This window comes from Tessaracoccus sp. MC1627, assembly GCF_014164725.1.
In the GTDB taxonomy this organism is placed as follows: domain Bacteria; phylum Actinomycetota; class Actinomycetes; order Propionibacteriales; family Propionibacteriaceae; genus Arachnia.
Map to the genome: position 1 here is coordinate 400771 of NZ_JACJGA010000001.1, position 57671 is coordinate 458441.

At 69.3% G+C, this 57671-nt stretch carries 42 protein-coding genes and 1 riboswitch (2 of these 43 only partly in view); of the genes, 20 read left to right on the forward strand and 22 right to left on the reverse strand.

What is annotated here, in order from left to right; genetic code table 11:
- Both H5399_RS01755 and H5399_RS01760 read right to left on the reverse strand, forming a co-directional pair.
- On the reverse strand, nt 1–582 hold the 5' portion of the coding sequence (locus H5399_RS01755) for a DUF885 domain-containing protein (RefSeq protein ID WP_182781303.1). The gene continues 1083 nt to the left of window position 1, outside the view; only the first 582 of its 1665 coding nucleotides appear in the window; the start codon lies at nt 580–582; its stop codon lies beyond the left edge, outside the window.
- 26 nt (nt 583–608) lie between these two features.
- A complete protein-coding gene (locus H5399_RS01760; RefSeq protein ID WP_182781304.1) occupies nt 609–1649 on the reverse strand; it encodes an LLM class flavin-dependent oxidoreductase in 1041 nt (346 codons plus the stop codon).
- Between the two features lie 403 nt (nt 1650–2052).
- A riboswitch (guanidine-III (ykkC-III) riboswitch) is annotated at nt 2053–2118 on the forward strand.
- A gap of 18 nt (nt 2119–2136) precedes the next feature.
- On the opposite strand from H5399_RS01760, the gene H5399_RS01765 reads away from it, so the two are divergent.
- On the forward strand, nt 2137–2451 hold the full coding sequence (locus H5399_RS01765; RefSeq protein ID WP_182781305.1) for a multidrug efflux SMR transporter: 315 nt from the start codon (nt 2137–2139) through the stop codon (nt 2449–2451).
- Nucleotides 2448–2795, forward strand: coding sequence for a multidrug efflux SMR transporter (locus H5399_RS01770; RefSeq protein ID WP_182781306.1), 348 nt, complete (start codon nt 2448–2450; stop codon nt 2793–2795). Before H5399_RS01765 ends, H5399_RS01770 begins: the two co-directional genes overlap by 4 nt.
- A 93-nt stretch (nt 2796–2888) precedes the next feature.
- Here H5399_RS01770 and H5399_RS01775 read toward each other — a convergent pair whose 3' ends face one another.
- A complete protein-coding gene (locus H5399_RS01775; RefSeq protein WP_182781307.1) occupies nt 2889–4439 on the reverse strand; it encodes a choice-of-anchor I family protein in 1551 nt (516 codons plus the stop codon).
- Nucleotides 4440–4490: 51 nt separating this feature from the next.
- Nucleotides 4491–6398, reverse strand: coding sequence for a penicillin-binding transpeptidase domain-containing protein (locus H5399_RS01780; protein WP_182781308.1), 1908 nt, complete (start codon nt 6396–6398; stop codon nt 4491–4493).
- A 210-nt stretch (nt 6399–6608) separates the two neighbouring features.
- Here H5399_RS01780 and H5399_RS01785 point away from each other — a divergent pair, with 210 nt between their 5' ends.
- On the forward strand, nt 6609–7799 hold the full coding sequence (locus H5399_RS01785) for a TerC family protein (RefSeq protein ID WP_220490707.1): 1191 nt from the start codon (nt 6609–6611) through the stop codon (nt 7797–7799).
- A gap of 9 nt (nt 7800–7808) precedes the next feature.
- Nucleotides 7809–9137: an MFS transporter gene (locus H5399_RS01790; protein ID WP_182781310.1), complete on the forward strand. Its 1329-nt coding sequence runs from the start codon at nt 7809–7811 to the stop codon at nt 9135–9137.
- A 16-nt stretch (nt 9138–9153) separates the two neighbouring features.
- Here the strand turns inward: H5399_RS01790 and H5399_RS01795 are convergent, their stop codons facing one another.
- From H5399_RS01795 to H5399_RS01815, 6 genes are all read right to left on the reverse strand, one after another.
- A complete protein-coding gene (locus H5399_RS01795) occupies nt 9154–9807 on the reverse strand; it encodes a response regulator transcription factor (protein ID WP_182781311.1) in 654 nt (217 codons plus the stop codon).
- A 1-nt stretch (nt 9808) separates the two neighbouring features.
- Entirely contained in the window at nt 9809–11014 is a 1206-nt protein-coding gene (locus H5399_RS01800; RefSeq protein ID WP_182781312.1) for a sensor histidine kinase, read from the reverse strand.
- Between the two features lie 37 nt (nt 11015–11051).
- Nucleotides 11052–11177, reverse strand: coding sequence for a hypothetical protein (locus tag H5399_RS17750; protein ID WP_255421937.1), 126 nt, complete (start codon nt 11175–11177; stop codon nt 11052–11054).
- Nucleotides 11178–11224: 47 nt separating this feature from the next.
- Nucleotides 11225–12214, reverse strand: a complete 990-nt coding sequence (gene galE, locus H5399_RS01805) for a UDP-glucose 4-epimerase GalE (protein WP_182781313.1) — start codon at nt 12212–12214, stop codon at nt 11225–11227.
- Nucleotides 12215–12277: 63 nt separating this feature from the next.
- Nucleotides 12278–12901 (reverse strand): MBL fold metallo-hydrolase, encoded by a 624-nt coding sequence (locus H5399_RS01810; RefSeq protein ID WP_182781314.1) that lies wholly within the window; start codon nt 12899–12901, stop codon nt 12278–12280.
- Nucleotides 12898–13488 carry a TetR/AcrR family transcriptional regulator gene (locus H5399_RS01815; protein WP_182781315.1) on the reverse strand — a complete coding sequence of 197 codons (591 nt, stop codon included), beginning with the start codon at nt 13486–13488 and terminating at the stop codon, nt 12898–12900. The genes H5399_RS01810 and H5399_RS01815 overlap by 4 nt, the downstream gene beginning before the upstream one ends.
- Before the next feature lie 110 nt (nt 13489–13598).
- Here H5399_RS01815 and H5399_RS01820 point away from each other — a divergent pair, with 110 nt between their 5' ends.
- From H5399_RS01820 to H5399_RS18395, 5 genes are all read left to right on the forward strand, one after another.
- Nucleotides 13599–16256 (forward strand): MMPL family transporter, encoded by a 2658-nt coding sequence (locus H5399_RS01820; RefSeq protein ID WP_182781316.1) that lies wholly within the window; start codon nt 13599–13601, stop codon nt 16254–16256.
- The gene (locus tag H5399_RS01825; RefSeq protein WP_182781317.1) at nt 16253–18616 is read left to right on the forward strand and encodes a YhgE/Pip domain-containing protein; all 2364 of its coding nucleotides are present in this window, start codon (nt 16253–16255) and stop codon (nt 18614–18616) included. The genes H5399_RS01820 and H5399_RS01825 overlap by 4 nt, the downstream gene beginning before the upstream one ends.
- A gap of 214 nt (nt 18617–18830) precedes the next feature.
- Nucleotides 18831–19604 (forward strand): MIP/aquaporin family protein, encoded by a 774-nt coding sequence (locus H5399_RS01830; RefSeq protein WP_182781318.1) that lies wholly within the window; start codon nt 18831–18833, stop codon nt 19602–19604.
- Nucleotides 19605–19626: 22 nt separating this feature from the next.
- On the forward strand, nt 19627–21144 hold the full coding sequence (glpK, locus tag H5399_RS01835) for a glycerol kinase GlpK (protein WP_182781319.1): 1518 nt from the start codon (nt 19627–19629) through the stop codon (nt 21142–21144).
- 689 nt (nt 21145–21833) lie between these two features.
- On the forward strand, nt 21834–24071 hold the full coding sequence (locus H5399_RS18395) for an ATP-dependent DNA ligase (RefSeq protein WP_182781320.1): 2238 nt from the start codon (nt 21834–21836) through the stop codon (nt 24069–24071).
- Here H5399_RS18395 and murJ read toward each other — a convergent pair.
- From murJ to H5399_RS01855, 3 genes are read right to left on the reverse strand one after another with little or no spacing between them, the layout of a single operon-like run.
- Nucleotides 24058–27819 carry a murein biosynthesis integral membrane protein MurJ gene (murJ, locus tag H5399_RS01845; RefSeq protein ID WP_182781321.1) on the reverse strand — a complete coding sequence of 1254 codons (3762 nt, stop codon included), beginning with the start codon at nt 27817–27819 and terminating at the stop codon, nt 24058–24060. The two genes, H5399_RS18395 and murJ, sit on opposite strands and share 14 nt — an antisense overlap.
- Nucleotides 27803–29698 (reverse strand): DUF6049 family protein, encoded by a 1896-nt coding sequence (locus H5399_RS01850; protein ID WP_255422003.1) that lies wholly within the window; start codon nt 29696–29698, stop codon nt 27803–27805. The genes murJ and H5399_RS01850 overlap by 17 nt, the downstream gene beginning before the upstream one ends.
- A 43-nt stretch (nt 29699–29741) precedes the next feature.
- Complete coding sequence (locus H5399_RS01855) at nt 29742–31265, reverse strand: CCA tRNA nucleotidyltransferase (RefSeq protein ID WP_182781323.1); 1524 nt, start codon at nt 31263–31265, stop codon at nt 29742–29744.
- Nucleotides 31266–31274: 9 nt separating this feature from the next.
- Here H5399_RS01855 and H5399_RS01860 point away from each other — a divergent pair, with 9 nt between their 5' ends.
- From H5399_RS01860 to H5399_RS01880, 5 genes are all read left to right on the forward strand, one after another.
- A complete protein-coding gene (locus H5399_RS01860) occupies nt 31275–32147 on the forward strand; it encodes a mechanosensitive ion channel family protein (protein ID WP_182781324.1) in 873 nt (290 codons plus the stop codon).
- Between the two features lie 641 nt (nt 32148–32788).
- Complete coding sequence (locus tag H5399_RS01865; protein ID WP_182781325.1) at nt 32789–33244, forward strand: hypothetical protein; 456 nt, start codon at nt 32789–32791, stop codon at nt 33242–33244.
- Nucleotides 33241–33648 (forward strand): hypothetical protein, encoded by a 408-nt coding sequence (locus tag H5399_RS01870; protein ID WP_182781326.1) that lies wholly within the window; start codon nt 33241–33243, stop codon nt 33646–33648. The genes H5399_RS01865 and H5399_RS01870 overlap by 4 nt, the downstream gene beginning before the upstream one ends.
- Nucleotides 33649–33740: 92 nt before the next feature.
- Nucleotides 33741–35993 (forward strand): transglycosylase domain-containing protein, encoded by a 2253-nt coding sequence (locus H5399_RS01875; protein WP_182781327.1) that lies wholly within the window; start codon nt 33741–33743, stop codon nt 35991–35993.
- Nucleotides 35994–36034: 41 nt separating this feature from the next.
- Nucleotides 36035–37378 (forward strand): glycosyltransferase 87 family protein, encoded by a 1344-nt coding sequence (locus H5399_RS01880; protein ID WP_182781328.1) that lies wholly within the window; start codon nt 36035–36037, stop codon nt 37376–37378.
- Nucleotides 37379–37385: 7 nt separating this feature from the next.
- On the opposite strand, the gene H5399_RS01885 is transcribed toward H5399_RS01880, so the two are convergent.
- The 3 genes from H5399_RS01885 to H5399_RS01895 are packed head-to-tail and all read right to left on the reverse strand — an operon-like array spanning nt 37386 to nt 40196.
- Nucleotides 37386–38411: an alanine racemase gene (locus tag H5399_RS01885; protein WP_182781329.1), complete on the reverse strand. Its 1026-nt coding sequence runs from the start codon at nt 38409–38411 to the stop codon at nt 37386–37388.
- Nucleotides 38412–38413: 2 nt separating this feature from the next.
- Nucleotides 38414–39541: a peptidoglycan bridge formation glycyltransferase FemA/FemB family protein gene (locus tag H5399_RS01890; RefSeq protein ID WP_182781330.1), complete on the reverse strand. Its 1128-nt coding sequence runs from the start codon at nt 39539–39541 to the stop codon at nt 38414–38416.
- Nucleotides 39542–39578: 37 nt separating this feature from the next.
- Nucleotides 39579–40196, reverse strand: coding sequence for a DUF4282 domain-containing protein (locus tag H5399_RS01895; protein ID WP_182781331.1), 618 nt, complete (start codon nt 40194–40196; stop codon nt 39579–39581).
- Nucleotides 40197–40549: 353 nt separating this feature from the next.
- On the opposite strand from H5399_RS01895, the gene H5399_RS01900 reads away from it, so the two are divergent.
- A complete protein-coding gene (locus H5399_RS01900; RefSeq protein WP_182781896.1) occupies nt 40550–40921 on the forward strand; it encodes an FKBP-type peptidyl-prolyl cis-trans isomerase in 372 nt (123 codons plus the stop codon).
- Between the two features lie 481 nt (nt 40922–41402).
- On the opposite strand, the gene H5399_RS01905 is transcribed toward H5399_RS01900, so the two are convergent.
- The 3 genes from H5399_RS01905 to H5399_RS01915 form a co-directional block, all read right to left on the reverse strand.
- On the reverse strand, nt 41403–41801 hold the full coding sequence (locus tag H5399_RS01905; RefSeq protein ID WP_182781332.1) for a VOC family protein: 399 nt from the start codon (nt 41799–41801) through the stop codon (nt 41403–41405).
- A 99-nt stretch (nt 41802–41900) separates the two neighbouring features.
- On the reverse strand, nt 41901–44420 hold the full coding sequence (locus H5399_RS01910) for a sodium-translocating pyrophosphatase (protein WP_182781333.1): 2520 nt from the start codon (nt 44418–44420) through the stop codon (nt 41901–41903).
- A gap of 271 nt (nt 44421–44691) precedes the next feature.
- Nucleotides 44692–45090, reverse strand: coding sequence for an SRPBCC domain-containing protein (locus H5399_RS01915; protein WP_182781334.1), 399 nt, complete (start codon nt 45088–45090; stop codon nt 44692–44694).
- 230 nt (nt 45091–45320) lie between these two features.
- Here H5399_RS01915 and ptsP point away from each other — a divergent pair, with 230 nt between their 5' ends.
- The 5 genes from ptsP to H5399_RS01940 all read left to right on the forward strand — a co-directional run bounded on the left by ptsP (nt 45321) and on the right by H5399_RS01940 (nt 54914).
- The gene (ptsP, locus tag H5399_RS01920) at nt 45321–47921 is read left to right on the forward strand and encodes a phosphoenolpyruvate--protein phosphotransferase (RefSeq protein ID WP_182781335.1); all 2601 of its coding nucleotides are present in this window, start codon (nt 45321–45323) and stop codon (nt 47919–47921) included.
- 13 nt (nt 47922–47934) lie between these two features.
- On the forward strand, nt 47935–49698 hold the full coding sequence (locus tag H5399_RS01925; RefSeq protein ID WP_182781336.1) for a PTS transporter subunit EIIC: 1764 nt from the start codon (nt 47935–47937) through the stop codon (nt 49696–49698).
- A 196-nt stretch (nt 49699–49894) separates the two neighbouring features.
- Complete coding sequence (locus tag H5399_RS01930; RefSeq protein WP_182781337.1) at nt 49895–50782, forward strand: pyruvate, water dikinase regulatory protein; 888 nt, start codon at nt 49895–49897, stop codon at nt 50780–50782.
- Nucleotides 50783–50901: 119 nt separating this feature from the next.
- Entirely contained in the window at nt 50902–53550 is a 2649-nt protein-coding gene (gene ppdK / locus H5399_RS01935) for a pyruvate, phosphate dikinase (RefSeq protein WP_182781338.1), read from the forward strand.
- Between the two features lie 740 nt (nt 53551–54290).
- The gene (locus H5399_RS01940; protein WP_182781339.1) at nt 54291–54914 is read left to right on the forward strand and encodes a hypothetical protein; all 624 of its coding nucleotides are present in this window, start codon (nt 54291–54293) and stop codon (nt 54912–54914) included.
- Nucleotides 54915–55019: 105 nt separating this feature from the next.
- On the opposite strand, the gene H5399_RS01945 is transcribed toward H5399_RS01940, so the two are convergent.
- The 3 genes from H5399_RS01945 to yaaA all read right to left on the reverse strand — a co-directional run.
- On the reverse strand, nt 55020–55142 hold the full coding sequence (locus H5399_RS01945) for a methionine/alanine import family NSS transporter small subunit (RefSeq protein WP_182781340.1): 123 nt from the start codon (nt 55140–55142) through the stop codon (nt 55020–55022).
- Complete coding sequence (locus tag H5399_RS01950) at nt 55139–56692, reverse strand: sodium-dependent transporter (RefSeq protein ID WP_182781341.1); 1554 nt, start codon at nt 56690–56692, stop codon at nt 55139–55141. Before H5399_RS01950 ends, H5399_RS01945 begins: the two co-directional genes overlap by 4 nt.
- Nucleotides 56693–56928: 236 nt before the next feature.
- A protein-coding gene (gene yaaA, locus H5399_RS01955; protein ID WP_182781342.1) for a peroxide stress protein YaaA crosses the window boundary here: on the reverse strand, nt 56929–57671 show its 3' portion. 28 nt of this gene lie beyond the right edge of the window; the window shows 743 of its 771 coding nt (coding positions 29–771); its start codon lies beyond the right edge, outside the window — the gene reads right to left on this strand; it ends in the stop codon at nt 56929–56931.

Consider the following 57671-nt stretch of genomic DNA (forward strand, 5'->3'; position numbering starts at 1 on the left):
CAGCGCGTCGGCGAGCGGCCCGGACGCGTCCGGAGAGGCCGCCAGGGAGGTCCAGAAGGAGCCGTCCCCGGCGAGCTCGTCGGCCTGTCTGATGCCCATCTCCATCTGCCGGAGCGCCGGCGCGGGGCCCTGGTCGACGGCGAGGCGCAGCGACTCGATGTACCCGTCGACGGCTGCGGGAACCGCGCCCATGCGCGCGGCGATGATCTCCCAGTCGTCGGTGGTGGCGGTGGGCATGAGGTCGAAGACGTCACGGATGTGCTGGAGCGGGGAGGCGATGTTGTTGAGCTGGGCGTAGTCCTCCCCGGCCTCGAACAGCTCGAGGTCCAGCCCGAGGCGTTCGCGCATCGCGGCGGCGGTCACGGCGTCCACGTCGTCGACGGCCTCCGTGGCCTCCGCGAGGCGCAGCGCCGCCCGGGTGGCCTCGGCCCGCGCGGCCAGGCCGGCGGGGGAGAAGTCGTCGAGCTGGTGATCGTGGCCGGGCGCGCCGATTCCGGTGGCGGTGATGGGGCTGAGGGTGACGATGGTGTCGACGTAGGCGTCGGCGACCATGTCCAGCGGGGTGCTCACGCGGTTGGTCATGGCGCCGACGCTACCAGCGGGCTCCGTCAGCTTCCGGCGAGCATGTCCTTCACCAGTGGCACCAGCTCGGTGCCGTACAGGCCGATGGTGTCCATGATGGCCTCGTGGGACAGGCGCCCGGTGGACACCTTGAGCTGGAACCGCTGCGCGCCGAGCGTACGGAAGCCGTGGGCGACCTTGGCCGCCACCGTCTCGGGTGAGCCGACGGCCATGGCGCCGTGCTCCGCCTCGTCGTCGAAGTGGGCGCGGGTCATCCGGCCCCACCCGCGCTCGCGCCCGATCTTCGAGGTCTGCTCCAGCCAGGGCTTGAACATGCGCTCGCGGGCCTGATCGTCGGTGGCGGCGAGGTGTCCGTAGGAGTGCCAGCCCACAGGCTGCGGCTCCTTGCCCAACTCGTCGAGGGCGCGGCGGTGCAGGTCGGCGAACGGCGCGAACCGGTCCACGGAGCCGCCGATGATGGCCAGCATGAGCGGCAGGCCGTAGTTGGCCGCACGCAGCACGGACTGCGGGCTGCCGCCGACGGCCACCCAGGTGGTGAGCGGTGCGGTGGCGAGGCGCGGGAACAGTTCCACGTCGTCGAGGCTCTGCGTGAGCTGACCCGACCAGGTCTGCCGCCCGCCATGGATGAGCTGAGCGAGCATGGCGAGCTTCTCCTCGAAGAGGGCCTCGTAGTCGGCGAGGTCGTAGCCGAACAGCGGGAAGGATTCGATGAACGAGCCGCGACCGGCGATGAGTTCGGCGCGGCCGCCGCTCAGGGCGTCGAGGGTGGCGAAGCGCTCGAAGACGCGGACGGGGTCGTCAGAGGAGAGGACGGTGACGGCGGTGGCCAGCTTCAGGTGGGTCGTGCGGGTGGCGATGCCCGCCAGCACCATGTCGGGGGCTGAGACGGCGAAGTCGTCGCGGTGGTGCTCGCCGATGCCAATGACGTCGAGGCCCACCTCGTCGGCCAGGACGGCCTCGTCGATGAGGTTGCGGATCACCTGATCGTGGGGGAGGAGGGCGCCGTCGGGGCCGGCGGTGACGTCGCCGAACGTGTCGATGCCGAATTCGAGCCGGTCGATGTCCATGGGTTCCTCGCAAAGATTGAGAGATCAACTATTCTCAGCCTAGTCGACAGGTCAACCGCGGGGGCGGGACCACAGCGACGGTCCCTGTGGCCTGCTTTCGGTTCCGCCGCCTGTCTTTCGGTTCCGCCGCCTGTCTTCCGGTTCCGCCGCCTGTCTTCCGGGCTGACGCCTGTCTTCCCGGCGGACGCCTGTCCTCTATCGCAGGCGCCCGTCTTGCGCCTGCCTTCGGTTCAGCCGCCGGCGCTGGAGCGCGGGCGACCAGAGCTAGCGCAGGCGCCCGTCCCTGGCGTCGAGAACTAGGGCAGGCGTCGAGAACTAGGGCAGGCGTCGAGACCGAGCGCAGGCGTCGAGACCGAGCGCAGCGCGGGGGCCGCACTGGGGGACCGTCTCCGCGCCGGGTGCTAGCGTGGGCCGCGGCGACCCGCCCCGGACGATGGATCAGTACCCGGTGACGACAAGACTGGCCATTCCTTGAAAGGATTCGTCCATGGATTGGGTCATTCTGCTGGCCTCCGGCGTCCTCGAGGCAGTCTGGGCAACCGCACTCGGCCGCTCCGACGGCCTGCGCCGCCCCACCCCCACCCTGATCTTCGCGGTCACGGCCGTCCTCAGCCTCGTCGGCCTCGGGTTCGCGCTCAACACGCTGCCCACCGGCACCGCCTACGCCGTGTGGACCGCCACCGGCGCCTCGCTCACGGTTGCGTGGGCGATGTTCACCCGCGTCGAGCCGGTGAGCCTGGCCAAGATCCTGCTGTTGGTGGGCATCGTCACGTGCGTCGTCGGACTGAAGGTGCTGGCATGACGGCGCGATGGGCCTGGCCCATGCTTCTGGCCAGCGCCGTCCTCGAGGCTGTCTGGGCCAACGCCCTGTCGGCCAGTGAGGGCTTCAGCCGCCCGGTTCCCGTCGTCGTGTTCCTGGTGGCCACGGTTGCCTCGGTCGTCGGGCTGGCCTTCGCCATGCGCCACATCCCGACGGGGACGGCGTACGCGGTGTGGACCAGCGTCGGAACGGTGCTGACGGTCGCGTACTCGGTTGCCATCGGTGCGGAGGGCATCACCTGGCTGAAGGCCCTGTTCCTGGCCGGGATCATCGGGTGCGTAGTCGGACTCAAGCGCCTGGACCACCCGCCCGACGCTGGTGCGTGACTCCGCAGCGGGCGCACGGTGGTTTCGACGCGGTCGCGGCGCTTCGCGCGCGCCCGGCTCAACCCGCGGGGGAGGGGCCGGGCGCGCTGCGAATCAGGAGATCTGCCAGACCGTGGTCGTGCCGCTCACCTCGTTGCCGACGACCAGCAGCGGGGAGTGCGTCGGGCTGTCCGAGGCCGGGATGAACAACAGGCCCTCGGGGCCGAAGTCACCCGCGTTGCGGTACACGCCCTGAGCGACGGGGGCGGTCGGGTTGGTGACGTCGAACACCACGATCGCGCTCGCCCGCTCCAGACCGACGAACGCATACGTGTGGCCACCGATCCGCCCAGTGGTGACGCCCTCCGGCTCGGGACCCTTGGCGTCCGAGCGGTTGTCGAGGCCCAGGACCCCGTCGTCGTCCACGTCCCCGTTGAAGGTGCCCGGGTCGAAATCGGCCATCATCTGCTCCAGGGCATCGCCCGAATCCCACACCAGGGCGCCGGAGGCGTCGCGGCTGGTGATCGAGCGGGCGCCGTAGCTCCACAGCTCGGAGTAGACGCCGTCGACATTGGGCGAATCCGTGACCACGGCGAGGCGCCCGAGGTTCTCGTCCTCCTGTAGGGAGTCCGCGTTCTCGAAAGCAGATGCGAGGTCCAGCTCCTTGATCCGAGCCTCGTCCACCCAGCCGTCGTACTCGCGAGCGTCGCCCTCGTTGGCCGTGATGGTGAAGGTCTTGCCCTGCGCGGTGTACGCAGCAATGGCGTCGGGCATGTAGAGGCCCTTGACCGGCCACTGCGCGATGTTGATGGCGTCGTCCTCGTCCGACGCGTCGAGCCCAGAACCGGCCACGGAGTGGTCCTTGAGCCCCAGCGGGACGATGTCCGTCACAGTGGCGGTCCGGATGTCCACGATCGCCATCGCGTTGTTCTCCTGCAGCGTGACGTAGGCGGTGTGACCCGACTTGTCGACGGCGATGTACTCCGGCTCCAGGTCCTGCGCGGCGGTGGCGCCCGGCCCGGAAATCGGCACGCCCTCGGCGACGAGGGCCTCCTTGGTGAAGGCGGAGAAGTCCGCCGTGCGAGCAGTGGCCCGGGCTGCGCCTCGGGTCACGTCGATGACGGTGACGGAGCCCTCCGGGTCCACCTGACCGTCCTCGTAGCCCTCGGGCTCGCCCTCGTTGGCCACCAGCACGGTCTTGCCGTTGGGCGTGAAGGTCACCATGTCGGGCAGCGCGCCGGCCGCGACCTCGCCGGTCTGCGCTAGCGTGCGGGCGTCGAAGAAGATCACCGAGCCCGGCAGATGCTTCTCCTCAGCGGCCTCCGCGACAGCCACCAGCCCGTGGCTCACCGCGACACTGTTCGCCCCCGGCGTCTCCAGCTCCCCAACCTTCACCGGATTCGACGGATCAGAGGCATCAAGCCCGTCGACGGTGCCCGCTTCGGCGTTGACCACGAACAGGCGTGCGGTCAGCTTGTCGAACGCCACGATTTCGGCGGCCGACTCGTCCCACTTTCCGCCGGAGGCGTAGGTGCCGAGCACGTCGAGGGTGATCCCCGACGGCGGGGCGGCGGGGGCGACGGAGGGGACCAGGACGCAGGCCCCGGCCACGACGGCGGCGAGCGAGAGGCGCACGGCGCGGCGCAACGATGCTGAAGAAGTCATGCCGCGACGCTAAAGGCCGACGGAGAACACCAGGTGAACGAGGGGTGACGCTCAGCGGAACAACGAGATGATCAGTGGAGCGGCCGTGGTGCCACCCGAATCCCCCACCTCGACAAACGACGCCACCGCATACCTGTCGTTGTAGGCGATCATCCACGCGCTGGTCTGGAGCGCCCCCGCCGTACCCCACTGCGCGGTGCCCGTCTTCGCGCCCGTCATGACGCCCTGCAGCGAGCGGCCCGTGCCCGAGGTCACCGTCGTCTCCATGAGTGACTGGAGGGACTCCGCCTCTGCCGCGGTCAGCGGCGCCGCCGTCGGGGTGGCCTCCTCGCCCTTGACCAACCAGGGCAGTACCGTCCGCCCGGCCGCGACAGACGCCGCGACAGTGGCCATCCCCAGCGGTGACATGGTCACCTGACCCTGCCCGATCATCGAGGCCGCGAGGTCGATGGAGTTGGCCGGCTGGACCGTGCCGAAGTTGGACGTGAAGCCCACGTCGTAATCGGTGCCCACCCCGAGCGACCCCGCCGCCGCGTGCAGCTGCTCACCCGTGATGGACTCCGACGCGCCCGCGAAGGCCGTGTTGCACGACTGCGCGAAGGCTGTGCTGAGCGGGATCCGGCCCAGCGAACCGGACGGGTAACCCGAATAGTTGCCGAACGTGTAGGTGCCCACCGTGAGTGAGGCAGGGCAATTCACCGTCGACGACGGCGTGAGCCCGGACCTCAGCATGGCCAGGGCGGAGACCGCCTTGAAGGTGGAGCCGGGCGCGTAGTTGCCGTACGTCACGTGCGGGTAGGTGCCGCCCGCCGGGGACTGCGCCGCGGCGAGGACGCCGCCGTCGGCCACGTCCAGCACCACCAGCGCCGCCATGCCGGTCTGCGTGCTCAACACCTCCTCGGCCTTCGTCTGCAGATCCCGATCCAGGCTGAGGTCGATGCCGGAGCCCACGCTCTGATCCTGCTGGAACAGCGCCTTTTCCGGGGCTGGCGACGCCGACTCCTCCGCCGCAGCGTCCTGGCGGGGCACCAGGTCCACCCGCACGGAGGGCACGCCGCGCAGCTGCTCGTCGTAGCGGGCCTGCAGGCCGCTCAGCCCGACCCGGTCCTGGATGGTCAGCGTGCCGCCGGACTCGTCGATCATCTCCTTGGTGGGGGTGCCGACCGAGCCCAGGATGGGTGCCGCGAAGGAGCCGCCGGGGCCGACGATGGCCGAGATCTCGCGGACGTAGGCGCCCGGCACCTGGCTGATGGTGGGCGGAATCTCAGCCTGGACCATGGTGGCCGCGACCACGAACGCCCTGGGGCCGTTGGCCAGGACCTTCTTCGTGAACGCCGCGGCGTCCACCTCCAGGATGGCGGCCAGGTCCGACGAGGCCGTCGGCCACTCGGCTGCCTCCACGGAGGACTTGTCCAGGCCCACCTCGAACATGGCCCCCTCCTCGACGATCGCCACGCCGGCGTTGTCGTTGATGGGCGCGCGGCGGCCCTCCGTGAGCGTGTGCCGCAGCCGGGTGGCCTCGGTGAGCTCCGGGTGGATGATCGAGGGCGCCCAACTCAACCGCCACTTGTCCCCGGAATAGCGCAGCCTCGCCTCCGACGGGTAGGTCCACCCCTCCTTACCCAGCTGGAAGCTCATGGTGAGGGTGGCGACGGCCACGTCGTCGTTGGCCTCGTAGGCCACGGGCCCGGCGCTGACGGTGGGGTAGATCTCGTCCATTCCCGCAAAGATGGCCTCGAAGTCTGTCTGCGCCTCCGTGGCCACGCCCACCATCGGGAGGCCGGAGACGTCCTGCGCGTTGAGCGCATCCACGACGGCGGTGAGGGCCTCGTCGATGGGGGGCAGATCCGGGCGCCCCGCCTGCGAACCACTGGGGTTGGGATCAGGGTCCGGCCCGGGGGCGCACCCTGCCAGGAGCAGTGCCAGCGTCATCGCGGCGGCCAGCAGACGTCGTCTCATGGGGGACCTCCTGTTCGTGACAAGGCTACCGGGGCCTTCCGACACCTTCGGTGACCCCGCCGTCGGGAAACGGCGGAGGCTCGCCATCCAGGCGTGCCTCGTCGCGGATTGGTGGTCGGCCCGTGCCCCGGTACCCTGGAAATGGCGTCTCGCAGACCTTCTACCCGGGTCTTCCCGAGCCAGTCGCCTCAACACAGGAGAAGAATTCCGTTGAACGTACCCCTCTGGGTGTGGGCCATCACCATCCTCGTCATTCTCGGCCTGCTGGCCTTCGACTTCTTCTTCCACGTCCGCAAGGCGCACATCCCGACGCTCCGGGAGGCGGCCATCTGGTCCGCCATCTACGTGGGGCTGGCGCTGCTCTTCGGCGTGCTGGTCTGGGTCTTCGGCGGCGCCCAGATGGGCGCGGAGTACTTCGGCGGCTACATCACGGAGAAGGCGCTCAGCGTCGACAACCTCTTCGTGTTCCTCATCATCATGTCCAGCTTCGCCGTCCCGAGGCAGGACCAGCAGAAGGTGCTGCTGTTCGGCATCGTGTTCGCGCTGATCGCCCGCACCGGGTTCATCTTCGCGGGCAAGGCCATGATCGAGGCGTTCTCCTGGACGTTCTACCTGTTCGGGCTCATCCTCATCTTCACGGCGGGCAAGTTGCTGGCGCCGGAGAAGGACGGCGAGGAGGAGGGTGCCAACAACTTCATCATCCGCCTGGCCAAGAAGTACCTGCGCACCACGGACCACTACGACGGCGACAAGCTCTTCACCATCGAGAACGGGCGCCGCGTGCTCACCCCGATGCTGCTGGTGATGATCGCCATCGGCGGCACGGACATCCTGTTCGCGCTGGACTCCATCCCCGCCATCTACGGCCTCACCCAGAACGTGTTCATCGTGTTCACGGCCACCGCGTTCTCCCTGATGGGGCTTCGCCAGCTGTACTTCCTCATCGACGGCCTCCTGGACCGGCTCATCTACCTCAAGTACGGCCTGTCCCTCATCCTCGGTTTCATCGGCGTCAAGCTGATCCTGCACGCGCTGCACGAGAACAACCTGCCGTTCATCAACGACGGCGAGCCGGTGCCGGTCTACGAGATCGAGATCGGGCTGTCGCTGACCGTCATCCTCGGCATCCTGGTCGTCACGGTGCTGGCGTCGATCTTCAGCCCCACCGGCAAGATGCAGACCGCCGTCCGCCAGATCGACCGCCTCGCCTACGGCTACGTCCACACCGAGTACCACGGCGACGAGGCGGAGCGCGAGGCCAACTACCAGCGCATGCTGGACGCCGAGTCGGCGCTCACGCAGTTCGACCAGGACAAGCTCATGGAGCAGATGGAGGAGACCGGGGCCCTGCGCGCGGTGGAGAAGGCCCACCGGATGCACGCGGACGCCACCAGGCGCTAGCCGTCACACATGCAGGTGATCGCCGCCCTCCGGCGGCTCTGGCGCCACGCGTCGTTCCGCCGTCTCCTGGCGCTGCGCACGCTCAGTCAGGCGGCCGACGGCACCCTGCAGGTGGGGATGGCCTCCTACATCCTGTTCTCGCCACAGTCGCAGCCGAATGCGGCCGCGATCGCCGGGGTGCTGGCGATCACCCTGCTGCCGTTCACGGTGATCGGGCCGTTCGTCTCCCCTCTCCTGGACCGCTGGCCGCGCCGCAACGTCGCCCTCTACTCCGACGTCGCCCGAGCCGGTCTCGCGGCCCTCATCGGCCTGGTCATCGCCTCGGGCGCGACGACGGGGGGATGGGCGGTGGTCCTCTACGGCGCCCTGCTGCTGGCGATGAGCATCAACAGGTTCATGCTGGCGGGGCTGTCGGCGGGGCTGCAGCACACCGTCGACGCCGATGAGTACCTGACCGCGTCGTCGATCCTGCCGACGGTGGGGCCGCTCGGCGTGGTCATCGGCGCCGTCCTGGGCTTCGTGACGCGCACGGCGCTCGGCGGGGTGATGCAGGCGCACCAGGCGGACGCCGTCGTGTTCGGGCTTGCGGCGGCCATGTTCGTGGGCTCGGTCCTGGTGTGTCGCGGGTTCGCGCGCGGGGCGCTGGGGCCGGATGTCGCGGGGGAGCGGACGAGCCTGCGGCGGGTCCTCGCGGGCCTCGCCGAGGCGGGGCGACACCTCCGGACCCGTCCCGCCGCGGTGCTGGCGCTGGCGCTGATGGCGGTGACGCGCCTGTTGTTCGGGGTGTGGAGTGCCGCGGTGATCCTCGCCGCGAGGCACGTGTGGAACCCAGTCGACAGGCCCGGGGATGCGCTCGCGGACCTCACCGTGTGGGGGCTGGCCACGGGCGCCGGGTTCATCCTCGCGGCGCCCGTGGTCCCCACCCTGGTTCGCCTGCTCGGGCTTCGACGGGCCGCCACGGCGCTGCTCACCGCGGCCGCCGTCGTCTCGGCTGGCGCCGCCCTCACCACGTCCATGCTGCCGCTGCTGGTGGCGAGCTTCTTCATCGGCCTGACCGTGCAGTCGTTCAAGATCTGCGTCGACACCATTGTGCAGGCGCACGTCGACGAGGAGTACAAGGGCCGGGCCTTCACGTTCTACGACGTGGGCTTCAACGGCGCCTTCGTGCTGGCCGGGCTGGTGGCCGTGGCGGTCCTCCCCCCGGGCGGGCTCTCGACCCCCGCCTTCCTGGGAATCGCGGTCGTCTATGCGGCCTGCGTCGTGGTGCTGGTGGACGTGAGCCGACGGCTGGGCCGTGAGGCGCTGGAGCGCGGTACCGAGGATCTCCTGCGCTCCTGAGCCCCCTCCACCCGGGTCAGGTGTCGAGCAGGCCGCACTCGTGGGCGATGAGGACCAGGCCAACCCGGTCGCGGGCGCCCAGCTTGCTCAGCAGCCGCCCGACGTGGGTCTTGACCGTGCCTTCGGCCATGTACAGGCGCTGCGAGATCTCTGTGTTGTTCGCCCCGTGCGCCACCTGCTCGAGGACCTCCCGCTCGCGGTCCGTGAGCGCGTCGAGGCGGCTGTCCGGGGCCAGGCCAGCCTTGGGGAGGAGCGGCGCGAACTGGGTGAGCAGCCGGCGGGTCGCCGACGGCGCCACGACGGCGTCGCCGCTGGCCACCGCGCGGATGGCGCCCAGCAGCTCCTCGGGGAGGGCGTCCTTGAGCAGAAACCCGCTCGCGCCGCCCCGGATGGCCGCGAACACGTACTCGTCCAGGTCGAAGGTGGTCAGCACCAGCACCTTGGTGTCCAGGCCCAGGGCGCTGATCTGCCGGGTGGCCTCGATGCCGTCCATGACGGGCATCCGGATGTCCATGAGCACCACGTCGATGCGCTTGGTCCGGACCGCGGCCACGGCGTCGCGGCCGTTGTCCACCTCGCCCACGGTCTCCATGTCGTCGGCCGAGTCGATCAGCATCCGGAAGCCACTGCGCACCAACGACTGATCGTCCGCCAACAGCACTGTGATCACGTCAGGCCCCTCTCAGCCAACTCTTGCCCAGCTGGCTCGGCATCGGAAGCCGCGCCCGCACCTCGTACCCGCCGCCCGCCCACGGCCCGGCCGTGAACTCGCCGCCCATCGCCAGCACCCGCTCCCGCATCCCGGGGATCCCTGAGCCGTGTCCGTCGGAGGTCGACAGCGCGCCCAGCCCGTCGTCGCGGACCTGGATCTCGATGGCCTCCGGGGTGAACCCCACGCGCACCTCCGCGGTCGCGGTGGGGCCGGCGTGCTTGAGGAAATTGGTGACGGCCTCCTGCAGGACCCGGAACGCGGTCACGCCCAACGATTCGGGCACCAGCGGGACCTCGCCGTCGACCTCCAACGTGATCCGGTGGCCCGCGCCGGCGATCAGTTCGGGGATCTGGGTGAGCGACGGCGACGGCCCGAAGGCGGGGGAGTCCGCGTCGCCGCGCATCAGGGCCACGATCCGGCGCACTTCCCCGATCGACTTGCGCCCCGTGTCCGCGATCACGTCAAGGGCCTCGACGGCGGCCTCGGGGCGCTTCGCCGCCATCGCGCGGGCCCCCTCGGCCTGCACGACGATGATCGACAACGAGTGGGCGAGGACGTCGTGGAGTTCCTGCGCCACCTCGGTGCGCGCCCGCCTCGCGGCGAGCTCCGTGCGCTGCCGCTCGGAGCGTTGGGCGGCCGTGAACCGCTCGGTGACGATCTCGCGGTCCAGCGCCTCCGTCAAGGCGCGCTCGCGCAGGAACCGTCCCCACAGGAAGCTCAGCGCGACGATGGCCAGGCACAGCAGCACCAGCAGCGTGGTGCCGACGAGGCGGTACGGCTGCGGCATGCCGCCCGTCCAGCTGAGCGGCCCGGCCAGCGAGCCGGCCACGCCGAAGGCCACCACCAGCAGCACCGCCGACATCCGCTGATACCTGCCGACGCTGTAGATGACGACGGGGACGGCGAGGAGGGCGGGGACCGGGGTGGTGAGTGTCGCGGCCATGCCGACGCCCGCGGCGCTCAGGACTCCCAGCGCGGCCAACGGCGCCACGCGTCGCACCACCAACGAGGCGCACATGAGCAGCGACCAGGCGATGGCCCGCCGCGAGAAGTCCACATCCGGCACAGCCAGGACTGGGACCCCGGTGCCGACGGCGAACACCGCGGCCAGGGCGGCGTCGCGGAGGACGGTGCGCCCGTCGCGTGACCACCGGTTGTCCATCATGATGTGGTCAGCCTAGGGGGAGGTGGCCGATGGGGGGTCAGACCGGGTCAGTGGCCTCGGCCCAGAGCGCGCGACGACGGGCCGCCTCGCGCCGGTCCACGAAGGTCGTCACCGCAGAGACGATCACCAGGATGGCCACCATCCACAGCACCTTGCGCATCATGGTCCCACTGTAAGCGGGGACCGGGACCACGGGCCATTCCGACCCGATCAGTAGCCGAGCATCTCCCTGCGCACGGGCAGCCACGCGATGGCGTCGCGCACCGCCTCCTGCTCGGTGAGCTTCGCCTCCCAGCCCAGTACGTCCTTGGCCTTCGACGACACCGTGTATACGCCGGCCACGTCGCCAGGCCGGGACGGGCCTTCCTGGACCTTGAGTGCGTCGCCGGAGATCGCCTCGAACGAGGCGGCCAGTTCCTTGACGGTGACGCCGCTGCCGGTGCCGATGTTGAACACCTCGTAGGACGAGGTGGCCGTGGCCTTGTCGAAGCCCTCCAGCGCCGCGACGTGGGCCTGGGCGAGGTCCCAGACATGGATGAAGTCCCGGATGCCGGAGCCGTCGCGGGTGGGCCACTCGACGCCGGTGACGGTGAACGTCTCGCCCTTGCTCCACGCCTCGAGCAGCTTGGCCAGCACGTGGCTGGGCTTTTCGAGCTGCTGGCCGGATCGGAGCTTCGGGTCCGTGCCGATGGGATTGAAGTAGCGCAGCGAGAGCACCTTCATGGCCGAGGCCCTGGTGAAGTCCTCGAGGATCATCTCGACGATGTACTTGGTGCGCGCATACGGCGAGCCGGGGGAGAGCGGCGAGTCCTCCGTGACGATGAAGTTCTCGTCCGGCGCGTAGATGGAGGCGGACGAGGAGAACAGGAACCGCAGGACCCCGGCCCGCTCCATCGCCCGCAGCAGCGTGATGGTCTTGGAGACGTTGTTCTCGTAGTAGTCCAGCGGCTGCTCGACCGACTCAGGCACCACGATCTTGGCGGCACAGTGCACCACGGCGTCGATCGAGTGCTCGGAGAAGACCCGCTCCAGGAGGGCCTCGTCGGCGAAGTCGCCCTCGTACACGGCGCGGTCCCCGATGAACTCGCGACGGCCGGTGGAGAAGTCGTCGAGGATGACCACCTCGTGTCCGGAGTCCTCGCACGCCGATGCGACGGTGCTGCCGATGTAGCCGGCGCCGCCGGTGATCAAGACCTTCATTCGTTCCCTTCCCTGGTGCCTGCGCCCATCCTATTGCCAGGGCCGATGACGGACGGGCGGCCCTCACCAGCCGCGGCGAATCCAGTTCCCGAGCGCGGGGCGCTCGGCGCCGATGCTCGTCGACGGGCCGTGGCCGGTGTGCACCACAGTCTCGTCCGGGAGGGTCAACAGCCCCGAGGTGATGGACGCGATGATCTGCTCGAAGCTCGAGTAGTCCCATCGCGTGGCACCCGGGCCGCCCTCGAACAGGGTGTCGCCGCTGAACACGCAGCCGAGGCTCGCCGCGACGAGCGACGTCGAGCCGGGGGTGTGGCCAGGGGTATGCCGCGCCACGAGCTCTACCCCGCCCGCGTGGAAGACGTCGCCGTCCCGCAGCGGCTCGAACGTCGCCTCGCCGTGCTCGGCCGCCCACAGGAACCGGTCCGCCTCGTTCAGGTGCACCGGCGCCTCCACCAGCGCGGCGAACTCCACCGCCGCCCGCACGTGATCCCAGTGCCCGTGGGTGAGCAGGATCGCGGTGACCCTCCGCCCCGCGACAGCCCGGGCCACCGCGTCAGCATCGTGGGCCGGATCGATCACGACTACGTCTGCGCCCTCTCCGACGATCCACACGTTGTTCTCGTGGACCGGCGGACCGGCGGGGTCGTGGTTTCCCGCGGTGAGGAGTCGCTGCACCCGCGCGGTCACGCCTTCTCCCGGGTGAGGTGGCGGGCGACGGCGGTGATCAGCCGGTTGCGGAGCCCGGGCTGATCGCTGGCCGCGGTGCGCGGGTGATGCCAGATGGCCTCGAAGATCAGCAGCAGATCCTCCACGTCCACCTCGAACTCGAGCCCGGCCCGCTCGGCCGCCGAGGTCACCAGGTCCACGTACAGGGGCCAGACGTCCTTGCGCATCTCGTCGACCCGCTCGCCGAATTCCGGGTCCCGGTAGGCGCGCAGGTCGATCTCCATCAACGTCCGCATGACCTCGGGCCCCGCCTGGTTGACGTCGAGGATGCCGGCGATGATCTGCTCGGTGGTCATCTCGTCGGGCAGCGCCGCCAGCGATGAGCGATACAGGGCCACCTGATCCTCGGCCACGTGCCGCATCACCTCGACGCACACGTCGTCCTTGGTGGCGAAGTTGGAGTAGAACGCGCCACGGGTGAAGCCGGCGGCGGCGCACAGGTGCTCGACGCTGGTGGCGTCGATGCCGCGCCGGCTGAACTCCTCGATCGCCGCCAGGACGAGCCTGCGCCGCGTCTCAGACCGGCGTCGCGTGAGTTCGATAGTCATGGTCGCGGACCTCCAGAAGGATGGATGCAGAAATGTAGGCATTTCGGTGCATAGTTGTATCCTGTGAGCCTATCCGGCTTGGGATCGATCTGAAGAAGAGGCCCCGAAGTATGTCTGCTTGGCTCTATGCCGTTGGTCGTTGGTGCTACCGGCGCCGCCTCACCGTCATCGGTCTCTGGCTCTCGGCCCTCCTTGTGCTGGGCCTCGCCGCGGTGACCTTCGGGGGGTCGTTCAACAACGCGTTCGAGATCCCGTCCTCGAAGTCCCAGGAGGCGTTGGACAAGCTGCGCATGACGTTCCCGCAGGGGGCGGCGCTCTCCGCCCTGGCCATCGTCGTGGCCCCCGAGGGTGAGCAGGTGACTGATTCCCGGACCGAGATCGAGGCCTCCCTCGAGGAGTTCGGCGAGTTGTCCATGGTGGAGGCCGTCACGTCCCCGTGGAACGAGTACGTCGACGGGCTGATCTCGGACTCCGGGCGCGCCGCCATCATCCAGCTCAGCCTGGACTTCGACGGCCAGTCGCCCACCGAGGAGCAGCTCGAACCCATCAGCGAGGTGGCCGATGCCCTCCAGGCGGCCATGCCGGAGGGCACCCAGGTCAGCATGGGCGGCGAGGCCTACAACATCGAACTGCCTCACCTCTCCGTCATCGAGGCCATCGGGCTGGTGGTGGCGCTGGTGGTGCTGACGGTGGTGCTCGGCTCCATCGTGGCGGCCGGCCTTCCGCTGCTCACCGCCATCACCGGCGTGGGCATCGCGATGGCGCTGATGTTCCTGCTGACCAGCATCTTCGACATCAACTCCACCACTCCGCTGCTCTCGGTGATGTTGGGGCTGGCGGTCGGCATCGACTACGCCCTCTTCATCCTCTCCCGGCACCGCGACCAGCTCCGCGAAGGGCTGGACCCCGAGGAATCCGCGGGCCGCGCCGTCGGCACCTCAGGCTCGGCCGTCGTCTTCGCCGGCCTCACCGTGTTCATCGCGCTGCTCGGACTCGGGGTGGCCAACATCCCCTTCCTCACCGTCATGGGCATCTTCGCGGCCATCACCGTCGCCGTCGCGGTGGCCATCGCGCTCACCTTCCTCCCCGCGCTGATGGGCGTGATGGGGGAGCGGATGCGCCCCAAGCCGCGCAAGGCGGCCGCCAAGCCCAGGAAGCACGGCGGCGCGTTCGCGTGGTGGGTCAACCTCACCACCTCCCGCCCCGTCCTCACCATCGTGCTGGTGGTGAGCAGCCTGGTGGCTCTGGCGCTTCCGGCGCTGGGGCTGCAGGTGTCGCTGCCGAACGCGGGCCAGCAGCGCCCGGACCAACCCGCACGGATCGCCTTCGACCTGATCGCGGAGCACTTCGGCCCCGGCGTCAACGGGCCCCTCATCGTCACCGCGGACATCATCGGCTCCACCGACCCCCTCGGCCTCATGGCCAGCCTCAAGGAGGACATCGAGCAGATGGACGGCGTGGCCGGCGTCCCGCTCGCCACCCCCAACCCCAACGCAGACACCGGCCTCATCCAGGTCGTGCCCGAGACCGGCCCCGACGACCCCGCCACCGCGGATCTCGTCCGCGCCCTCCAGGGCCGGGCCGACGACTGGGAGTCCCGTTACGGCGTCTCCACCAACGTGACCGGGCTCACGGCGGTCCAGATCGACATCAGCGAGAAGCTCACGGCGGCGCTGTTGCCGTTCGGCCTCCTGGTGGTGGGCCTCTCCCTGGTCCTGCTGGCCGCCGTGTTCCGCTCCGTCTGGGTTCCCATCAAGGCGACGGTGGGGTATCTGCTCAGCGTGAGCGCCGCCTTCGGCGCCACCGCGCTGGTGTTCAACTACGGCTTCCTCAAGGAGGTCGTCAACCTCGAACGCGGCATGCCGATCATCTCCTTCCTGCCCATCCTGCTGATGGGCATCCTGTTCGGCCTGGCCATGGACTACGAGGTGTTCCTCGTCAGCCGGATGCGCGAGGAGTACGTCCACGGCAAGTCACCCCTTGAGGCCATCCGTGGCGGCTTCGTCGCCTCCGGGCCGGTGGTCATGGCGGCGGCCGTCATCATGGTGGCGGTGTTCGCGTTCTTCGTGCCGCAGGGCATGAGCGCCATCAAGCCGATCGCCTTCGCGTTGGCGGTGGGTGTCGCGGTGGACGCGTTCCTCGTGAGGATGACCCTGGTGCCCGCCGTCCTCGCGCTGCTGGGTGAGCGTGCGTGGTGGCTGCCGAAGTGGCTGGACCGGATCCTGCCCACCTTCGACGTGGAGGGAGAGGTGCTGTCCACCGAGATGGCTCTGAAGGGCTGGCCCGGCGACGGGTCCCTGCTCTACGCCGAGGGCCTCGCGGTCGACGGCGTGGTGGGGGCCATGGACCTCCGGCTCGTGCCCGGCAACGTGATCGGGCTCGTCGGCCCCGTCGGCGCGCGCACCGGCGCGGCGCTGGCGCTCAGCGGGCGCCTGGAGACCACCGGCGGCCGCGCCCGGGTGGCCGGGGCGCTCCTGCCGCAGGCCGCCGGGAACGCGAGGCGTCGGGTCACCTACCTGGACCTCGCCCACGTCGACGATCCCGCGCTGGCGCTCGTCCAGACCAACCCGGGGAGGGTGGCGTTCATCGACTCGGTTGACCTCGTCACCACCCCCGAGGCGCGGGCCGCCCTCAACGCGCTCGTGGACAGGATCCGCCCAGACGGCGTCGTCGTGCTGTGCGCCGCCGTCGAGGACCACCTCACAGACCACACCCTGGACGGCATCTACGCCGCCCCGGCCATCGCTCACGAGGGGAGCCGGGCATGACACCCGAGACCCAGTCCGGACGCCGCGTCACCTGGCCGGCCATCATCGCGCTGGTGCTTGTCCCGCTCCTGGCGGTGGCGGCCCTGCTCGCCCTGACCAGGCCGGGCGGGGACGAAGAGATCTCCGCCGCCGTCGTCAACCTCGACGAGGCCGTCACCGTCAACGGGCAACTCGTCCCGATGGGCCGCCAGTTGGCGGCCGCCATGATCGAGCGCGACGGCGAGAACGTCAGCTGGACGTTGGCGGACGAGCCGAGCGCTGCGGACGGCCTCGCCTCCGGGGAGTTCGCCGCCGTGGTGACCATCCCCCAGGGGTTCTCCGCGGCCGCCACCTCGTTCTCGGAGAACGACGCCGACACCGCCCAGCAGGCCACCATCGAGGTGCAGGTCAGCGAGAACGCGCCCGTCACCGACGCGCAGCTCGCCCAGCAGATCGCACGCCTTGCCACCGACACCATCAACGCCACCCTCACCGAGGGCTACCTCGACGGCATCTACGTGGGCTTCAACACCGTGGGTGAGCAGTTCTCCACGATCGTCGACGGCGCGCAGCAGCTGAGCGACGGGTCCGCCCAGCTGGCCGACGGGACGCTCCAGTCGTCCCAGGGTGCCAACCAGCTGAGCGACGGCATGGCGCTGCTCGGCGAGAACGGGCCGAAGCTCGCCGACGGCGGTGACCAGCTGGTCATCGGCATCCGCGAGCTCAGCTCCGGCAGCTCCCAGCTGGCCGACGGCGCCGCCGAGCTGGCCGACGGCGCGCAGCAGTTCGCCGACGGCGCGGACCAGCTCCTCACGGGCATCCCGGCCTTCGCCGACGGCGCCGCGCAGGCGATCGGCGGGGTGGGGCAGCTGCGCGACGGACTGGACCAGGTCATCGCGGGGCTGGACCAGCCGCAGGACTTCTCTCAGCTCGAACAACTCGCCACAGGGGCCAGGCAGACCGCCGACGGCGCCGCGGGGCTGTCCGGCGGCATCGCGCAGGTCAACCAGGCCATGCAGGGCTTCAGCTCCGGCGCGATCCCGGCGCCTGATGAGGTGACCGCCATCGGCGGCCAGATCGCCGCGGGCTTCGAGTGCCCGGTGGCCGACCCGGCCACGTGCGAGATGCTTCAGCAGACCTTCGCCGCGGGAGCGTCCGCCGGAGTCAGCGCAGGTTTCCAGGCCGGCACCGGCACCGCGTCCGCCGCCCTCACCACCCCCGATGCCGCCACCGGCCTCTCGCTCGTGGCCGGCGCGGAGGCACTGGCCGGGGGAGCGGACCAGCTGGCCGACGGCGTGGACCAGCTCGTCACCGAACTGCCCGCCCAGACCGAGGCCCAACTGGGCGAGCTCAAGGCGGGCCTGACCCAGATCCGCGACGGCGCCGACACCCTGGCCACCGAGGCCCAGCCCATCGTCGACAACGCCCCCGCCATCTCCGCCGGAGCCACCCAGCTCAACGACGGCGCCGGCGAACTCGCAGACGGCGCCTTGCAGTTCGCCGACGGGGTCGCCCAGCTCGACGACGGCGTCGGCCAGCTCGAGACGGGCGCCGCCACCTTCGTCGACGGCCTCACCCAGTACACCGAGGGCGTGACGTCGGCGGCCGACGGCACCGCGCTCCTCGCCGATGGGCTCGCGCAGCTCTCCGACGGTGCCCGGCAGCTGGACGACGGCGTGACCACGTTCGCCACCGAGCTGGCCAAGGGCGCTGACCAGGTGCCCACCTACTCCCCGCGCGATCGTGAGCGGCTCGCCACCGTCGTCGCGGCGCCCGTGGATACCCCCGACGACCTCCTGGAGAGCGGACGCGTGCCTCTTGTCTCGCTGCTGCTCGTCGCCGGGCTGTGGCTGGGCGCGCTGGCAAGCTTCGTCGTCGCCCGTCCCATCCCGCGCGATGTGGTGACCTCGCGTGCGTCCAGCCTGGCCCTGTGGGCGCAGACCATGTGGTTGCCGCTGGCGGTCGTGGCGGCCCAGGGCCTGCTGCTCGGCCTCGTCGGCGGGGTGGTCCTCGACGTCGGGTTCGGGTCGACGGTGGCGCTCGCGGCGCTGCTGATCGTGATGGGCGCGTCGTTCGTGTTCGCCAACCATGCGCTGGCCGGATGGCTGGGCAACGCTGGGCGGGCGGTGTCGCTGCTCCTGCTCGTCATGACGGTGGCCCTGGGCCTGTCGTCGGCCGCGTCCTGGCTGAACCCGATCGCGGCGGTCTCCCCGCTGCACAACGGCCTGCTACTGGTGCGCGCCTCGCTGTCTGGAGGCAGCGGTGAGATCGGCCTCGCGACGATGGCGGTGCTGATGGCGGCGGTCGGGCTGCTGCTGTCAGTCCTGGCAGTCTCGAGCCGCCGTCGGATCACTGTGGAGCAGTACCTGCGCGCGGCCTGAGTGTGTGGCCATGCAGTCTGCCGGATTCCGCAAGGCGACGCGCAGGCTTCTCCGAAAGGTGCATTGTCAGCACCTGTTGGTGCACGAACGTGCACCGTCCTTGCAAGGACGTGCAGACCAGAGTTGGCTTGTGGTCGGCGGCCGTTGGGGTCGTCATGAAGCATGCGTCACTGGTGACGCCGGACTGACAGAGCTGTCAGGAACGGAGTGAGGGATGGAAACCTCTTTGGGTGTTGTCTTCCTCTCGGAAGTCGTGGGATCAGCCATGCTGCTGCTGCTTGGTGGTGGTGTCGTCGCTAGCGCGATCCTCACCAAGACCAAGGGCAACGGGCAGGGCTTCCTTTTCATCAACTGGGGCTGGGGTATCGCGGTCTTCGCGGGCGTCCTCGTCTCGTACAAGTCGGGCGGCCACATCAACCCCGCCGTCACCCTGGGCATCCTCGCCTCGGGATCTGAGAACTACGCCACGGGCGTCCCGATCACGGCCGCGTCCACCGTCGTCTACATCGCTGCCCAGCTTCTCGGCGCGATGATCGGTGCGGTCCTCTGCTGGCTGGCCTACAAGGACCACTTCGACGAGGAGCCGGATCCGGCCCTGAAGCTCGCCGTGTTCTCCACCGGCCCTGCCATCCGCAACTACGCCATGAACGTGGTCACTGAGGTCATCGGCACCTTCGTCCTGGTCTTCGTCGTCCTCGCGGCAGGCAACTTCACAGCGAACAGCGGCGTCGCCCCCGCCAACCTCGGCTGGCTCGGCGCCCTCGGCGTGGCACTGCTGGTCCTCGGTATCGGCCTCAGCCTCGGTGGCCCCACCGGTTACGCCATCAACCCGACGCGTGACCTCGGCCCCCGCATCGTGCACGCCATCCTGCCCATCAAGGGCAAGGGCAGCTCCGACTGGGGCTACGCCTGGGTGCCGGTCGTCGGCCCCATCATCGGTGGCGTCCTGGCCGGCCTCCTCTCCGGCGTTCTCCTGCCGGCAATCTGATCGAAAGGAAATGAGTTAAGTAATGGCTGACAAGTACGTACTCGCAATCGACCAGGGGACAACGAGCTCCCGGGCCATCGTCTTCGACCACAGCGGCCAGATCGTCGCCACCGGTCAGAAGGAACACGAGCAGATCTTCCCGCGCGCAGGCTGGGTTGAGCACAACCCCGTCGAGGTGTGGAACAACGTCCGCGCCGTCGTCGCGGAGGCACTCAGCGGCGCATCCATCAACCACCAGCAGATCGCGGCGGTTGGCATCACCAACCAGCGCGAGACCACCGTCGTGTGGGACAAGAACACCGGTGAACCCGTCTACAACGCCATCGTCTGGCAGGACACCCGCACCGCGAAGATCGTCGAAGAGCTCGGCGGCGGAGACCAGGACAAGTACAAGGCCCGAGTGGGCCTCCCCCTGGCCACCTACTTCTGTGGCCCCAAGGTCAAGTGGATCCTCGACAACGTCGAGGGCGCACGCGAGCGCGCCGAAGCCGGCGACCTCGTCATGGGCACCATGGACAGCTGGGTGCTGTGGAACATGACCGGCGGCGTCGACGGCGGAGTGCACGTCACCGACGTGACCAACGCCTCGCGCACCATGCTGATGGACCTCAACACCCTCAGCTGGGACGCGGACATCGCGGCAGACATGACCATCCCCATGTCGATGCTGCCCGAGATCAAGAGCTCGGCCGAGGTGTACGGCGTGGGTCGCGCGGCAGGTCTCCTGCCCGACGTCCCCATCGCAGGCATCCTGGGCGACCAGCAGGCGGCCACCTTCGGCCAGGCCTGCTTCGAGCCCGGCATGGCGAAGAACACCTACGGCACCGGCAACTTCATGCTGCTCAACACGGGCGAAGCGATCGTCCCGTCGACGAACGGCCTGCTGACCACCGTGTGCTACAAGATCGGCGACAAGCCCGCCATCTACGCCCTCGAGGGCTCGATCGCGGTCACCGGCTCGCTGGTGCAGTGGCTGCGCGACAACCTGAAGATGTTCAGCTCGGCCCCCGAGGTCGAAGAGCTGGCCAGCACGGTCGAGGACAACGGCGGCGCGTACTTCGTGCCCGCGTTCTCGGGCCTCTTCGCGCCCTACTGGAAGTCCAGCGCGCGCGGCGCGTTGGTCGGCCTCACCCGTTACGTCAACCGTGGTCACATCGCCCGCGCAGCCCTGGAGGCCACCGCCTACCAGACGCGCGAGGTGCTGGAAGCCATGGAGGCGGACTCGGGCGTCAAGCTCGCCGAGCTCAAGGTTGACGGCGGCATGACGATGAACGAGACGCTCATGCAGTTCCAGGCCGATCAGCTCGGCGTCGACGTGGTTCGCCCCGTCGTCGCGGAGACCACGGCCCTGGGCGCCGCCTACGCAGCCGGCATCGCCGTCGGCTACTGGGAGGGTGAGCAGGACGTCATCGACAACTGGGCAGAGGCCAAGCGCTGGAAGCCAGTGGTCGACGAGGCCGAGCGGGAGCGCAAGTTCCGCCTGTGGAAGAAGGCCGTCACGCGGACCTTCGACTGGGTCGACGAGGACGTCAAGGAGTGATCCTCCAAGGCTGATTCACGCGAGGGGCGCCGGGCAACCGGCGCCCCTTTCGCGTCCCCTCCCCGCTGGTTGAGCCACGCCTGCCGCGGAGCGGCGCAGCGTGCGTCGACGTTGGCTTCCCAGGGACCTGGGTTCCGCGGTGGCTGAGGGGGACCGGCCTCGCCCATGGGCGCCCTCGGCACGCCCAAACGCGGCGTGCCTTGCCCAACGCCCGACCCACCGCGACCGGTCCCCCTCATCCACCGCTCTGCGGTGCCTCCCCTCCCGCCTCCGCCACCCCGCGCCTGCCTTGGGTCTCGGCGCCTGCCTTCGTTATGAGCGCCTGCGCTACAGCGCGGGCGCGTCAGAGCCGCCTGCCCTATGTTGGTGGGCCCGCGCTCTAGCGCGGGCGGCGAGACTTATCGCAGGCGCGTCCGAGCCGCCTGCCTTGCGTCCCGACGCCTGCCCTCGTTGTCGACGCCTGCACTAGAACGCAGGCGCGTCCGGGCTGCCTGCCCTCGTTGTCGACGCCTGCGCTCTGGCGCGGGCGGGGAGATTTATCGCAGGCGCGATGGGACCCACCGCGACCGCGAAAGCGACGCGCCTCGCAGGCAGGACCCTCCAGCGCCCTGGAGGCACGGCGAGCGGTACCCGCGACGGGTATGCGCCACTAGGCGATGAGGGGGCCTCTGCCGACTAGCCTTGCCGACATGGCTGACTCAGTGATCCTGCAGGTGGACGGTCCCGAGGGTGCGCGCGAGGTCAAGCTGACGAGTCCAGACAAGGTGCTGTGGCCAGGCGACGGCATGTCCGACGGCGTGGCGGTCACCAAGCGCGACCTTGCCGATTACCTCATCGCCGTCGCCGGTCCGTTCCTCCACCTCAACGGCGACAGGCCCATGACCCTGCAGCGCTTCCCGGAGGGGATCGACGGCGAGGAGTTCTTCTCCAAGCGGCCACCGCAGGGCGCGCCGTCGTTCCTGCGGCGCGTGACCTGCACCTACCCGTCGCGCCGGAAGCACGACCAACTCACCTTCGACGAGCCCGCGGCGCTGGCCTGGGCCGCACAGATGGGCACCATCACCTTCCACCCCTGGCCGGTGCGCACCGCGAACCTCGACAACCCCGACGAGTTCCGCATCGACCTCGACCCCCAGCCCGGCCGCGACTTCCGCGACGCCGTCGAGGCCGCCCTCGCCCTGCGCGAGGTGATGGCCGAGGCGGGGCTGAAGGCGTACGCCAAGACCTCCGGCAACCGCGGCATCCACGTCTACGCCCGGATCCTCCCCACCCACGAGTTCCAGGACGTGCGGCACGGGGTGATCGGGATCGCGCGCGAGCTGGAACGTCGCCTTCCGGACCTCGTCACCACGTCGTGGTGGAAGGAGGAGCGCGGGGAGCGCATCTTCGTGGACTTCAACCAGGCCAACCGCGACCGCACCATCGCCGCCGCCTACTCCCCGCGACCCCTCCCCGGTGCACCGGTCTCCACCCCGCTCACCTGGGACGAGCTCCCCGATGCCGACCCGCGCGAGCTCACCCTCCGCACGGTCCCGGCGCTGCTGGAGCGTCGCGGCTGCGCCTGGGCGGACATCGACGATGAGCCGGGCGAGGTGTCCGGGGCGCTGTCGCTGTGGGCAGCGGACCTCGAGCGCGGTCTGGGCGAGCTGAACTTTCCGCCCGACTATCCCAAGATGCCGGGCGAACCGCCCAGAGTGCCGCCGAGCAAGCGGAAGGCGGACCGGGCCGACGACGAGTACATGGCGCCGAAGGCCGAACGCGACGCCGAATGGGGCACCGCCATCGCCCCGCCGTACGGGCCGATGCTCGCCAAGCCGGTGAAGAAGCTGCCCGAGGGCGACTTCCTCTACGAGCCCAAGTGGGACGGCTTCCGCTCCCTCATCTGGCGCTCCGGCGACCAGGTTGAGATCGGCTCGCGCAACTCGCGCCCCATGACCCGCTACTTCCCTGAGCTGGTGCGCGCCGTCGTCGAGAACTTCCCGGACCACTCGGTCATCGACGGCGAGATCGTCATGATCGACCCCGAGACAGGCGACCGGCTCAACTTCGACGCGTTGCAGCAGCGGATCCACCCCGCCGCGTCGCGGATCAGGAAGCTGAGCGAGGTCACGCCCGCCAGTTTCGTGGCGTTCGACCTGCTTGCGCTCGGCATGGAGAACTTCGCCGAGAAGCCGTTCCGGGATCGGCGAGCCGCGCTGGAGACGGCACTGGCCGGGGCGCGGCCCCCCATCTTCCTGACGCAGGCCACGCGGGAGGTGAGCGTCGCGGGGCAGTGGTTCGAGCAGTTCGAGGGGGCAGGGCTCGACGGGGTGATCGCCAAGCCACTCGGCGAGCCGTATGCCGAGGACAAGCGCGTGATGTTCAAGTACAAGCACGAGCGCACCGCGGACTGCGTTGTCGCGGGGTACCGGCTGTACAAGGGCGAGCGCGACGCCATCGGCTCGCTGCTGCTGGGGCTGTACACCGACGACGGCACGCTCAACTCCGTCGGGGTGATCGGGGCCCTCCCGATGGCGCGGCGCCGCGAGCTGTTCGAGGAGCTCCAGCCCCTGGTCACGTCGTTCGAGGGCCATCCCTGGGCGTGGGCGGAGCCGGAGGACACGGAGGCCGACAACCGCGACCAGTCCTTCCCCCGCACCCCGACGGCGGCCGCGCACTCGCGCTGGAACGCCACCAAGGACCTGTCCTTCACTCCGCTGCGCCCGGAGCGGGTGGTGGAGGTGCGCTACGACCACATGGAGGGCCCTTCGACACCTGCTCGTTCCTCGCAGGGCTCAGGACAAGACAAGCGATTCCGTCACACAGCCCAGTTCGTGCGGTGGAGGGACGATCGGGACCCCGCGTCGTGCACCTATGACCAGCTCGACGAGCCGGTCAGCTACGACCTGGCCCGGGTCCTCGGGAACCACACCCCTACTGCAGGGTGACCTCCGCGATCTCGGCGCGGAACCCGCCCTCCACCGGCGGCAGGCTCGTGACGTAGACCATCAGGTACTGCGTCTCCGTCGGCTCATCCAGCGCGATGGTGGCCGTGCCCGTCGCGGCAGGGTTCGAGCCGACGATCGTCCAGTCAGCCTCGGTGCGCATCGACGGCTCAGACCCCGACGGCACTCTCAGCTCGACGGCGGTCTCCCCGCCCACCAACGTCACCGTCGCGCTCGTCACCGTGGTGGGTGCACCGAGGTCCAGGATCAGCCCGACGCCGGGCTTCTGCCCGCCCATGTCCGGCCTGCGGAGGTAGCGCATCGTCACCCACGTGGTGCCCGCGTCCCCGTCGATCACGGTCGCGGCCCGGTCCCCGTTCTCCTCGCCGTTTCCGCCGTCCTCCTCGGGGTCGAAGTCCCGCACGCCGACGATCGCCGGAGACCCCGCAGCGCCCTGCGACACCGACGGCGACTGCGACTGCGCTGCCGGGCTCGACGCGCCGGGGCCGGACGGCGTGGTGGCCGCCTGATCCGGGTCCGCCGTCCACAGCGCGATGATCGACGCCACCGCGATGAGGACCAGCAGCGCCAGCAGCGCCACCACCCCGCGGCGCGTTCGGGGACGGTCGGGGTCCTCGCCCGCGACCCTCGTGGACGCCACCGGCGGGGGAACCACATCCCCGGGAGTGCGGCGCGGGCCCGTGAACAGGTCGTCGCTGAGCACTGGCCTGCCCGCGCCGTCACCCTCCCGCGACAATCCGGCCGAGCGCGCCAGGGTGGCCGCCTCGACGTCCGTGCCCTCCTCCGGTGCGGTCCCGGAGACCGGGGCCCAGATCCCGACGCGGGTCTCGCCCGGGCGCCGGAACGGGTCGTGCGGGGCGCCCGAGGGGGACGGCACCGCGCGATCCAGGCCGCGGACGCGCTCCTCGAGGTCAGCCGCGGCGTTCGCGGTGCCCAGCACCATGGACAGTGCTTCCACCAGCTGCCCCGCGGATGAGATCCGGGGCTCGCTCATCGCGCCTCGCTGGGTGAGCGTGACGGTGCAGATCCGGTCCAGGGCAGGCGAGACCCCCGCCTTGACCGTGTGTGCCGGCGCGGTCTCCCCAGCGACGATGGGCGCGGCGGGCATCCCGAAGGCGGCCTCCCCTGGCCAGTGCCGCACCAGGGTGGCGTACAGGATCTTTCCCAGGCCGACGACGTCAGAGCTTTCGCGCGCGGACCAGGCGTGCTGGTGGTCGGCGCGGTCAGCCAGCGCCGCCTCGACGCCGAACCCGCCGAGCCGGACCGCCCCCGAGGTGGTGATGATGACGTTGTCCGGGCTCAGCTGCTCGTGGAACAGCCCCTGGGCGTGGACGGCGACGAGCGCGTCGGCGAGGTCACGCACGATGTGGGCGGATTCGATCGCGCTCAGCGGTCCAGCAGCCAGGATGTCGGTCAGGGAGCGGCCGGGCGCGTACTCGCGCACGACGAACGCCCCGATGCCCTGCGTGGGGTCCAGCACCTCGTCGGCGTCGAGCACGCGCAGGAACCTCGAGTCGGTGGCCACGGCGCCCTTGCGGGCCGCCAGCATGACGTCGGAGATGCGCGGGTCTCCCGGTGCGATGACGTGCACCACGACGTCGCGAGAGAGCACCTGGTCGTGGGCCCGCCACGTCTCGGTGCCGAACAGGGAGGCCAGTCGCTCAACCAGCTCGTAGCGGGTGCTGAGCAGGGCCCCGGCGGCGGCGATCCGGGCGGGAGTGGCGTCGCGGAACAGGCCCGGAATGTCGAGCGCCCCGGTGGTCTCGTCCTGGTCGGAGGCTTCGCCACCCGCGGCCAGCTCCCCACCGTCGGACCAGTCCACCGCGGCGGATCGCGGCCCGGCCGGTGCCAACGGCGCCATCCGGCCGGTGTCCTCGTCGACGGAGGAGGGGGCCGACGGCGTGCCCGCGACGGGGGGGAACGTGTGCTTTGTGGTGGCCGGCTTGTTGCGCACCACCGTCGCGGGACCCGTGTCGAAGGAGTCGATCATGTCGTCGCGAAGCGCCGGCACGACGGCGGTCGGCATCTGGTCGTCGCCCTGCGAGCGGTCATCCCGGGAGGACTCGACGGCGCCGGCCCGCGACCCTCCGCGGCGCCCGAACCGGCTCCCCACCAGCTCCGACAGGCTGCCGAGCTCCTTCACCTTGAGCGCCTTGCCCATCAGCAGGAAGGAGACGAGGATCACCAGTCCGCCCGCGGCCAGCGCGACGATCTGGCCGACGGTGCGGCCCGGCACAACCCCGATCAGCCATCCCGACAGGTAGTAGGCGGCCACGCCGCCGATTCCGGCGCCCAGCAGCAGCCGAACCAGGTGCATGACCAGGGCCCGGCCGTCGAGGTCCGGCACCCTGCGCCGCAACGCCTGCCAGGTAACGAGCACGCCGATGGAGTAGGCCAGCGAGTACGCCAGGGCCAGCGCCCCCGCCACCCAGGCGTCGGAATTCACCCACCACACGAGCGCGATGGCGCCCGCGATGTTCAGGCCCGCGATCAGGGTCTGCAGGAAGAACGGGGTGCGCGTGTTCTCCAGCGCGTAGAAGGTGCGCAGGCAGACGAACTGGACGGTGAACGGGATCAGCCCCAGCGCGAACGCCATCAGCGCCCACGCGATCCAGACGGCGTCCGTGGCGCCCGTGCCCTGTCCGAAGAGAAGCCCGGCCATCGGGCCCGACAGGGCCAGGAACGCGACGGTGGCGGGCACGATGGCCACCATGGCCAGCCGCACCGTCTTGGTGAACTCGCCCGCGACACCACTGAAGTCGCCACCCGCGGCCAGCCGCGACGCATTGGGCAGCATGGCGGTGGCCAGGGAAACGGTGATCAGGGAGTGCGGCAGGATCCACAGCAGGTGCGCGTTGGCGTAGACCGTGACGCCCGCGCCGCTACCGCCCGCGGTCGCGGAGGTGGCGAGCCTGTTGACCACCATGAGCCCCACCTGGTTGACGGCCACGAAACCCATCGTCCACTTGGTCAGGGAGAAGGTGTGGCCCAGCCCGGTGCCCTTGAGGTCGAACCGGGGACGCAGCTTGAAGCCGAGCTTCCGGATGTAGGGGATCATGACGGCGGTCTGCGCGACGATGCCGAGCGTGGTGCCGATACCCAGCAGGAGGATCTGCGGCGTGGTGAAGGCACTCGAGTGGTCGTCGTCGTTGCCCCACACGACGAAGTAGAGGGCCATCACGGCGATGGAGATGATGTTGTTGGCGATGGGTGCCCACATCATGGGGCCGAACTTGTCCCGCGCGTTGAGCACCTGTCCGAGGAGGAAGAAGGCTCCGTAGAAGAAGATCTGCGGCAGGGTCAGGTAGGTCAGCGCCACCAGCGACGCGTACTGGGCCTCCAGGTCCGTCCCGCGCCAGGCGGGGGAGGTGTAGATGGCCGTCACGAGTGGCGCGCCGATGGTGACCACCACCGCCACCACCGTGATGATCAGCATGAACGCGGTCATGATGCGGCTGGTGTAGGCCTCGCCGCCGTCGTCATCGTTCTTGATGGCGCGCACGATCTGCGGCACCAGCACGGTGTTGAGCGCACCGCCGGCGAACAGGATGTAGAGCGAGTTGGGCACCATGGTGGCCAGGGCGAGCATGTCCGCCTGCCGGGTGCCGTTGCCGAGGATGAAGGCCACGAGCATGACCCGGATGACTCCGAGGATGCGCGAGATCATCGTCCCGGACGCCATGATGGCGCCGGCGCCGATGAGTTTCCTGGTGCTACTGACTTGGCTCACTGTTCTCCTTGCCCGAACGTTCGCGTTGCACGGCGCGGATCCGGAGGGCGGTGCCCCCCACCACTACAGCACCCGAGACGACGATGATGATCCAGCCGACGCGCCCGAAGTCGGTAGCGCTGATTTCGATGGGCAGCGGCCTCCCCAAGGGGTCGCCCGCCACCGTGGTCAGTTGGGCGCGCACGATCGCGACCCCGTTGGCGGTGGCCTCCGGCGTGATGTCGACGGTGGCCGCCTGGCCCGGCCCCACCGTCACGGGACCCACCGCGGGGACCCGGATGCGCTGCGGGGAGTCCGACGCGAACTCCAGCCTCACCTGGATGGGAACCCCCAGGCCGTTGGTGACGGTGACCGGGAACGTGTTGGTGCGCGACCCCATGACGAACGATTCGGCCGCCCGCAGCGTCACCAGCGAGGCGTCGATACGGGAAGGGGCGACGGCGTCGAGATAGGCCAGCGCGGCGGCCTCGTCGGCGAAGTCCTTCGAGAAGGCCGTGGACCCGATCCTGGACAGGTCCGTCGGCTCGTCGGAGCCCATGAGTTGGCGCAGGAACTCCGCGTCGGCCTCGATGGCGTGCAGGCGGTCTGCCAGGGCGGGCCACTGGGCGGGCTCGGTGGCATCCGGCCAGACAAGCCGGCCGGCGGGGCTGGAGCCGGGGGCGATGTGGCGCCGCTGAGCGCCGGGGGTGGCGTCCGCCTCCGCCGCCTCCACCGTCGAGATGACGTAGAGCGGCGTCGCGTCGGCGAGCAACTCCTCGGTGATCAGCCTGCCCAGCCGCACGCCGGGCGGTAGCGCCGCGAAGCTGGCCAGGGGAGAGGCACCCAGCAGCGCGGGCGCGCCGCCGCGGCTGCCGCTGGCGTTCCGCACCACGACGGTGTCGACGTCGGTCAGCTGCTCGGCCAGTTGCTCGCCGGCGCCGTCCTCCATCACCGCGACACCCGGCAGCGCCAGCATCGACGGCGGGGTGGCGGTGGCGCTCCATTCCAGCACCCGGTCCAGCTCACCGGCGGCGTCGGCCCTGGTCAGATGGGGGTTGGCGTAGGGGAGCCGCCAGAGCCGGTCCTGCTCGGCGAGGGCCTGGACGCGCCGCAGCCAGGCGAGCGCCACCCCGCTTCCGGGGGTGCTCACCCCGCCCACGACGTGGTCCCCGGTCATCAGCTCGACGGCCTCCAGCAGAGCCGGATCCACCGCCGCGACCACCCCGTCGCGCTCGGCGCTGGCCAGGAGGGTGTCGAGCCGGCCGGCGAGGTCGCGGGCGAGGGAGTCGTCGATGAAGTCACCGTCGGGCAGCCAGGTGGGTGGGGCGGTGAGCAGCACGAGGGCGCTGGACTCCACGGGTTCCGTGGTGGCCGCCACCACCACCTGGTCCTCGCCCACCACCTGGTTGGGGCCGTCGGCCGGGATGCCGCGCACCTGCACGCCGAGCAGATACCCGGCATCGGTCCTGGTCAAGGCGTATTGCCCGGCGGTCAGTTGAGCGACGGTGGCCCGTACGGTGAAGTCGGCGCGCTGCCCCGGCGCGAAGTCCTCGTCCCGAGTGAGAATGTCGAGGTTGCCGGCCTGCTCGTCGAACAGCCTGGCCCCGATCGGCACATCCGCCAGGGTCTGGGCCAGCTGTGTGGTGGTGGTCTGCGGCGTGCTCAGCCGCCAGAAGTGGACGTTGACGTAGCGGATGGGCACCGTGGAGACGTTGGTGAGAGTCCCGCTCAGCTCCACCACCTGCGCCGGGTCCGCCAGATCCAGGGTGGGCGTGGAGACGCTGGTCAGCTCCACCTCGAGGTAGTCCGTGGCGGCCGCGGCGGGCCGGGGGTCGACGATCACCACCGCCAGGGCGAGCAGCGCCGCCACCAGCAGCGCGCGCGCGAACCGACCGACCATCACCGTCCCATGGTAGTTGCCGGGGCCCCCGCGGAAGCTCGCGTCACTGGCCGCCGCGATCGGCCCACCACTGCTGGAGCAGCGCCACGGCGTCGTCGTGGGGGATGGGGCCGTGCTCGGTGCGGTGCTCCAGCAGGAACGAGTAGGCCTCCCCGACGGCGCGCCCGGGTGAGATGCCCAGGATCTCCATGATCTGGGTCCCGTCGAGGTGCGGGCGCAGCGCGGCCAGCTCCTCCTGCCCTGCCAGCTCGTCGATCCGCCACTCCAGTTCCTCGTAGGCGCGGCGCAGCTTCGTGGCGCGCTGACGGTTGCGGGTGGTGCAGTCCGCGCGGGTCAGCATGTGCAGGTGCTCGAGCTCGTCGCCGGCGTCGCGGACGTAACGGCGCACCGCCGCGTCGGTCCACTCGCCGTCGGAGTAGCCGTGGAACCGGAGATGAAGCTCGATCAGCTTGGCCACCGACTTCACCACCTGCGTGGGGTAGTTGAGCGTCCTGAGCCGCTTCGTCGCCTGCTTCGCCCCCACGATGTCGTGGTGGTAGAACGTCACCTTCGATCCCTCGAACCGGCGGGTCGCGGGCTTGCCGATGTCGTGGAGGAGGGCGGCGAGCCGATTGACGATGTCAGGCTCGTGGCCGCGGGCCTTCTCCAGCTCGATCGCCTGGTCCAGCACGGTCAGGGTGTGCTGGTAGACGTCCTTGTGGCGGGCGTGTTCGTCGACTTCCAGCCGCAGCGCCGGCAGCTCAGGAAGGATGTGGTCCGCGATGCCGGTGCTCACCAGGAGATCCAGGCCCACCCGCGGATTGTCCGTCAGCAGGAGGCCGGTCAGCTCGCCCTGGATGCGTTCCGACGAGACGATCGTGATGCGCTCTGCCATGTCCGTCATGGCAGCGACCACCTCGGGCGCCACCTGGAACCCGAGCCGGGACGCGAACCTGGCCGCACGCATCATGCGCAGCGGGTCGTCCGAGAAGGACGACTCGGGCGTCGACGGCGTGCGCAGCACCTGGTCCGCCAGGTCCGCGAGCCCGCCGTACGGGTCGACGAAGGCGCGGGTGGACACGTCCACGGCCATGGCGTTGACGGTGAAGTCGCGGCGGTGGAGGTCGCCGTCGATGGTGTCCCCGAAGGTCACCTCGGGCTTGCGGGACTCGCTGCGGTACACATCAGCTCGGAAGGTGGTCACCTCGATCTGCCAGTCCTGATCCGCGGCCCGCTTCAAGGCGCCGATGGTGCCCCACTCCTTGCCGATGTCCCAGGTGGTGGGCGTGAAGCGCTTGAGAATCTCGTGCGTCTGCTCCGGCGTGGCGGAGGTGGTGAAGTCCAGGTCGTGGCCGAGGGAGCCGAGGAGCGCGTCGCGGACGGAGCCGCCGACGAGGTACAGCTGGTGCCCCTCCTCGCGGTACAGGCGGCCCAGGTCGTCGATCACGGGCGCGATGCGCAGCAGTTCATGCATCGCGTTGGTCTGCGCTTGAGTCAGGTCCGGCACGAGGGTTGAGTCTACGTCGTGCGCGCTCCGACGGCGGTGCGGGGAGGTCTCCGCCGCGGGCGGGGTATCGCGGTGCGTCATGATGGGGGCATGGCTGATGTGTGGGAGAAGGTACTGCTGAGCGCGGTCGTGCTCGTGGTCGCGCTGATACTGCGGGCCGTCCTGGTCCACGTGATCAGACGATCCGTGAAGGCCCTGGCGAGCAAGCCGAAGGACCGCAACGACGACCTGGGGGCGAAGGCCCGCTCCATCCTCGCGAGGGCGGGCGGTCTGGGCGACGAGCGCCAGAGGCAGCGGGTGACCACGCTTGGGTCGTTGCTGCGCAGCGTCGTAGACGTGGTGCTGATCGTGGTGGTGGTGCTGACCGTCCTGGCCACGTTCGGGGTGCCGATGGCGCCGCTGCTGGCCTCGGCAGGCGTCGGTGGCGTGGCGCTCGGCTTCGGCGCGCAGTCCCTGGTGAAGGACTACCTGTCCGGCATCTTCATGCTCGCCGAGGACCAGTTCGGGGTGGGAGACCTGATCCAGGTGGGGGAGCTCCGCGGCACCGTCCAGGAGGTGACCTTGCGGGTGACGAAGCTGCGCGACCCGTCGGGCACGGTCTGGTACGTGCGCAACGGTGAAGTGCTGACGCTGGGCAACGTGTCGCAGGGGTTCTCGACGGCGTTGGTCGAGGTCCCGGTGGCGATCGACGAGGACCCGGACCGGGTGCAGGACGTGTTGCGCGGCGCCGTCGGGACCATGGGGGAGGAGCCCGAGTGGTCCGAGGTGCTGCTTGAGAACCCGACGGTGCTGGGGGTCGAGTCGATGAGCGAGGGCACGATGGTGCTGCGGATCCTGCTCAAGACGGGGCCCGACAAGCAATGGGGGCCGATGCGGGAGGCGCGGGCCCGCGCGCAGCGTGCGCTGGCCGCCGAGGGGATCCGCGGGCCGATCCTCCCCGGCGCCCGCCCCGCCGCCCCCTGATCCCGCAGGTCGCTGGTTGAGCCAGCCGCGGCGCGAAGCGCCCGCTGCTGCGTCGAAACCCCCGCTGCTCCGTCGAAACCCCCCCGCACCGGTGCACGGAGCCGGGACACGAGGCCCGGGCGGCCGCTCTTCCCACCTCAGCACGCACACGCCAGCTGGACTCGGGTCGGGTGTCGAGGCCGCCCGTGCCTCGTGTCCCGTCTCCCCGCACTGGATTGCCCGTGGCGTCGTCGCGTTCGGGCGCGACCCGGCAGGGCGGCCCTGGGTCGAGCCTGTCTGGGCGGGATGCCAGTTGGGTGATCGTCGGGTTGGGCACCGCTGCGCAGTGCCGCCCTGCCGTTTCCCGCCCTCGCGTTCCCGCCTCGCGTTCCCACCTCGCGTTCCCGCCCTCGCGTTCCCGCCTCGCGTCGCAGTGCCGCCCTGCCGTTTCCCGCCCTCGCGTTCCCGCCTCGCGTCGCAGTGCCGCCCTGCCGTCTCCCGCCCTCGCGTTGCCTTCCGGTTCGCTAAATGTCAGAGCTGGTGCCGTAGTCGACACCAGCTCTGACATTTAGGCGGTCGGGCCCAGCCGCTGGCTGCGCTTTCCGCGCCCGAGGTGTGTTCAGGAGTAGCGTTGGAGGTACTACTCGTGGTCGGAGGACCTCATGATCAAGCGAGTTTTCGTCGACGTCGCAGCCGGCCTCGGCCTGGCGATTGCCGGCCAGTTCGTCTTGTTGGCGGCGAGTTTCACCGGCCCGATGCTCGGCATCCCGATGCCCTACGAGATGGCTCCGGAGGACGGCAGCACCCCGCCCGCGCTGCTCGACCAGATCAACGCGATGTACCTTCTCGCCTCCGTCGGGATGCTGATCCTCAGCTTCCTGCTCGGCTGGCTGCTGAAGACCGACGGGGTGGCCGACGGCCTCAAGCGCGGCGCCGTCTGGGTCGCCGTCGTGGGGCTGAGCCAGTTCCTCCTGGGACTCCAGCCCGGGGTTGTACAGGTGTTTGTGCTGCTCGGCGCGTGGGTCTACCTGCTTTGCATCCTTCTCGGACCGGCGCTCGCCGGACTGATCGGCACGAGGCGCCCGGCGCCCGTGGAGGATGGAAGGGATTCATCATGACTCAGATGGTGCTGGCCGTTCTTGGCGGACTGGCAGTGGCGGCGCTCGTCGTCGTCCTCATCGTCCGAGCAGCCAAAGGTGGCGACTCCCAAGGCGGTTCCACCGGATTCGGGTGGGCCGCGCTGGGCCTCGGCGTCCTGACCCTCATCCTCGCCGCCGTCGGCTACGCCTTCGCGCCTGACTTCGCGTCGGAGGCCGAGGCTGCGGCGGCCTCAGGAGAGTTCGACTCGCAGAGCCTCTACATGGTGGGCACGGTCACCGGGATCGCTGCTGCGGCCACCGCCGGTCTCGCCCTCAAACGGGGCGATCGGGGCTGGCCGACGTGGACAGGTCTCCTGATCGGGGCGGCAGTCATCGGTGCGTGGGTGTACGTCATCATCTACGTCATGTTCAACCCGTACTGACAACTCACCAACCGCCCGTCTTTGGCGCTCCGCGCCGCGACACCTACCCTTGAACGGAAGTGGTGTCAAGAAGAGACGAGTAGAGAACCTCTATGGCTAAAGCGAAGCGTGCTGCGAAGAAGACGACGGCGGGGACGATCTGGAAGCGGATCGGACTCACGGCCCTTGTGCTGTTCATCATCACGGGGCTGACCGGACTGGGCGCCTTCGCGTACCTCTACGCCACCACGGATCTCCCGGATCCCAACGCGGACTTCCAGACCAACACCACCTTCCTCTACTACAACGACGGGACCACCCAGCTGGGCTCCCTCGCAGTCCAGAACCGGGTCACGCTGGACTACGCGGAGATGCCGCAGCTGATGAAGGACGCCGTCGTCGCGGCTGAGAACCGCAGCTTCTGGGAGGATCCGGGGTTCTCGGCTTCAGGCATCGCGCGCAGCATGGTGTCCATCGCCACCGGCGGCGAGTTGCAGGGCGGCTCAACCATCACTCAGCAGTACATCAAGATCCTCTACCTGGACTCCGGTCAGCGCCTGTCCCGCAAGGTCAAGGAGCTGTTCCTGGCGATCAAGATGGGGCGGGAACTCTCCAAAGAGGAGATCCTCGAGGGATACCTGAACACCATCTACTTCGGCCGCGGCGCCTACGGGATCCAGGCGGCAGCCAAGTCCTACTTCCTCAAGGATGCCAGCGCCCTCACCATCGAGGAGACGGCGGCGCTGGCCGCGATCCTCAACAACCCGGCCGGCTTCAACCCGTCCGGTGGCCCGGAGAAGGTGGAGCGACTCCTCGGTCGCTACCAGTACGTGCTCGACGGCATGCTCGAGATGGGCGCCATCACCGACGCTGAGCACGTCGCGGCCCGCCCGCAGCTGCCCGCCTTCCCGGAGGTACCGGTCAACGACCGCTACGGCGGCCCGAAGGGCTTCCTCATCAAAGCCGTGGAGGATGAGCTTCTTGCCAGCGGCTTCACCGAGGGCGAGATTCAGGGCGGCGGGCTGAAGGTCACCACCACCTTCGACGAGTCCATGCAGGCCGCGGCCGTGGAGACGGCCCAGAAGTACACAGCTCAGGCCGCGGAGGACGCGGAAGGCGACCAGGATCCCGCGCAGCTGCACGCCGCCATCGCCTCCGTCGACACCGCCACCGGTGGTGTGCTCGCGATGTACGGCGGGCCGGACTACGTGGCGAGCTCCCGGAACTGGGCCATGACCGACCGCCCCGCCGCGTCGACGTTCAAGACGTTCGCCACCATCGCCGGACTCCGCAACGGATTCTCGCTCAAGTCGATCTTCAACGGCAACACGTTCACCCCCGACGGCGACACCCAGACCATCCGCAACGAGTTCAGCAACCAGTACGGCCCGGTCACGCTCCGAGAGGCGACGGCGGAGTCCATCAACACCGCCTTCGTCGACATGACTCAGCAGATCCCCGACGGCGCCAACCAGGTGATCACGGCCGCCAACGACGCCGGCGCGCCCACCAGCCGCGGCTGGGACGCCAACAATCGCATCGCGCTCGGCGCCGCCGAGGTGAGCCCGGTCAACATGGCAACCGCCTACGCCACGCTGGCCAACAGCGGCCGGCGCAACCCCGCGCACGTCGTGGCGAAGGTTGAGGGACGCAACGGCGAGGTGCTCCTCGAGGCCAACCCCGAGGGCGTGCAGAGCATCGACCAGAATGTGGCCGCCAACGTGACAGACTCCCTCACCTCCGTGGTGCAGGAGGGCACCGGCAGGCGCGCCTCCGAGCTGGGACGCCCCGTCGCGGGCAAGACCGGCACCAACGGCGTCGAGGACGACATCACCTCGGCATGGTTCGTCGGATACACCAGGCAGATCTCCACCGCCGTCATGTATGTGGCAGGCGACTCCGGCAACGAGGATCTCGACGACTACAAGCGCCCCCAGGATCCCACCTTCTTCGGCTCCAGCTATCCCCTCATGACCTGGGTGGAGTTCATGACCCGGGCCACCGATGGCATGCCCGTCGAGCAGTTCGACGTGCCGCGCGAAATCCGGGCGACGAAGGGCTCAGAGAGCGCGTCGCCATCACCCACGCCCACGCCGTCGCCGTCGGAGACCCCCTCCGAAACGCCCTCGCCCACCCCGTCTGAGGAGCCCACCACGGAGACTCCCACCCCGGAGCCGACCGAGCAGGAGCCGACCGAGGAGCCCACGCCCCCTGGCCAGAGCGGAAAACCGACGCCACCCGGTCAGAGCCCGGAGCCGACGCCCACTCCCAGCGAGACCGTAGAGGAGACCGTCACCGAGGACGCACCCGGGGCCGGTGCAGGGGTGGGGGCCGGGGTACGTCCCACGCCCAACCCCACCACCTGACGCTGACTCCGGCCGGGTGACCCCCGGCTAGAGTGTCCGGCGTGGACAACGCGCTGCTGCCCGGCCTGGGCGGACCGATGGGTCGCCACGCCGCCGGGCGCGGGCTCTGGTTCGCGGCGCTCCCCTGGGCGATCGCCGTCGGCACCGTGCTGTTCCTCGTCCTGTTCTTGCGGCACACCCAGTGCGTCCAGACCGACGCCGAGGTCCAGATCAACAGCTACGCACTGCTGTGTTACTCCGACATTCAGGGCACGTTCCTCGGCCAGGGGTTCGGCCTCGGCGCCACCCCGTTCAGCGGGGAGAAGCTCGCCTTCTCTCCGCTGGTCGGCGTCGCCATCCTGCTGGCCGTCCGGGCGGCGGCGCTCCTGGGCGCCCCAGTCGGACCCGGGGCGCCCCTGCAGGACCAGGTCGACTCCAGCGTCGCGTTCTTCGGCATCACCGTCGTCGGCCTCTTCTTCTGCTTCCTCCTCCTGATCGCCGCGACCTCCCGGCTCGGCCGCCGAGGGCGCGCACCGTCGTGGGATGCCATCCTCGTGGCCGGATCGCCGATCGTGTTCGCGGTGGGCCTGATCAGCTGGGACCTGCTTCCGCTGGCCATCACGGCGCTCGGGCTGGCCCAGTACGCCCGCGGGCGTGCTCTGGAGTCGGGCATCGTGCTGGGGTTGGCCGCGTGCGCCGGCACCATGCCGTTCGCCGTCATCCTGGCAGTGACGGTCGCGGCGGGGCTGCGCGGCGGAGTGCGGCAGGCCCTCACCTTCGCCGGCCCAGCGGCGATCACCGTCGCCGCGGTGCACCTGCCCCTGCTGCTCGCCGACGCCGGGAAGGTGTTCGGCTTCTACCACCAGGAGATCCACAAGGAGGCCGGCTACGGCTCACTGTGGTACCTGATGTCGCTGCTGGGCCGTCCGCTCAGGCACGCCGGTTCACTCGGATTCCTGTTCCTGGCCCTGTTCCTCGCGGTCCTGGTGGCGTACCTGTACGTGTCGCGGCGGCGGCCGCGCGTCGGATCGCTGGTGGCCGTGATGATCCTCGCCGCCACCCTCCTCGGGCCGTCCTTCCCACCGCAGACCTCGCTGTGGGTGATGTTCGCGGTGCTGGTGTCGCGGCCGCTTCGGCAGGAATGGGCGGCGGTGACGGTGGCGCACGTGGCCCACTACCTGGCCGTCTGGGGCTGGCTGGCGGGCAGCCTCACCCTCAGTCAGCTGGGCCCCTACGGCGTGTACTGGGGCGCCATCATCGCCCGGGCCGCAGTGGAGGCGTGGGTGTTGGCGTCGTCGCTGACCGACATCGTGGACCCCGGGCGGGATCCGTTGCGCAGGCCTGACCGGCCGGACCCCTTGGGGGGCGAGCTCAACACCGGCGAACTGGCCCCCTTCCCCGCGTGAGGCCGGCTCAGACCTGACGGATCTCGTCGACGGTGACCGTCGTCATCCGGGTGGTCACCGGCACCTCGTCGCCCACCTGGGCGGGGGCATCGGATCCCGGCACGAACACCATGGAGGAGTGCATGTGCGGCGGCTCGGCGAAGGCGCGCTTCCGGCCGCCGATCGTGAACGGCGAGAGTGAGCGCCCCAACGCGTCGAGCACGCCCTGAGCGACGGTCACGCCACGCTGGCGCAGCGACCGCTGCGGTGTGGGTGCGCTCATCGCCACCCCATGGGCGGTGCCGCCCGACACGATGACGAGCCATCCGTTGCCCGGCGCCTTGACTCCGTGATAGCCCAAAGGAGAGCCCGAGGTGATCCGGTGCACGTCAAGCACAGTGGCGGTGGTGGCGTAGGCGCGCTTGTCACCCAGCCACAGCCGCGTCCCCACCCGCAGATGCGTCCGGACGCCCAGCGCGGTGCGCAGCACGCGATAGTCGGTGACGCTCAGATGCGAGACCCACACCGGGCCGCGGCGCACCCCGAGGCCCGCGCCCGCCAGCCTCTTCGCCTCGTCGAGCGAGCCATTGGCCGGAAGGTGAATGGTCCAGCCCTCGAAGGTCAGCGGGCCGAAGTCCTGCTCCGTCAGGGTGCGGGGATCCAGTCCGTGCCGGTGCATCGAGGTCTCGATCTCGACGATGACCCGCACGCCCGGGTGCGCCGAGGCCAGCGCGCGGAGATCCTCGGCCCGCGACACCGTCGTGATCACCTTCGGGTCGTGCAGCAGTGCGGTGGCCGCGTCGTCGAACGGGCGCCAGGGGCTGAGGACGACGATGTCGCCGTCGAACCCGCCCGCGCGCACGGCCGGCACCTCCTGGGCGATGCCCACCGCGATGGTCTTCACGCCCAGACGCGCCGACTCGGACGCCAGCAGCCTCAGCCCGAAGCCGTAGCCGTTGCCCTTCGCGACGGGAACCAGGCCCGGCGCGTCCTCCAGGATGGCGCGCTGGTGCGCTTGCCATCGGGAGCGGTCGATGGTGAGGGTGAGCGTCATCGTCAGCGCTTCTTCAGGTAGAGGTCGAACGCCCGGTACAGCGCCTTGTTGATCGGGTAGTCCCATTCGCCGAGGTAGGCCACTGCCTCGCCGCCGGTGCCCACCTTGAACTGGATCAGCCCGATCTCCGGGTCATCGGCGCCGACCCCCTCGACGATGCCCCGCAGGTCGTAGACGGCGCACCCGGCAGCGTTGGCGTCGCGGATCATCTGCCACTGCACCGCGTTGGAGCCCCGGACCTCCCGCTTGGCGTTGGTGGAGGCGCCGTAGGAGTACCACGAGTGCTCGCCGACGCGGACGAAGGTGGTGGCGGCCACCAGGTCGCCGTCGTGCTCGGCGAGGTAGACGCGCATCCGGTCTTCATCCTCGGCGTTGAGCGCGTCCCACATGGTCTGGAAGTAGGCCAGCGAGCGTCCCGTGAAACCGTCGCGGGCGGCGGTCTCCAGGTAGGCCTGGTGGAAGGAGGCCAGGTCCTCGCGGGTGCCGCGGCGCACCTCGACGCCCTCCTTGGCCGCCTTCTTGATGTTGCGCCGCCACAGCTGATTCATGCCCTTGAGGAGCTCGTCCTCGGACTTCTGGGTGCCGTCGTCGTGGCGCAGCGGCAGCTGGAAATTCAACATGGGTTGCCCGGCGGCGAAGCCGTGGCCGCTCTCGTCGGTGTGCCAGCCGCCGTGGATGAGCTGGTTGATCACGCGGGTGCCGACGAGGGTTGTTTCGTCCGGCGCCACGTCCGAGAGGCGGGTGACGGCCTCGTCGGCGATGGCGGCCTTGATGGTGTCCGCCCTCCAGCGGCGGTGCACCAGCGCCGGGCCGATCCGTACCGCGAACGCCTTGCTGCGCTTCGCGTGGGCGACGAGCGCCTCCAGGTGGGCGGCAATGTCCGGGCGGCCCCAATCAAGGACCGGTCCCTCGGGCAGGTAGGCCAGGTAGCGGGGGAGCTTGGGGAGCTGCCGGTAGAGCACCAGCGCGACCCCCGTGAGTTCGCCGTCAGCGAAGAACCCCACCGACTCCCCGCGCCACTCCGGCTTCACCTTCGCCCAGGCGGGCGTCTGCAGGAACGACGCGGCACCGCGCTGCTCGATGAACGCGAGATGCCGCTCGGCGGTGATGGGTCCACAGGTGATACTCACCCCGCCAACTTACCGCGACGGCGGCTGCTTCAAGGCTTCACTGTCGCGGCAGACGCTCGTGGACGTCCTCGGAGAGCCGGACGACGGCGAAGTACAGCTCGAGCGTCATCCGGGCCATGGCGAGGTACACGATGGCGGCCAGGGGCACGCCGATGAGTGCGAGCACGATGAAGCCGGGTTCACCGCTGACGACTGCGGAGAGGAGGAAGCCCACCGCGGTCAACCCGATGATGACGGTCACGACGATGTAGACGGCCTTGATGATCTTGGGCGTGATGAAGGTGTCGAAGTTGAAGTCGAAGAGGGCCGCCAGGAAGCCCTTTGCGGAGTTGCCGACGTTTGTCGCGGTGCCTGGGGCCAGCCAGGGCTGCGGTCCCGGTGGCGGCCCGGCGTGGGGCGGCCCGGGCTGAGGGGTCTGGTACTGGTAGCCCGGGTCGGGTGTCCATGACCCGGGCGCGGGTGCCTGCGGTCCGTAGCCGGAGGGGCCGGGAGGCTGGGCGCCGTAGTGCGACGGATCGCTTGGCTGGGCGCCGTAACCGGAGGGGCCGGGCTGACCGTAGGGTGCGTCGAACCGTCTGGCGTCGTCCGGCTGGCCCTGGGGCTGACCGGGGCCTCCGTCGGAAGGGGGTTGGTATTGCGGGTACTGATCGCTCATCGTCAGTCCTTTCGTGGGTGGTACGCGGTCACTGTCGCACATCGTCGGGTCGCCGTCACGGGTCCGGCGGGCACGAAACGCCGTCGGAGTTGCCTTCCGGGTCCGCTGGTGGGCTTGGGTGCGGTCTGGGGCGGCGTGTCGTGCCCGAGGGTGGCCCGGGCGGGAAGGTGGGGGTGTGCACGAGGGGGTCGACGACGGTGGTGTGGGTCGTGCACGAAACGCCGTCGGAGTTGCCCTCCGGGTCCGCTGGTGGGCTTGGGTGCGGTCTGAGGCGGCGTGTCGTGCCCGAGGGTGGCCCGGGCGGGAGGGTTGGGCTTGTCCGGGTCGGGCGTTAGGCTCGCAGCATGACGAACATGAATGAGAAGCCAGAAGTCGACTTCCCCGGTGGCGAGGCCCCCGCGAACCTGCAGATCACGGAGATCGTGGAGGGCGACGGCGTCGAGGCGAAGGCCGGAGATACAGCCCACGTGCACTACGTCGGCGTGGCGTTCAGCTCCGGCGAGGAGTTCGACTCCTCCTGGGGCCGCGGCGCGCCGCTGTCGTTCCCGCTCGGTGCCGGCCGTGTCATCCAGGGCTGGGATCAGGGCATCCAGGGCATGAAGGTGGGCGGTCGTCGCCAGCTCGTCATCCCGTCCCACCTGGCCTACGGTGAGCGCGGCGCCGGCGGCGTCATCGCGCCCGGGGAGACGCTGGTCTTTGTGTGCGACCTGGTCGCGCTCAACTGACCCTGACGTTCCGGATTCCGAGGCCCGACCGCGGCCAGCCCCGTCGATCACTCCTACACCGGATCGTCTCCTCAGCGGATCGCCGCGCTAGGTGCAGATCGACATGACGGCGGGATGCTCGGGTGCGCTAAGGGGCTGGTGACCCGGACGGCGAGTCCTCAGGTGAGCAAGGGCGTTGATGGTCGGGGGCGGCACTGCGCAGCGGTGCCCAACCTGAGGATCACCCAGCTGGCATCCCGCCCGGGACCAGCCCGGCCCAGGGCCGCCCCGGCCAGCAGCGCCCAGACCCGGCCACGCCACAGAGAAAGGCCGCGGGGAACCGGGATCCGCTGCCCGGGCGGCCCTCAGAAAGCCGGCCACAGCAAGTGTCTGGGCGACTGCGAACCCAGCCAAGACGGGCCGCCCGGGCAGCGGAACCCGGTTCCCCGCACCAGTCAGCTGACCGCACGGGCAATGATCGCACCATGAACCGGCGCGCGGCCTACGTCCCGGCGCTCTCGTCGGGCTGGTGGATGCCGAACACGTTGCCCTCGGTATCCAGGTAGTAGCCCTGCCAGGCCATGCCCGTCAGCGGGTACTTCGGCATCGCGACGGTGCCGCCCGCCGCCTCGATCCGGTCTGCGGCGGCGTCGAAGTCGTCCACCTGGATGGTGATCACCGCGCCGGCCACGGCGCTTCCGGGCTGGGGGTTCGCGCCCTCCCGCTGCATGATGGCGCCGTGAATGCCGGGCTCACCCTCGTCGTGCGTCGTGACCCCGATGTAGGGCGAGCCGGTGAAGGCGCTCCAGTCCTCCGTCTTCCACCCGAACGCTGCTACGTAGAAGGCCACGGCCCGCGGGACGTCCTCGGCGTGGATCTCGAAGTGGACGACGCTGTTCATCAACTGCCCTTTCGCTTGACTCCAGCTTCAGTCTTCCACCGGCACAGCACGAGGGCCAGAGGCAGAATGCCTCCGGCCCTCGCGCGGTCAGTGCTGTGTTCAGGCGACGGTGATCTGATCCTTCGTCGAGTCTTCCTTGAGGTAGGCGAAGTCCGCGGAGGTGAGCATGGGTGCGTCGATCCGCATGTTGTAGAAGGAGCGGTACACCATGTAGATGCTCGCCACGCCGAAGGTGACGGCGAGGACGGCGTTGATGGCGGGGTTGCCGATGATGATCGAGAGCTCGATCGCCAGCATGCCGAACAGGGTGGTGAACTTGATGACCGGGTTGAGGGCCACCGAGGAGGTGTCCTTGAACGGGTCGCCGACGGTGTCGCCGACAATGCTGGCGTCGTGGAGTTCGGTGCCCTTGGCCTGCAGGTCCACCTCGACGATCTTCTTCGCGTTGTCCCAGGCGCCACCGGCGTTGGCCATGAAGATGGCCTGGTAGAGCCCGAAGATGGCGATCGAGATCAGGTAGCCGATGAAGAAGTACGGCTCGACGAAGGCGAACGCCAGGGTGGCGAAGAAGATCCCCAGGAAGATGTTGAACATGCCCTTCTGGGCGTACTGGGTGCAGATCTCCACCACCTTGCGGGAGGTCTCGACGGAGGCCTTGGTGGTGCCCTCAAGGTCGATGTTGGCCTTGATGAACTCCACCGCACGGAACGCCCCGGTGGTGACGGCCTGCATGGAGGCGCCGGTGAACCAGTAGATGATCGCGCCGCCGGTGATCAGGCCCAGCAGGAACGGGACGTGCAGCAGGGACAGGTTCTCGACGTTGGTGGTCAGGCCGGAGGTGAGACCCATGATGATGGAGAAGATCATCGTGGTGGCGCCCACCGCTGCGGTGCCGATCAACACCGGCTTGGCCGTGGCCTTGAAGGTGTTGCCGGCGCCGTCGTTGGCCTCGAGCAGGTACTTGGCCCGTTCGAAGTTGGGGGTGATGCCGTAGTCGCGCTCGAGTTCCTCGCGGATGCCGGGGAGCGATTCGATCTGGGACAGCTCGTAGACGCTCTGCGCGTTGTCGGTGACCGGGCCGTAGGAGTCCACAGCGATGGTGACCGGGCCCATGCCCAGGAAACCGAAGGCCACCAGGCCCAGCGCGAACACGCCCGGGACGAGCATGACGCCGCCGGTGACCACGCCGTCGACCATCGCGCCGGGTTCGATCAACGTGGAGACGCCGTAGGCGCCTGCCATCAGGGACACGATCGCGATTCCCAGCCAGTAGGCGGAGAAGTTGCCGGCGACCAGGCCGGAGAGGATGTCGAGGGAGGCGCCGCCTTCCTTGGCCGACTTCACGACCTCCTGGACGTGCTTGGCGCGGACGCCGGTGAAGACCTTGACCAGCTCGGGGATGACCGCGCCGGCGAGTGTGCCGAAGGAGATGATGAGGGACAGCTTCCACCACAGGGTGGTGTCGCCGCCGACGTCGGGGATGAGGATGGCGGACATGATGAAGGTCAGGACGATGGACACGATCGAGGTGAGCCACACCAGCGATGTCAGCGGGGTCTCGAATTCCATCTCGTCGGCGTCGCCGAACTTCGACTTGGCCCACATCGCGTTGCCGAAGTAGGACAGCGCCGAGGCCACCAGCATGATCGCGCGGATGAAGAAGATCCAGATCAGGAAGTGGGCCTGCAGGTCCGCCTGGACGCCGAGAAGGATGAAGGTGATCAGCGCGACGCCGGTGACGCCGTAGGTCTCGAAGCCATCCGCGGAGGGGCCGACGGAGTCTCCGGCGTTGTCGCCCACGCAGTCGGCGATGGTGCCGGGGTTGCGCGGGTCGTCCTCGCCGATCTTGAACACGATCTTCATCAGGTCCGAACCGATGTCGGCGATCTTGGTGAAGATACCGCCGGCGATACGCAGCGCCGAGGCGCCCAGCGACTCACCGATCGCGAAGCCGAGGAAGCAGGCGGTGGCGATGTCGGCCGGCACGAACATCAGGATGGCCAGCATCATGATGAGTTCGGTGGAGATCAGCACCATGCCCACGCTCATACCGGAACGCATCGGGATGTCGTAGACCTTGAACGGCTTGCCCTCCAAGGCGGCGAACGAGGTCCGCGAGTTGGCGAACGTGTTCAGCCGGATGCCGTACCAGGCGATGGCGTAGGAGCCCAGCATGCCGATGATCGCGAACCCCAGCACGATGAACACCCGGGCCCAGCCGCCGGTGGTGTTGAGGAACCCGAAGTAGACGAAGATCACGGCACCGATGAACGCGAACAGCAACATCAGGAACTTGCCCTGCTGCAGGAGGTAGGCCTTGCAGGTGGCGTAGATCAGCTCGGACACGTCCCGCATGGACGAGTGGACGGGGAGGTTCTTCAGCTTGATGTAGCTGAGGATCCCGAACACGAATCCGGCCACACAGATCAGCATGCCGACCATGAGGAGCCACCAGCCGCTGATGGTCCCGCCGAAGAACGTGACCGCGTGCAGGTCGGGCAGCGGCAGGTCGAACTCGGAGGTGTGGGAGCCGGTTTCGGCGGGCTCAGCCGGGCCGCCCGAGCACGCGGCCAGGGTCAGAGTAAGGAGCCCGAGCGCGCCGTAGAGGGCCGCGCGCATGAAACCGCGCGGCCTCCCTATGGCGGGTTGGGTAACGAGCGAGGGATTCGTCACGATGTCTTCCTTGAGGTTGTTTGAGCTTCCATGTGGGTGCTCATGTCCTTGAAACAGGTCACGGCGCCCATGCCGTCGCGAACATCCTACGCCCGGTAGTAATGACACTCGGGCGGGGTTAGTTAGTACATTTCCGAGTTCCCTGATGCGGGGGCGCGCACCCTCCTCCAGGCAGAAATGACGCTGGCCCGGGATCGCTCCCGGGCCAGCTGCCGTCTCACGAGGCCGCGCTGTCGATCCTCTCGAGGGCCGCTTGCCAGCGCCGCTCCAACTCATCCGCGTCGACGTCCTTGGGCAGGTGCTCATGGACGAGTTCGAGCTCGGTCCGGTCTCCGGCTTGACGCATGTGCAGGTCCACGAGCGTGCGCGGGGCGCCGTCGCTCGCGTGCCAGGAGAATCTGATCTGTTCTCTGGGATGGAAGCTGCGCGTCACGCCGTACGTGCCGTCTGAGGCGCGCCAATCCTCGCCCTTACTACCCAGCTGTCCCCCTTCGCCGAGCAGTGCTTCGGCTCCGTGGGGTTTCATGAGGACATTCCACACGCTGTCCAACGGGTGGGCGACCACGCGTGTCACCCGCACGCTTCTCGGTTCGGTGGTCTCCTCCATGGTCTCCATGACTGCACCTCCTGGTAAGCCGGGCAACGACTGTGGTGCCCTTGTCCATCCAGCGTAGTACCGCCGGTCTGACGTCGGGCAGGGGGATGGGCAGAAACCCGCCCGGACCCCGCAGATCAGAGAATTCTCCCTCCATCTGAGCCCTGCAACGGATACGCTCCCAAGCAATCGAACGGTCCCGCTGACGAGGCCCGATCCCCGGGTCGGCGGCGCCGCTGAAGGGGGTCCCCGTGAGCATTCAGAACCCGACAGTCGTGACGCTGCTGGCGCCGCTGACCGGAGTGCTTGTGCCGCTGGACCAGGTGCCGGACCCGGTGTTCGCACGCAAGATGGTGGGCGACGGCATCTCCATCGACCCGTTCGGCCACATCCTGGTCTCCCCGGTGGCAGGTGAGGTGATGGACGTCCAGCCCTCCGCGCACGCCGTGACCGTGCGTAGCGACGAGGGGCTCGAGATCCTCATGCACATCGGGCTGGACACGGTGCGCCTCGTGGGCGAGGGGTTCACACCCAAGGTCAAGGCCGGCCAGCGCGTCGCGGTCGGGGATCCGCTGATCGAGTTCGACCTCGACGAGGTGGGCCGCAAGGCCAAGAGCCTCCTCACCCAGATGGTGATCACCAACTCGGACGCCGTGGCGAGCATCGAGGCTGCCACCGGGCTGGTCAAGGCTGGCGTCGACGTGGCTGCCACCGTCGTCCTGGCGGTTGCCTCCGACGATGACCCGGCCGCCGCCGGCCCGGCGCGGACCGCGGCCTCCGACGGGATCCTCGTGCCCAACCCGACCGGCATCCACGCCCGCCCGGCCGCGACCCTGTCCGCCCTTGCGAAGCAGTACCGCTCCGATATCCGGCTCCGCCGTGGCGACGAATCGGCCAACGCCAAGTCCATCGTCTCCGTGATGGGCCTGGCCGTGGCGCGCGCCGAGAAGGTGACGTTCACCGCCCACGGGCCGGACGCCGAGGACGCCGTCGCGGCGTTGGCGCAGGCCGTTCGTGATGGCCTGGGGGAGGACTGCCCACCGCTGACCGCCGCCGAGGAAGAGGTTCCCGCGAGGCGGGCCGTCGCGGAGCCGGAGCCCGAGGTCGAGCCAGAGCCGGAGCCGCAGGCCGTCGGCCCGAAGTCCGGGGACTGGGACCTGATGCTGGGTGTCGCGGCCTCGCCGGGCCTCGGGATCGGCCGGGTACTCCAGATGCGGCGCAAGGACATCGACGTCGACGAGGTGGCCGAGGATCACCACCTGGAGCGGCGCAAGCTCAACTCAGCCATCGACCGGGCCCTGCTGGACCTGTCCGCCCTCGAGAAGCGGCTCGCCGACGAGGCGTCGGAGGACAAGGCGGCCATCTTCGCCGCGCACCAGGAGATCCTGGCGGATCCCGACCTGCTGGACCTGGCGGCAAGCGCAATCGACAAGGGCAAGTCTGCACCGTTCGCGTGGCGGGCCGCGTTTGCCACGTTCGCCGATCAGCTGGCCGGCCTGAGTAACGAGGTGCTCGCCGGGCGCGCCAACGACGTGCGCGACGTGGGCCAGCGGGTCCTGGAGGAGCTCACCGGCCAGCGCTCCGAGCGCGCCGAGTTGCCGGAGAACACCATCCTCATCGCCGAGGACCTCACCCCGTCGGACACCGCCCAGCTGGACCGCAGCCGCGTCGTAGGCTTCGCCACCTCAGCCGGCGGCGCCTCCAGCCATGTGGCCATCATCGCCCGCTCCCTCGACATCCCGGCCGTCGCCGGAATCGAGGGCAGGGCTCTCGAGATCGCCGACGGCACCCTGGTTGTCCTCGACGGCACCGCGGGCTCGCTGCGGATGAACGTCACCGAGGACCAGGTGGAGGAGATCCGTGGGAGGCAGGAGCGGCTCGCCGTCCGCAAGGCTGAGGAGGAGGCGGCCAAGGATGAGCCTGCCGTGACCACCGACGGTCATCGCGTCGCGGTGGTGGCCAACATCGGCGGCGTGGAGGACGCCGAGCGCGCCATGACCAAGGGCGCCGAGGGCGTCGGCCTGCTGCGCAGCGAGTTCGTGTTCATGGGACGCGCCACCGCGCCCACGGAGGACGAGCAGGCCGAGATCTACGCCCAGTGCTCGCGGGCGCTCAGCCCGGGCCAGCCCCTGGTCATCCGGACGCTGGACGTGGGCGGCGACAAGCCGCTGGCCTACCTTCCGATCCCGGCCGAGGAGAACCCGTTCCTCGGCATCCGCGGCGTGCGCGTCGGGCTGGAGCAGCCGGAGGTGCTCAGGACCCAGATCCGGGCCATCCTCGACGCGGCGGGCGCCGGCGCGAAGCTGCACGTGATGTTCCCGATGATCGCCACCATCGAGGACTGGCGGCGGACCAAGGCCATCTTCGACGAGGAACGCGCCGCCCACGCGCCGGACGCGGACGTGGTGGTGGGGATCATGATGGAGGTCCCGTCGGTGGCCGTCATGGCCAAGCAGTTCGCTGCTGAGGAGGGTTGCGACTTCTTCAGCGTGGGCACCAACGACCTGACTAGCTACACCCTCGCCATGGACCGTGGCCACCCGAAGCTCGCAGCCCAGGTGGATCCGTGCAACCCGGCGGTCCTCACCCTGATCGGTGGCGCCGCGGAGGCGCTGCACGCGCACGGGAAGTGGCTGGGCGTGTGCGGAGGTGTGGCCTCGGATCCGCAGGCCGTGCCACTCCTCGTCGGGCTCGGGGTGGACGAGCTCAGCTGCTCGATCCCCGCCATCCCGGCGGTCAAGGCCATGGTCCGCGCCTACGACCTGGTCACCTGTCAGGAGTTGGCCGCCCGTGCGGTGGCCTGCTCCACCCCGCAAGAAGTCCGGGCGCTCGTGCCCATGGCTGAGAACTGAGAGGCGATCCAAGATGAGCACCGCACAGGACATCGTCACCGCCGTCGGTGGGGGCGGAAACATCGTCGGGCTGAGCCACTGCGCCACCCGCCTCCGGTTCCAGCTGCGCGACGCCTCGGGCATCGACGTGGCCGCCGTCGAATCCATCAAGGGTGTGATGGGCGCGGTGCCCCAGTCGGGCGAACGCTTCCAGGTGATCATCGGCGGCGCCGTGCAGAACGTCTACAACGAGATCAACGAGCTGCCGGAGCTCAAGAACCAGACGCCATTGAGCGACGAGGAGCTCAAGGCCGCAGCCCGGGCCGGCGGAGTACGGGGCAGGTTCGCCTGGATCGACTCGTTCTTCGAGTTCCTCTCGGACAGCTTCCGTCCCATCCTCGGCGCCCTGCTCGGCGCCTCCCTGTTCATCACCTTCATGTCGCTGATGAGCACCCTCGGCGTGATCGGGAACTGGGCGGATCCGCGCGTGACGCTCCCGCCGTCGTGGCAGTTCATGAACCTGCTGTGGCAGTCGGTGTTCGTGTTCCTGCCGCTCATGGTGGCCTACAACGCCTCGAAGAAGCTCGGCGCTGACCCATGGGTGGGGTTCGCGATCATGGGCCTGGTCATGTTGCCGGGCTTCAGCGCTCTGGGCGGCATCGACGAGGCCTACACGGCGATGATCGCGGGGAGCGAGGTGACGCTGGTCGACATCTTCGGCGTCCCGCTGACCATCTTCAACTACTCCTCGCAGGTGTTCCCGCCGCTGCTCATGGCAGGGGTGCTGGGCCCGCTCTACAAGCTGTTGAAGAAGGTCATCCCTGAGAACCTGCACCTCATTTTCGTGCCGTTCCTCGCCATGCTGGTCATGCTGCCGCTGACGGCCTTCCTCATCGGCCCGATCGGCGTCTACGCCGGCGCCGGCCTGGCCTCGGTGCTGGAGTCCATCAACGCCTTCTCGCCGTTCATCTTCGCGATCGTGGTCCCCCTGGCATACCCCTTCATGGTGCCGCTGGGTCTGCACTGGCCGATCAACGCCATCATGCTGCTCAACATCTCGCAGAACGGGTTCGACTACATCCAGGGCCCCATGGGCGCCTGGAACTTCGCCTGCTTCGGGGCCACCGCCGGAGTGCTGTACCTCGCGTGGAAGGAACGCGATGTCCAGATGCGGCAGACGGCCTCCGGTGCGTTGGCCGCGGGCCTGCTCGGCGGCATCTCCGAGCCCAGCCTTTACGGCATCCATCTGCGATTCAAGAAGATCTATCCGCGCCTGCTGGCCGGCTGCCTCGTCGGCGGCGTCATCATCGGCTTCGGCGGTGGCCTGAAGACGAGCGCGTTCGTGTTCACCTCCCTGCTCACCATCCCGGCGTTCGACAACATCGCCCTCTACGCCCTGGCCATCGCGGCTGCGTTCTTCACCTCGATGCTGCTGGTCGTCTTCACCGACTACCGCACGCCGGAGCAGAAGGCGGCCGCACGCCGCGGCAACGTGGACGCCGACATCGCCGCAACGGCGGAGCCCCGCATCATCGTCGTCGACGATGTCCAGGTCAACCAGGCCCGCCAGTGGGTGACGGCCCTCGGCGGCGAGGAGAACGTCGACGGCGTGGAGTGGATCGCTGAGACCCGCGTGCGCGTCGGTGTCAAGGACGACTCCCTCGTGGATGTCGAGGCGCTGCAGCGGGCCGGCCTGGCAGGCGCGGTCAAGGTGGCGCCCAACACGTGGCACCTCGTCGCCGGTCTGGAGGCGGAACAGTACGCCGAGGGGATGCGACGGCGCCTCGCCTCCGTCTGACTCCTAGCCCCATCACCCGCCGCCTCCCGGGCTGGCGGGTTGGGAGGGGTTTGAGCAAATGGCAGGGCTCGCGGTTCTCTTGATCGATCAAATAGGCCCGAGTCCGCGTTGACCCATGCCATTTGCTCAAACCCGAGCCTGGCCCGAGCGCTGGGGCGGCCTCTCGCTCCGAGCCCGGGGTCATAGAGTGTGGACCATGTCAGCAGAGCCGCTGGAAATCCACATCATCGCCGACTCGACGGGGGAGACGGCCGCCCGGATCGCGCGGGCGGCGATCACCCAGTTCCCGAGCCGCGACTTCACCATCGTCCGCCATCGCAAGATCAACACCACCGCGGCCCTGCTGCGCGCGTTGGAGGCCGTCCGCGACAGCGCCCCTGCCGCAGCCGTGTTCTTCACCCTCGTCAACGAGGAGCTGGCGGACCTGGTGCGCAACTTCTGCCGCGACGCCGACCTCCCGTACGCGGACCTGATGACCGACGCGATGCACGCCCTGGAGCGCATCTCGGGAATCGAGGCGGACCAGGTGGCGATGCGTCCCCCCGGGGTGGAGGCCGAGTACTTCGTGCGGATGGCGGCCATCGACTTCGCCGTCCGGATGGACGACGGCTCCCTCCCTGCAGCGCTGCGGGAGGCCGACATCTGCCTGGTGGGGCCGTCGCGATCCGGGAAGACGCCCCTGTCGATCTACCTGGGCTACATGGGCTACAAGGCCGTCAACGTGCCGCTGGTGCCCGGCATCACGCCACCCAAGGAACTCTTCGAGCTGGACCGGTGGCGCATCGTCGGATTGACGATGGACGCCGAGCGGCTGCTGAAGATCCGCGGGCAGCGCGTGCGGGGCATGGGCGGCTTCGGCACCAAGGACGGCTACGCGGACCTGGTCAAGATCTATGACGAACTCGACGAGATCGGCAAGGTCCAGAAGCGCCTGGGGTGCCCCATCGTCGACACCACTGGGGTGGCCATCGAGGAGGCGGCGTCGCGGATCATCGAAATGGTCGACGATCGGGCCAAGCAGGTGGGCGCACGACTCCGTCGCCCACCGGGCATCGTCCGGCCGGGCACGCCCTGGTCTCCGTGATCCCGCAAGGGGTGGGAGAAGTTCGCCCCTGGGGCGCGGTGCCGAGGCGTCGGGTCTAGGCTGGGCGACGGATGGGGACATCGAGGTCCCCAGGGTTGTCAAAGGAGATTTTCCCCAGCATGAGCGAGGATCGTTACATCTATGACCTGTCCGAGGGTGACGCCACGATGCGTAACCTCCTCGGAGGTAAGGGCGCCGGCGTCGCGGAGATGAAGCGCGTGGGCGTTCCCGTGCCCGACGCGTTCACCGTCACCACCACGGCCTGCGTCCAGACCATGAAGCGCAAGGGCGAATGGCCGGAGGGCCTCTCGGATCAGATCGCGGCCGGTCTGGCCCGCCTGGAGGAGCGCACCGGGCGCACGCTCGGCGGCAGCGAGAAGCCGCTGCTCGTCTCCGTCCGCTCCGGCGCCGTCCACTCGATGCCAGGAATGATGGACACCATCCTCAACCTGGGCATCTCCGACGAGTCGGTGGCCGCGGTGGCCGCGGAGTCCGGCAATGAGCGCTTCGCGTGGGACTGCTACCGCCGCTTCATCCAGATGTACGGCGAAGTGGTGGAGGGCGTGCCCGGGCATGCCTACGAGGATGCCCTGACCGCACTCAAGCACCAGCGCGGCGTCGAGCTGGACACTGACCTGTCCGCCGAGGACCTCAAGGGCCTCGTCCAGTCCTTCAAGGACATCTCCAACGACCACCTGGGCGGCGAGTGGACCTCGGACCCCGTCGAGCAGCTCAACCGGGCCATCGACGCCGTGTTCAAGTCCTGGCTCAACCCCCGCGCGGACGTCTACCGCCGCGCCCACAACATCCCGGCGGACCTGGGCACCGCGGTCAACATCATGCAGATGGTCTTCGGCAACCGCGGCGACACCTCGGCCACCGGCGTCTGCTTCACCCGCGACCCCTCCACCGGCGAGAAGGCCCTCTACGGCGAGTTCCTGGTCAACGCCCAGGGCGAGGACGTCGTCGCCGGCATCCGCACCCCCCGCCCGCTCGGTGAGATGAGGGAGGTGCTGCCCGAGGCCTACGACGAGCTGATCGCCACCATGCACAAGATGGAGCAGCACTACCGCGACATGCAGGACATGGAGTTCACCGTCGAGAACGGCAAGCTCTACCTGCTGCAGACCCGCAACGGCAAGCGCACCGCCGCAGCCGCCCTCAAGGTGGCCTCGGACCTCGTCGACGAGGGCCTGCTCACGCAGGAGGAGGCCCTGATGCGCATCGAGCCCGGACAGCTGGATCAGCTGCTGCACCCGGCCATCGACCCGCATCACGGCAAGACGCCCATCGCCCAGGGCCTGCCCGCCTCGCCCGGCGCCGCCGTCGGCGAGGTGGTCTTCGACGCAGACACCGCGGCCGAGCGCGGGGGTCGCGGCGAGCCCGTGGTCCTCGTCCGCTTCGAGACCACCCCTGACGACATCCACGGCGTCATCGTCTGCCAGGGCATCCTCACCGCCCACGGCGGTATGACCTCGCACGCGGCCGTCGTGGCCCGCGGCATGGGCAAGCCGTGCGTGGCCGGCGCTCAGGGCATCCGGATCGACACTGTGGGCAAGACCCTCACCATCGGTGATCGGGTCATCGCCGAGGGCGAGATCATCACCCTCGACGGCACCGAGGGCCTCGTCTACGGCGAGGAGCTCGAGCTCATTCCGCCGCAGATCAATGAGGACTTCTCCCGTGTGGTCGAGTGGGCCGACGAGGTGCGCCGCCTCGGTGTGCGCGCCAACGCGGACAACTTCGAGGACGCGACGAAGGCCCGCGAGCTGGGGGCCGAGGGGATTGGGCTCTGCCGCACCGAGCACATGTTCATGGCGCAGGACCGCCTTCCCGCGGTGCGCAAGATGATCCTCGCGGAGAGCCCGGAGCAGCGCTCCGCCGCGCTCGCCGAGATCCTGCCCATGCAGCAGGTGGACTTCGAGGGCATCTTCACCGCCATGAAGGGGCTGCCGGTCACGGTTCGCCTGCTGGACCCGCCGCTGCACGAGTTCCTGCCAAACCTCGTGGAGCAGTCGCTGCTGGTGCAGCGGCTGGAGCTGCAGGGTGGGGACGCGCAGGAGTTGGCAGACGCCAAGGCGACGCTCGCCCAGGTCAAGAGGCTGCACGAGATCAACCCGATGCTCGGCACCCGCGGCTGCCGCCTCGCCATGCTGTACCCGGAGATTCCGGACATGCAGGCCCGCGCCATCGTCCGCGCCGCGCTCGCGGTGCTGGACCGTGAGGGGGAGACGGTGGGCGTGGAGATCATGATCCCGCTCGTCGCGCTCACCCAGGAGCTGGAGACCCAGCGGGCCATCGTCGTCGCGGCTGTCGAGGACGAGCTGGCCAAGGCCGGCCGTGAGCTCGACTACACGGTGGGCACCATGATCGAGCTTCCGCGCGCCGCGCTGGTGGCGGACAAGATCGCCGAGTTCGCGGACTTCTTCTCGTTCGGCACCAACGACCTGACCCAGACCGCCATCGGCATCTCGCGTGACGACGCCGAGAACGGCTTCCTCACCACCTACGTGATGGAGCGCGTGCTGGAGCGCAACCCCTTCGAGACGATCGACGTCGAGGGCGTGGGCCAACTCGTCCAGATGGGCGTCGAGAAGGGCCGCTCGGTGAAGCCGAAGCTCAAGACCGGTGTCTGCGGTGAGCACGGTGGGGATCCGGACTCGATCGAGTTCTTCAACTCCGTTGGCCTGGACTACGTGAGCTGCTCGCCGTTCCGGGTGCCGATCGCGCGGTTCGCGGCGGCGAAGGCGGTGCTGAAGCAGCGCTGACCGCAACTGGATGATGGGGCGGTCGGCAGCAGTGTGCTGCCGGCCGCCCCTCGTTTCGCTCCCTGAGGAGGGCCGCCCGCGGAGCGGCGTGGTGCGTCCCCATCGTTCCCTGAGGAGGCGCGCCGCCGAAGGCGCGGGTGCCGTCTCGAAGGGTTGTGACTACCACCTTCACGCAGTTCTCGTGGTCGGATGCGGGAGCCGTGAGTCGAGGCCCGGGCGGCCGTTGTCCAGCGTCCCGTGTCGGCTGCTGGTCTGGTTGGTGGCTGGGTTGTTGAGGCCGCCCGGGCCTCGCCTCCCGTCTCCCCGCACTCGTTCTCCTGTGGCGTTGCCTGGTCCCGGGTGCGGGCCGGCAGGGCGGCGTTGGGGTCGGGTCTGCTCGGGCGGGATGCCGGTTGGGTGGTCGTCGGGTTGGGCACCGCGACGCGGCGCCGCCCTGACGTCCTCCACCCTTGCTCTCGGGGAGCGGGACCCTCTGTGATCGAACATGGCCGCCCGACTTGACACGGCATAGAAGCGTCGGGGAGCGGCCCGGCTCAACCCGCGGGGAGCGGCCCGGCTCACCGCACTGGAGTTCCCTGACACGCCCAACCGGACTTGTCGTCAAGTCAGCCAGCGGAGCTGGGCCCTCCCCCTGATCCGCTCGTACGCGGAACCAGGGCCGGGCCAGGGGCGTCACCGGGTGGCGTGTGGACCTCCGATCCAGGACAATCATGAGGTAGCAACGCCTTTGAAGGAGCACCATGTCCGACCAGCCCGGATTCCGCCAGCCCGATCCGCAGGAGTCGCCCACCTACCCCGGGTCGGCAGACCCGTACGCGCAGCCCCTGGAGCAGAGCGGCCAGACCGAGCGGATGCCCATCTACCCGCCGAGCTCCCCGGATCCCTACGCGCAGCCCACCTATGGCGAGCTGCCGCGCGACGGCGGGTCCGCGACGGGCTACGCGCAGCCGGCCTACGGCGATCCGGCCCAGCCCTCCTACGGCGCCGACTACGGCCAGACCCCCTACGGTCAGGCCTACGGCCAGGGAGTCCCGCCGTCTTACGGCGTGGCGCCCTACGGCCAGCAGGCCTACGGCCAGCAGCCCGGCTACGGCTACGGCTACCCGGAACACCCTCAGGCCACCACCATCCTGGTGCTCGGCATTCTGGGCTTCTTCGTGCCCATCGTGCCGTTCGTCGCCTGGTACATGGGCGGCCAGATCAAGAGACAGATCGAGTCCGGCGCGCCGTATCAGTGGGACGGAACCCTGAAGATCGGCTATCTGATCGGCAAGATCCTGGGCATCATCCAGATCGCCTCGGTGGTCCTCACCATCGTCTGGTTGGTCCTCATGTTCGGGCTCTTCGCCACCACCGGCTTCTAGCATCGCCCAGGCGCCCCTGCACGCCTGAGACCCCCACGGGGTCGGGAGACGAAGGGGGCGGGCCGACCTGATGGTCGACCCGCCCCCTTCGTCGGTTTCTGAAGGTCAGTCGTCGCCCTCGTCGACGACGACCTCCGGCGTGCGCACGAGGTGCACGATCGAAGCGGCGAGCCCGCCCCACAGGGTGAGCATTGCGATGATCATCATGATCAGTGCGGTGGTGGTCATTTCGCCATGATCTCCTCGTACCTGGCGTCGAGAGCATCCTCGTCGACGTGAGTGATGGTGGAACGCTTCCACGGCGTGAACGCCAGCGCCGCGGCCACGACGATCAGCAACGCAGACATGCCCCAGCCGAAGAAGCCCAGCATGCCCAGCGGGTAGTCACCGTAGGGCGCGGTGACCTTGGTGATTACCTCATTGACCAGGATGTATCCCAGGACAATGGGCACCACAACGCCCACCAGGACCAGCCAGAGCCGGCCGAAGCGGATGCTCGAGACGCGGTCCACGTGGCGCTGCAGCAGCGGCAGCTTGCGTAGCACCCAGGCCACCACGACCACCATCGAGAAGGCTCCGGCGAGGATGCCGAACTTGTTGATGAACTCGTCCGTGATGTCCAGGAAGTAGAGCCCCGTCGTCGTGGGGAGGAGCAGCATCGAGACCAGTGCCATCGGCACGCTGACGGCCAGCGTGGCCTTGAGTCGGCCCAGGCCGAGCTTGTCCTGGATAGCCGCGACCACGACCTCCACGATGGAGATCATCGAGGTGAACCCGGCGAACACCAGCGAGGCGAAGAACAGTACGCCGAGTAGAGGTCCGAAGGACGTCGAAGACACGATGCTGGGGAAGGCGATGAACGCGAGCCCGATGCCGCCGGCCGCGACCTCTTCCATCGGCTGGCCCGTGGCCTGCATGAGGAAGCCGAGCGCCGCGAACACGCCGATGCCGGCGAGCAGCTCGAAGCCCGAGTTGGCGAACGCCACCACGAGCCCGGACCCGCTGAGGTTGGTGCGGCGCCTCAGGTAGGACGAGTAGGTGATCATGATGCCGAAGCCGACAGACAGCGAGAAGAAGATCTGGCCGTAGGCGGCGGCCCACACCCCTGGGTCTCCCAAGGCGGCCCAGTTCGGGGTGAAGAAGGCGTTGAGGCCATCCATCGCGCCCGGCAGGGTGACAGCCTGGATGACCAGGACGAGGAACATGACCACAAGCAGCGGAATCATGATCACGTTGGCGCGGGCGATGCCCCGCTTGACCCCGAGCGCGATGACCGCGATGACCAGGATCCACACCGCAGCCATCGGGATAGCGACCTGAGGCACGAAGTCGAAGCCGACGCTCGGCGTCTCCGCCACCTGCAGGAACTCGCCCATCAGGAAGCCGCCCGGATCGTCGCCCCAGGCCTCGGTGAAGCTGAAGAAGAAGTACATCGCGGCCCAGGCCAGGATGGCGGCGTAGTAGACGGCGATGACGAAGCACACCAGCACCTGCCACCAGCCGAACACCTCGGTCCACTTCTTCCCGGCGCGACGGAGAGCAAGCGGGGGAGCGGAGCGGTAGCGATGCCCCAGCGCGTAGTCGAAGAAGAGCAGCGGAATGCCTGCGGTCAACAGAGCGACCAGGTAGGGGATGACGAACGCGCCGCCGCCGTTGGTGTAGGCGACATACGGGAAACGCCAGATGTTGCCCAGGCCGACGGCGGAGCCGATGGCGGCGAGGATGAACACGTTTCGTGAGTGGAAGACCTCACGGTTCGCGGTCTTGGGTTCGGACATGTGCCCTCCCTTCAGGGAGTGGGGGTGTGCTGACCCGCGTAGCGTATTCCACGCAACCCGCCGCATGCGGGCGGGTGGGGATTTGGTCCGTCGTGTCGCGCGAGCCCCCCGTCTGCTGGAGCAGGAGTCTCAGGCGGCGGATCTGGTGTCGACTACGCCACCAGATCCGCCTCTCAGTCGTCGGGGCCAGGCTGCACCTCGCCCATCGGGGCCGGCTCCACCCCACTCGGAGGGGCTCATCGGACGAAGACCGGCTGGTCCTTCGTGGAGCGGGCCTCATCGTAGGCGTAGCCGTCGCCGTCGAAGTCCGCGAGCTTCCCGGGCGTGCGCACCCGGCCACGGATCATCCAGCCGGCCATGGTGCCGCGGGCCCGCTTGGCGTGGAAGCTGACCACCCGAGGCTTCCCGTGCGGGTCCCGGTCCTCGAAGCGCGGGCTGATGATGCGGGCACCGAGGCGCTCGGGCCGCACCGATGCGAAGTACTCCTGCGAGGCCAGGTTGATCAGGACGTCGGCGCCGGGCGACTCGTCGAGGTCGCGACGCAGCAGGTCGGTGACCTGATCGCCCCACCAGTCATACAGAGAAAGGCCCCGCCCCGTTTCCAGGCGGGTCCCCATCTCGAGCCGGTGCGGCTGGATCAGGTCCAGCGGGCGCAGGAGACCGTATAGGCCGGACAGGACGCGCAGCGTCTTCTGGGCCTCGGTGAAGTCCCGCTCGTCCAGGGTCCGCGCAGCCAGGCCCTGGTACACGTCACCGTTGAAGGCCAGCACCGCCGGCCGGGCGCTACGGGGTGTGTGGTCGGCTGTGAACTCCGCGTATCGGGTGGCGTTGAGGTGGGCCAGGTCGTCGGAGATGTGCATGAGCGCCGCAATGTCCGACGGGGACTTCTCGCGCATGATCTCGATGAGCTCGCTGGCTTCGCCGAGCAGCCTGGGCTCGGACCGCTTCCTCGTGGGCAGCGGAGACTCGAAGTCCAGCG

Bases quoted from the DNA above. Each gene is read 5' to 3' on its own strand.
- galE (WP_182781313.1), bottom strand. From the start codon at position 12,214: ATGAAGGTCTTGATCACCGGCGGCGCCGGCTACATCGGCAGCACCGTC.
- H5399_RS01870 (WP_182781326.1), top strand. From the start codon at position 33,241: ATGACTCAGATGGTGCTGGCCGTTCTTGGCGGACTGGCAGTGGCGGCG.
- H5399_RS01900 (WP_182781896.1), top strand. From the start codon at position 40,550: ATGAATGAGAAGCCAGAAGTCGACTTCCCCGGTGGCGAGGCCCCCGCG.
- H5399_RS01770 (WP_182781306.1), top strand. From the start codon at position 2,448: ATGACGGCGCGATGGGCCTGGCCCATGCTTCTGGCCAGCGCCGTCCTC.
- H5399_RS18395 (WP_182781320.1), top strand. From the start codon at position 21,834: ATGGCTGACTCAGTGATCCTGCAGGTGGACGGTCCCGAGGGTGCGCGC.
- H5399_RS17750 (WP_255421937.1), bottom strand. From the start codon at position 11,177: ATGATGCGCAAGGTGCTGTGGATGGTGGCCATCCTGGTGATCGTCTCT.
- H5399_RS01895 (WP_182781331.1), bottom strand. From the start codon at position 40,196: ATGAGCGATCAGTACCCGCAATACCAACCCCCTTCCGACGGAGGCCCC.
- H5399_RS01910 (WP_182781333.1), bottom strand. From the start codon at position 44,420: ATGCGCGCGGCCCTCTACGGCGCGCTCGGGCTCCTTACTCTGACCCTG.
- H5399_RS01885 (WP_182781329.1), bottom strand. From the start codon at position 38,411: ATGACGCTCACCCTCACCATCGACCGCTCCCGATGGCAAGCGCACCAG.
- H5399_RS01875 (WP_182781327.1), top strand. From the start codon at position 33,741: ATGGCTAAAGCGAAGCGTGCTGCGAAGAAGACGACGGCGGGGACGATC.
- glpK (WP_182781319.1), top strand. From the start codon at position 19,627: ATGGCTGACAAGTACGTACTCGCAATCGACCAGGGGACAACGAGCTCC.
- H5399_RS01850 (WP_255422003.1), bottom strand. From the start codon at position 29,698: ATGGTCGGTCGGTTCGCGCGCGCGCTGCTGGTGGCGGCGCTGCTCGCC.
- H5399_RS01765 (WP_182781305.1), top strand. From the start codon at position 2,137: ATGGATTGGGTCATTCTGCTGGCCTCCGGCGTCCTCGAGGCAGTCTGG.
- H5399_RS01905 (WP_182781332.1), bottom strand. From the start codon at position 41,801: ATGAACAGCGTCGTCCACTTCGAGATCCACGCCGAGGACGTCCCGCGG.
- H5399_RS01945 (WP_182781340.1), bottom strand. From the start codon at position 55,142: ATGACCACCACCGCACTGATCATGATGATCATCGCAATGCTCACCCTG.
- H5399_RS01800 (WP_182781312.1), bottom strand. From the start codon at position 11,014: ATGATGGACAACCGGTGGTCACGCGACGGGCGCACCGTCCTCCGCGAC.
- H5399_RS01925 (WP_182781336.1), top strand. From the start codon at position 47,935: ATGAGCACCGCACAGGACATCGTCACCGCCGTCGGTGGGGGCGGAAAC.
- H5399_RS01815 (WP_182781315.1), bottom strand. From the start codon at position 13,488: ATGACTATCGAACTCACGCGACGCCGGTCTGAGACGCGGCGCAGGCTC.
- H5399_RS01915 (WP_182781334.1), bottom strand. From the start codon at position 45,090: ATGGAGACCATGGAGGAGACCACCGAACCGAGAAGCGTGCGGGTGACA.
- H5399_RS01790 (WP_182781310.1), top strand. From the start codon at position 7,809: ATGCAGGTGATCGCCGCCCTCCGGCGGCTCTGGCGCCACGCGTCGTTC.
- H5399_RS01775 (WP_182781307.1), bottom strand. From the start codon at position 4,439: ATGACTTCTTCAGCATCGTTGCGCCGCGCCGTGCGCCTCTCGCTCGCC.
- H5399_RS01855 (WP_182781323.1), bottom strand. From the start codon at position 31,265: ATGACGCACCGCGATACCCCGCCCGCGGCGGAGACCTCCCCGCACCGC.
- ppdK (WP_182781338.1), top strand. From the start codon at position 50,902: ATGAGCGAGGATCGTTACATCTATGACCTGTCCGAGGGTGACGCCACG.
- H5399_RS01865 (WP_182781325.1), top strand. From the start codon at position 32,789: ATGATCAAGCGAGTTTTCGTCGACGTCGCAGCCGGCCTCGGCCTGGCG.
- H5399_RS01825 (WP_182781317.1), top strand. From the start codon at position 16,253: ATGACACCCGAGACCCAGTCCGGACGCCGCGTCACCTGGCCGGCCATC.
- H5399_RS01830 (WP_182781318.1), top strand. From the start codon at position 18,831: ATGGAAACCTCTTTGGGTGTTGTCTTCCTCTCGGAAGTCGTGGGATCA.
- H5399_RS01760 (WP_182781304.1), bottom strand. From the start codon at position 1,649: ATGGACATCGACCGGCTCGAATTCGGCATCGACACGTTCGGCGACGTC.
- H5399_RS01940 (WP_182781339.1), top strand. From the start codon at position 54,291: ATGTCCGACCAGCCCGGATTCCGCCAGCCCGATCCGCAGGAGTCGCCC.
- H5399_RS01820 (WP_182781316.1), top strand. From the start codon at position 13,599: ATGTCTGCTTGGCTCTATGCCGTTGGTCGTTGGTGCTACCGGCGCCGC.
- H5399_RS01860 (WP_182781324.1), top strand. From the start codon at position 31,275: ATGGCTGATGTGTGGGAGAAGGTACTGCTGAGCGCGGTCGTGCTCGTG.
- H5399_RS01950 (WP_182781341.1), bottom strand. From the start codon at position 56,692: ATGTCCGAACCCAAGACCGCGAACCGTGAGGTCTTCCACTCACGAAAC.
- H5399_RS01780 (WP_182781308.1), bottom strand. From the start codon at position 6,398: ATGAGACGACGTCTGCTGGCCGCCGCGATGACGCTGGCACTGCTCCTG.
- H5399_RS01930 (WP_182781337.1), top strand. From the start codon at position 49,895: ATGTCAGCAGAGCCGCTGGAAATCCACATCATCGCCGACTCGACGGGG.